The following is a 55601-nucleotide window of genomic DNA, read 5'->3' on the forward strand; positions in this document are numbered from 1 at the left end:
CGCGGGCGGTCTCGAACCGCCGACCCCTACCGTGTCAAGGTAGTGCTCTACCCCTGAGCTACGCGCCAGCGCGAAGCTCTATCTTAGCGGAACGGGGGCGGCTGTCGAGCCTCCAGGCGGGGCGGGGGTCAGCGGTTCCAGTACCAGAGCAGCAGGGCGGCCACGGTGCCGAGGATCACCAGGGTCCATTCGGCGGCGTAGGGATGATCCACGGTAAACCGGGCGAGGGGCACCTGGGGGTGGAAGTGGGGATGGCCATGAGGATGGGGGTGGGCGTGGGTGGTCATGGGAACCTCCGATCCTGAGGACCACGGTCCATACCCAACATGGGTCGGATGGCTTCCCGGTGCCATCACAACCCTCCGGAAAGGGTCAATGGTGAACGTGGGTGGCCGGCCAGAAGAGCCAGGCGAACAGGGCCCCGACCAGGATCAGCAGCCAATCGATCAAGGGGTCGTGCTCGAAGTCGTGGTGACGAAGGAAGTGGGCGGCCATGGCAGCCTCCATCCAGGGGACACCCGTCCACAGGTGAGGATGGGTCTGGGCCCTGGCGGGCGCTGTGACTTTCCTGGAACTTCGGGCCTGGCTATTCGACCGTCACGCTCTTGGCCAGGTTGCGCGGCTGGTCCATGTCGTAGCCGGGCCCCCGGCAAGGGGGGCCCTAGCCTTACTCCACGGTGACACTCTTGGCCAGGTTCCTGGGCTGGTCCACGTCGCAGCCCCTCAAGACCGCGATGTGGTAGGCCAGCAGCTGGAGGGGCACGGCGTAGACGATGGGGGCCAGCCAGGGGTGGACGGCGGGCAGCTCCAGCACGTCCTCGGCAATGCCCGTGAGCCCCGTGTCGCCCTCGGTGACCAGGGCCAGGATGCGGCCGTCGCGAGCCGCGGCTTCCTGGAGGTTGCTGAGGGTCTTCTCGCGGTGGGCGTCATGGGGCATGAGGGCCACCACGGGCAGGGTCTTGTCGATGAGGGCGATGGGGCCGTGCTTCATCTCGCCGGCCGGGTAGCCCTCGGCGTGGATGTAGGAGATCTCCTTCAGCTTCAGCGCCCCTTCCAGGGCGATCGGATAGCAGGGGCCACGGCCCAGGTAGAGGAAGTCCGTGGCGTCCTTCCAGCGCTGGGCCCACTGGATGATCTGGGGCTCCAGGCTGTTGAGGCGCTCCAGGTGGGCGGGCAGCTCCCGCAGGCCCTGGAGCAGCTCCGTCTTGAGCACGGCATCCACGGTGCCCTTGGCTTCGCCCAGCTTCAGGGCCAGCAGGGTGAGGACGGCCAGCTGGGTGGTGAAGGCCTTGGTGGAGGCCACGCCGATCTCCGGGCCCGCGTGGGTGAGGATGGTGGCTTCGGCCTGGCGGGTGGCGGTGGAGCCCATGACGTTGCAGACGGCCAGGGTGCGGGCGCCGCGGGCGGCGGCCTCCTTCATGGCGGCCAGGGTGTCGGCGGTCTCGCCGCTCTGGGTGATGCCGATGAGGAGCGTGCCCGGCTGGATCACGGGCTCGCGGTAGCGGTACTCGCTGGCGTAGTCGACCTCCACGGCCACGCGGCTGAGCTGCTCGATGAGGAACTTGCCCACCAGGCCGGAGTGCCAGCTGGTGCCGCAAGCCACGATGTGGATGCGGTTGAGGTCCGCCAGTTCCTGGGCGCTGAAGGGAAGGTCCAGGGGGATGGCTTCGGCATCCAGGGGGAGCCGGTTCAGCAGGGTGTTCGAGAGGGCCTGGGGCTGCTCGAAGATCTCCTTCTGCATGAAGTGCTTGTGGCCGCCCTTTTCCGCGGCGATGGGATCGTAGGGGATGGTGTGGACGGGGCGGTGCGCCTCGCTGCCGTCCAGGCGGAAGATGCGGGCGCCCTCGCGGGTCAGCTCCACCAGGTCGCCATCCTCCAGGAAGATCACGCGTCGGGTATGGGGCAGGAGGGGCACCACGTCCGAGGCCAGGAACGTCTCGCCCTCGCCCAGACCCAGCACCAGCGGGGGGCCGCTGCGGGCGGCGAGGATGCGATCCTGGTCCGAGGCCTGGAGGCAGGCCAGGGCATAGATGCCCCGCATGCGGCCCACGGCCTCGCGGAAGGCTTCGGGGAAGGTCATGCCGTGCTTCATCAGGTGGGACACCATGACGGGGAAGCACTCAGTGTCCGTCTCGGAGCGGAAGGTCTCGCCGGCGGCCTTCAGCTCGGCCCGCAGCTCCAGGAAGTTCTCGAAGATGCCGTTGTGGACGGCCACCACCTGCCCGTCGCTGCTGCGGTGGGGATGGGCGTTCTCCTCCGTGGGCCGGCCGTGGGTGGCCCAGCGGGTGTGGCCGATGCCCAGGGGCGTGGGATCCGACAGATCCACCTTCTGCGCGAGGTTGGCCAGCTTGCCCGAGGCCCGGATGACGCGGAAGCCATCCTTGGGGTCCGACAGGGCCACGCCCGCGCTGTCATAGCCCCGGTATTCCAGGCTTCTCAGGCCGTTCACCAGGATGCCCGCCGCGCCCTGCTGGCCGATGTATCCGACGATGCCGCACATGTCGACCTCCGTTCCAATCCGCGTTCACCTTAGCGCGCACGACCAGCCGGACCAATGTGGTGGGAGGGCCACGGGCTGCGGTGGGACCGGAACCACAGGCTGTGGCGCCAGCGCCACGCCGGGCCCCGTCACCCCCGGATCTGCTTCTCCAGCAGCTTGCTGCGGAGCTGCAGCATGGCCTTGGTGTGCAGCTGGGAAACCCGGGATTCCGTGATGTTCAGGAGGATCCCGATCTCCTTCATGGTCAGCTCGTCGAAGTAGTAGAGCTGGACCACGAACTTCTCCTTCTTGGGGCGCCCCTCGATGGCCGACTGGAGGATGTCCTTGATCTCCGCGGTCTGGAAGACCTGGTGGGGGTCCTCCGCGTCCGGATCCGGCACGAAGCTGATGAGGCTTTCGCCTTCACCGTCCTCGCCCGCCTCCACGAAGGTGCCGAGGGTGACGCCCTTGAGCTCATCCAGGTTCTTGTGCAGCTCGTCCAGGGGAATGCCCAGGTGGTGCGCCACCTCCTCGTCCGAGGCCGCCCGGCCCTTCTGCTGCTCGATGAGCCGGTAGGCGGTCTCGATGTCCTTCTTCTTCCGCCGGAGGCTGCGGGGAACCCAGTCCAGATCCCTCAGGCCGTCCAGGATGGCGCCCTTGATCCGAAGCTCGGCGTAGGTCTTGAACTTGATGTTGCGGGTGGGCTCGAACTTCTCGATGGCGTCCATCAGGCCCAGGATGCCGCTGTTGATGAGGTCGTCCAGCTCCACGTGGGAGGGCAGGCGCGAGGCGATGCGGTGGGCCACGAACTTCACCAGGGGCACGTAGTCCTTGATGATCTGCTCGCGGTTGTCCCGGTCGAAGACTTCCGGTTCGCCGTCGTCCTCGGCGGTGGAGGCTTCGGATTCCTTCGCCCGCTCGCTGGCCGCCAGCAGGGCCGCCCAGGGGCGGAGGGCGGCGGGGGCCGACGCCATGGCGCGGGCGATTTCGTCATCGGTCGATGGACCGAAATCGGGAGGCTCATGGTCAGGAATCACGACCATCCAAGTTCCTAGGGTGCGTCACCGGGCGCGGGCAGCTTCCAGAATGCCGCAAAGTCCCCGACCTGCAAGGACGTTTGACTCAGCAGTTGCCGGACGATGACGCCGAAGGCCCGGGCGGCGGGGCAGTCCGGGAAGAGCTCCACCACACCTCGCTGCTGGCGCACCGCCTGGAGGATGTGGGGATCGTGGGGGATCATGCCCAGCACCTGGAGTCGCTTGCCCAGGAACCGTTCGGTGGCCTCCTGGAGCTGGTCGATGGTCTCCTGGGCCTCGTCGGCGCTGTGGCCGTTGTTCACCAGCAGCCACAGCGGCTTCGAAGGTTCGCGCAGGTGCAGCACCTTCACCATGGCGTAGGCGTCCACCAGGCTGGTGGGCTCGGGTGTGGCCACGAGGATGACCTCCTGGGCCGCCAGGAGCAGCTTGAGGACCGATTCGTGGATGCCGGCGGCCGTGTCGATCAGCAGCCAATCCACCGTCTCCGCCACCCGTTGGAGGCCCTGGACCAGGCGCAGCTCGCTCAAGGTGTCGAGGCGGGTCAGCTCCTGGAGGCCGCTGCCTGTGGGCAGAATCTGCACGCCCATCGGCCCCTGGACGAGGATCTCCTCCAGCACCTTCTCGCCGCGCAACACGTGTTCCAGCGTGTACTTAGGCGAGAGGCCCAGGAGGATGTCGAGGTTGGAGAGGCCGAAATTGGCATCCATGACCACCACCCGCTGGCCCTGCCGGGCCAAGGTCATGGCCAGGCCGGCAGTGACATTGCTTTTTCCCACTCCGCCCTTGCCGGAGGTGATGGCCACGACCCGGGCGGCGAACATGGGCGCCTCGCTGCCCTGGCCCAGAGGAAGGCTGCGGAGCCGGGGAACCGGGTGGTCGCTCATGCGGACGCCCCGGCCTGCTCCGGCGGGAGGCCGAAGGCGGCTGAGCCCGACCGACGGGCCGAGCGGGCCCGTGATGGAAGCAGACAGTCCTGGAAGGTCAACATACCGACACCCGGAGGGTGTGGGGCGAGGGTTGTGCCACGGGGACCGGGTCCCGGAGGCCGGTCGCCCGGAGCGCTGGTTCCGGGTGGCCTCAGGGCCGGAGCTTGAGGGCGTCCCAGCGCTCCGGCGGATGGAAGCGGCACCGCAGGCCGGCCCAGCTCACCCGCTGGAAGGTGACCTGCCCGGGCCAGGGCACCCGGTCGAGCCAGGCGCGGAAGGCCCGTTGGAGACGCAGGCGCTGCTCGGGCTCCAGGGCCGTGTCGGCGCCCACCCAGGCGCCGGGTCGCCGGGCCTTCACCTCCAGCAGGCGCAGCTCCGGCCCGCGGCTCAGGAGCAGGTCCAGCTCGTAGCGGCCGAGCTTCTGCCGCCAGGCCACCAGGTCCCATCCCCGGGCCCAGAGCAGCCAGAGCGTCAGCCGTTCGGCCCGAAGGCCAAGGCGCCAGGCCGCCTCACCGCGACGCACGGAGGAGGTCCAATGTGTAGAACACGGTATCCACGGGCATGCGAGGGAAGTCCGAGGGCAGTTCCTCCGGCTCCGTACGCTGGAACCCGTTGCGCTCATAGAAACGGTGGGCGGCCCCCATGTGGGGGAGGGTGCCCAGCCAGAGGCCCGGGATGGCGTGGTTCCTGGCGTGGTCGAGCAGGGTGTCCAGCAGGGCCTGGGCCAGCCCGCTGCCGCGATGATCCCTGCGGAGGAACATCTTCCGCAGGGCGCCTCCGCTTCCGAAATCGATGAGGCCGAGCGTTCCCACTACCTTGCCTTCCGCGAGGCCCACCCAGAATCCACCCCGGCCCGCCTGGTAGACCTCGGGGATCCGCGCCAGGTCCGGCTGGTCCCGGGCGGTGATGGGCACGCCGAACTCGATCTGCTGGATGGGGAGGATCAGGTCGAGCACCTGGTCCTCGAGGCCCGCCTGGAAAGCCTGGATCAGGAAGGGCATGGCGCTACTCGTCCCGCCGGGGCAGCAGCAGGCTGCGCTGGACGCGCTCGAGGTTGCCGTGGAGGCGCACGATCTTCCAGGCGAGGATCATGGCGTAGCCCAGCCAGACCCAGAGGATGCGCGGGTCCACAGGCGTGCGCTTGAGCACCTCCGTGCCCAGGTCCAGGCGCAGGCCCTGAAGGAACCAGGTGACCGCGCCGAAGGCGATGATGAGGTGCCCCCAACGGATCCAGAAGGGCCGCAGCCCCTCCTTCACTTTCCAGCGCAGGAGCAGCCAGCGGTCGAAGCGATCGCTCTTCTCCTCGGCGAAGTGCAGGGCCAGGAGCTGGTCCACGAGGGGCGCGTAGCGGTGCACCTTCAGCTCCTGGATCTCCTCTTCGCCGTTCAGCTTGCGGAGGAAGGCGCTGCGGATCTTCCCGATGCATTCCTCCCAGGGCGCCTCCTCGCGGTGGAGGGAGAGGTGCAAGCGCACCAGCCCCACCCAGAGCAGGGCCTGGGCCAGCAGCACGGCCCACAGGGACCAGCCCTGCCAGCCCTGGGTGCGGACGAGATCGAGGAAGCGGGTGAGATCCATGCGGGGAGTGTACCGCTATCCTTCGGGAGCCGGCCCGGGGGCCGGAGGGAGGCTCCCATGGCGGAGGATCTGAAGACGGCGTCGGCCTGGGCCAAGGATCTGGGCGTGCCCGAGAAGAAGCTCAAGGAGGCCTTCAAGGCCGCTGGCATCGCGCCCGACGCCAAGAAGGGGGCCTGCGCCTACTACGCCAAGGCCTCCGCCGAGAAGGCGAAGAAGATCATCCAGTAGCCCGTCAGACCTTGCTCCAGGCCACCTCGCCGGCCGTGAGGAAGGCCTCGCCGTCCATGCCCCGGTCCTCCGCGCGCTGCAGCAGGTGCTGGAGGACCTCGGCGGTGGCCTCGGCATCCTGCAGGGCGCGGTGGGCGCGCGTGTTGGTGATGCCCAGGAAGGCGCAGAGCTCGGCAAGGCTCCGGCGGGGCAGCTCGGGGATGAGCTTCTTGGCCAGCAGGCGCGTGCACACGAGGCGGTGGCGCCGCCAGATGCCCTCGGGCAGCCAGGCCTTGAGGAAGCTGCCGTCGTAGGGGGCGTGGTGGGCCACCCAGACACGGCCTTCCAGCCTCGGCGCCAGCTTCAGGGCCACCTGCTCCCAGGGGGGCGCGCCCGCCAGCATGGGCAGGCTGATGCCCGTGAGGCGCTGGATCTCCTCCGGCAGGAAGCCCTGGATGGCGGCCAGGCTGGAGAAGCGGTCCTCCACCACCGGGCCCGAGAGGCGCACCATGCCCACCTCGGTGATCTCCGAGGGCTGGATGAACCGCCCGTCCTTGCCCCAGCGGGCCTTGGGGCTCCCGCCCGTGGTCTCCAGGTCCAGCACCGCGAAGCGCAGCTCCCGCAGCGCGGGCGAGCTGGTCTCGAGGAGGGCATCCTGGGTCATGCGCTGACCAGGGTCTTCAGGCCGTCCTTGAAGAGTACGTCCACCTTGCGGCCCATGCGCCGCTGGACGCGCCCCAGGCCGAAGGCGGGATGGTCCATCCAGGCGCCCTCCTCCCAGCGTTCGGCTACCGAGTAGGGTCGGGCCTGGGCACCGCCCTGTTCGCGGGCCAGGGCCTCCTGGAACTGGGCCACGAGCGAGCCGGGCCGGGGCCCGCCGGCCTTGGCGGCCGCGGGAATCCGGGGGGCGCGGGGCAGGGGCTCAGGCTTGGCCGCGCGGAACTTGTGCACGGACCTGCAGTTTCCGCAGATGAGCTTGTCGGGCACGCCATTGGTCACGGTCAGGACCTGGTGGCGGGTCTCGCCGCCGCAGCGCCCGCAGGGGGCATCCACATCCTGGCCGGCGTAGTAGATCTTCGTCATGACACAAGACTAGCACTGGGGAAGCGGGACAGAACGAATGGGGCCGGGCCGGTAGGCCCAAGGTGCTAGGTCGGGTTCGGTAGTTGTAACTATATAATAATATGTGATTTAAGTCATATTGCGCAACCGTGACACAGGTCGTACCGTCGGTCATCCCGGCGTCCGCGGCTTTTCGTTTCCTGGGCGTCCATCCCCCTCACGCTCCACCTCTTCCTGGGAGGACCCATGACTCGGACTGCCTTCAAGACCCTCGCCGGCGCCGCGTCGGCCCTGGCGCTCGCAGGCCTCATCGCCGCCTGCGGCGGCTCGAAGCCGGACGCCCCGGCGACCTCCGCCGCGCCGACTCAAGAACAAAGGGCCCTGCCCAACCGGACCGGTTCCTCCGCCTACGTGGTGCTGGCCTGGAACGACCTCGGCATGCACTGTCTGAACCCCAGCTATGACGCCGCGGTGATCCTGCCCCCCTACAACACGGTGGTGGCCCAGGTGGTGAAGCGGGGCAACCCGCCCCAGCCCGTCACCTCCGGCGTCACGGTGAGCTACCGGATCCTCAACAACACCAAGTCCTCGACCAAGGGGAGCTTCGGGCAGTTCTGGACGAACATGCAGAAGCTGTTCGGCGTGTCCCTTCCCGCGGACAAGGGCCTCAACCTCGATGATCCGACCGTGAACAATGGCCTTTCCGGGACCATGCTGCCCAAGGGCGACCACTTCCTGGCCTCGGGCATTCCGCTGACGCCCATCGACGACAGGGGCGTGTGGAACCCCTATCAGGTGGGCGAGATCACCGTGAAGGACACCAGCGGCAAGGTGGTGGCCCAGACCACGACCACGGTTCCCACCTCGGATGAGATCAGCTGCTCGAAGTGCCACGGCAGCGACGCCCTGAATGAGGTGCTCCGGAAGCATGATGCGGCCCACGGCACTCAGCTCTTCGCGACCAAGCCCGTGCTGTGCGCCAGCTGCCACGGCAGTCCAGCCCTCGGCACGTCAGGACCGGGCTCTTCGGGGATGTACCTCTCGCAGGCCGTGCACGGCTTCCACGCCACCCGCGGCGCCGCCTGCTACGACTGCCATCCCGGCGCCACCACCAAGTGCAACCGGAGCCTGGCCCACACCGCGGCCGACGGGAACTGCACCACCTGCCACGGGGACATGGCCAACGTCGCGAACACCATCAAGAGTGGCGCCCGGGTGCCCTGGGCCAGCGAGCCCAAGTGCGCGACCTGCCACAGCGGCGTCGCCGAGGTGGATACGGGTTCCGCGCTCTACCGGAACGCGCGGGGCCATGGCAACCTCTACTGCTCCGCCTGCCACGGCAGCCCCCACGCGATGGTGCCCACCTCCCAGCCTTCGGATAACGCCCAGGCCATCCAGTACCAAGGCAAGGCCAAGGCCATCGCCAGCTGCGCTGCCTGCCACAGCTCCAACCGGGGAGGCGGCTTCAGCGAGTTCGCCCACAAGCACACCGCCGCAGGCGACAACCAGCCCTCCGCCTGCAACATCTGCCACACGGGATTCCAGGACGTCACCCAGCAGGCCAAGTGGCCCCACCAGTTCCAGTGGAAGGCACGCGGGGGCTCGGGCGGCGGCGACTGAGCCGGTCCCCGAAGCATGGCACCGCCCTCCAGTCCGGGGGGCGGTGTCCGTTTCAGCCCAGCAACGCCTTTACCTGGGCTAGTCGCTGTTCCTTCTCCTCGGCCTGGCCGCGTAGCTTGGCCACGGCGGGCTCAGGGGCCTTGGTGACGAAGCTCTCGTCGGCGAGGCGCGCCCGCAGGGGCTCCAGCTCCTTCTCCAGCTTGGCCAGCTCCTTCTCCAGCTTGGCCTTTTCGGCCGCGGGATCCTTGAGGCCCGCCAGCTCCAGGGCCACGGCGCCGCCGGCCACCACGGCCACGGCCCGGGTGGGCGAGGCCAGGTCGCCCTGCGTGAAGGTGACGGACTCCAGCCGGGCGATGGACTTCAGGGCATCACTGAAGGGAGCCAACTCGGGCAAGGAGCAGAAAGCCGCCACGCGCTTCGCGGGATCCACGCCCTGCTCGGCCTTGAGGCGCAGGAAGGCGGAGAGCACCTCCTGGAGGCGGGGGATGAGGGTGACGTCCCCGCCCTCCGTCTGGAGGAGGGCCTCACCGATGGGCCAGGGACGCTGGGCCAGCAGCTTCGGCTCTCCGGCAGGCAGGCGGTCCGTCATGACGGCCTCGTGGATCTCCTCCGTGAGGAAGGGCACGAAGGGGTGCAGGGCCCGCAGCAGGATGTCCAGGAAGTGGAGGATGGCCGCCTTCTGGGCCGTCGTGCCGCTCTGGAGCTGGACCTTGGCCAGCTCGATGTAGGTGGCGCAGAAGTCGTCGTAGACCAGGTGGTAGAGCCGTTCGGCCGCATCGTGGAACCGGAAGGTCTCGATGGATTCGGTCACGGCGCCGAGCTCCGTCTTCAGGCGCCCTGCCATCCAGAATTCGGCTTCGCCGAATTCTGGATCCGTCGCCAGCGTGACCTCCGCCCCGAGGTTCATCTGCACGAAGCGTGACGCGTTCCAGAGCTTGTTGCAGAAGTTCCTGGAGGCCTCCAGCCGCGCAGGGCTCATGGCGATGTCGGTGCCGGGCGCGGCCATGATGGTCAGGGCGAAGCGCAGGGCGTCGGTGCCGTACTCCTCCATGACCTCCAGCGGGTCGATGACGTTGCCCTTGGTCTTCGACATCTTCTGGCCGCTGGCGTCGCGCACCAGGCTGTTGAAGTAGACCTTTCGGAAGGGCACGTCGCCCATCCAGGTGAGGCCCGCCATGGCCATGCGGGCCACCCAGAAGAACAGGATGTCGTAGCCGGTGATGAGCACGCTGGTGGGGTAGTAGCGCTTCAGTTCCTCGGGTTCCTCGGGCCAGCCGAACACGCTGAAGGGCCAGAGCGCCGAGCTGAACCAGGTGTCCAGCGTGTCGGGATCCTGGATCAGTTCTCCCGCTCCGCAGGCCCGGCATGCGGAGGGCTGCTCCAACTCGACGTGAAGCTCCCCGCACGTGGCGCAGGTCCAGGCCGGGATGCGGTGCCCCCAGACGAGCTGGCGGCTGATGCACCAGTCCTGGATGTTGGTGAGCCAGTGCTCCCACACAGCGGTGTGATGTGAGGGCGTGAACTGGATGCGCCCGTCGCGGACAGCCTCCAGGGCCTTGGCGGCGGCGTCCTTCACGTCCATGAACCACTGTTCGCTGACCAGCGGCTCCAGCACGGCGCCGCTGCGGTCGCTGAGGCTGATCTTGTGGATGTAGTCCTCCACCTTCACGAGGTAGCCCTGCTCCTCGAGGTCCGCCACCACGCGCTTGCGGGCCTCGAACCGGTCAAGCCCCGCGTAGGCGCCAGCGGCGGCGGTCATCTTCGCGTCGAAGCCGATGATGGTGATGGAGTCGAGCTTCAGGCGCTGGCCCGCGGCGAAGTCGTTGGGGTCGTGGGCCGGCGTGACCTTCACGCAGCCGGTGCCGAAGGCCGGATCCACAAAGCTGTCGGCCACCACGGGGATCTGGCGGCCGGTGAGGGGGTGGTTCATAAGCTTGCCGATCATGCCCTGGTAGCGCTCGTCGTCCGGATGCACGGCCACGGCGGTGTCACCCAGCATGGTCTCGGGCCGCGTGGTGGCGACCACCACCTCGCCGCTGCCGTCCGCCAGGGGATAGCGCAGGTACCAGAGCTTGCCCTTCCGTTCCTCGTATTTCACTTCGAGATCGCTGAGGGCCGTCTGGAGGGCCGGATCCCACTGGATCATGCGGGGGCCGCGGTAGATGCGGCCGGCCCTGTAGCTCTCCACGAAGACCTTGCGCACGGCCTTGTTGAGGGCGGGGTCCAGGGTGAAGCGGTTGCGGGTCCAGTCCACGGAGCAGCCCAGGCGCTTGAGCTGGTGCTCGATGGCCCCCTGGTTCTTCTCCTTCCACTCCCAGATGCGCTGCTCGAAGGCGTCGCGGCCCAGCTTGTGGCGGTCCGTGCCCTCGGCCTTGAGCTGCCGCTCCACCATCATCTGCGTGGCGATGCCCGCGTGGTCCGTGCCGGGAACCCACAGCGCGTCGTAGCCCTGGGCCCGCTTGAAGCGCGTGAGCACGTCGTGCAGCGTGTTCACCAGGGCGTGGCCCATGTGCAGGTTGCCCGTGATGTTGGGCGGCGGGATGACGATGGACCAGGGCTCCTTGCCACTCTCCGGCGCCGCCTCGAAGGCGCGGGACTCCTCCCATACTTCGTACCAGCGCGTCTGCGCCGTCCTGAAATCGAATGCCTTGTCCATCTCACGCATTGCCATCTTTGCCTTGCCTTTCCCGGATCCAAACCGGCTTTGCCGATTTGGATCGATGTGAACGACTGCATTCCGAGCGGCCAGCCCAATGGATCAGTTTACCCGTGGGGACACTGGCCTTCCAGGCTGGGGGCCCAGGGGGAAAGCCCTTGAATGTAATGCGATATCATGGTCATCATTTGCATCGCGGCATGGATGAGGGGGCTACATGCGTCTTCTTCGGATGGGGATCCTGGGGCTGTCGGGGCTTCTGGCGGCCGGGATCGGCCTGGCCCAGGACCGGCCTCTGCCGGCCTCCCACGTGAAGGCCAAGCTCATCTGCCACGACTGCCATCAGAAGGAGAAGCCCACCACCGCGGCGGTACCGGACGAGGCCTGCATGGTCTGCCACGGGGACTATCCGGCCATGAAGGCCCTGACGAAGGACGCCAAGCCCAACCCCCATGCCCCTCCCCTGGCCTCGCCCCACGAGCCCTACCCCTGCACGGACTGCCACCGCCAGCACAAGGCGCCCGCGGTGAAGTGCCTGGAGTGCCACGAGGGGAAGTTCACCTTCAAGATCAAGTGACCCCCCCGGGCCCGCGGTTGCCGGTACCCTAGGAACCATGGGCCCGAGTATCCGCTTCCTGTCACTGCTCCTGTCCGGCCAGGTGGCGCTTTTCGCCGGAGGGTTGGCCCTGGAGGGCCAGGTGCTCCCCTATCGCCAGGTCGAGGTCAGCGCCCCGGTCTCGAGCCGAATCGTGGACATGCGCGTGAAGGAGGGGGAGACGGTGAAGGCCAGCCAGCCCCTGGCCCTGCTCTACGGGAAGCTGGAGGAGCTCGAGATGCAGCGGGCCAAGGCGCTGCTGGAGCGGCGGGAGTTCGAGGCCAAGGGCGCCAAGCGCCTCTACGACAGCAAGATCATTCCCGAGGCGCGCGCGCTGGAATCACGCATCGACCTGGAACTGGCGCGCCTTCAGTACGAAACGGCGGCCGAACAGGTGCGGCTCCGTACCATCGTGGCCCCCATGGACGGCATCGTGGTCGAGCGGTACCGCGACGAAGGCGAGGCGGTCTCCGGAGCCCAGCCCATGTTCCGCCTCATGGACCTGAGCCGCGTGGTGGTCCAGTGCGCCGTGAGCCCAAGCCTCCTTTCCGCCTTTCCGCCAGGCCAGAAGGTGAAGGTGCTCTTCACCGAGCCCGCCGCCGGAAGCGCCGAGGGGGAGGTCACCCTGGTCGACCCCTGCGCGGACGCCTCGGGGAGGGTCCGTGTGCGGGTCGTGGTGCCCAATCCCGAGGGGCGCTTCCGGGCGGGGCTCAAGGCTAAGGTGCTGGCCCCGGAGTGATCCGGCTGCTTTCGGGGGCCCGGGATCAGAGCTTCTTGTGGGTGCCGTCGCACATGGGCTTGGTGCCGCTGTGCTTGCAGCCGCAGAACCACTTTGTGCCCGTGATGTCGGCGGTGTAGGCCAGGGGCACGAACGGCCCGCCCTTGTGGGAACCGTCGCAGAACGGCTGCTTCTTGCTGTTGCCGCAGGCGCACCAGTGGTAGGTCTTGCCCGCTTCGACCTCCACCTGGAAGGGGCCCTTCTGGGCGATGTGGGGCGTGGGATCCGTCATGGCGAGCCTCCTGTCGGGGTGCCTGTGGATGGAAGACCACTATAGTCCCGTCGTCCAGACAGGATTCAATCGTCCCGGCGCTCCTCGGCCTCCTCCCACTCCAGCTCGGTCCACCACTCGTACTCGAGGCCCTCGCAGGTGACGCCGAAAGAGGGGCAGGCGACGCAGCCGTCGCCGCGGTGGACTTCGGCATCGTGCAGGGGCGGGTAGGTCGCGAGCAGGGCCAGGGCTCCCTCCCGCGCGGCGGCCTCGGCCCCGGTCATGGGACGGGAGGGCAGGTCCCGCACATGGAAGCGGCGCAGGCGCTCCTCGCCCTGGGGGTAGAGCACGGAGTTCTCGGCGTCGATGTGGCGCCACAAAGAGCGGCTGTAGTCCACGGCCAGCGCCTCCACCTGGCAACGATCCTCCTCGGCGGCCAAGTCGGAGCCCAGCAGGCCTTCCAGGCCATCCAGCAGGCCGGCCATGCGCCGGTGCTCGCCGGTGAGGGCCGCGATGGGGCCCCGGTGGGCGGGCAGCTCGGCCCGCTCCGCCAGTGCCTTGAACAGGACCTCCTCCTCCTTGTGGTGGTGGAAGTCCCCGGCGTAGCGCCGGAAGAAGGCCATGAAGCGCGCGCCGTCGGCCGGATCGCCCCCGCCCTCGAGCCGGACTTTCACGAAGGTGCGCAGGGAGCCCAGCACCTGCTCGATGAGGTCGTGTTCGGCGCGGAGGTCGTCGAGGAGCTTCATGATGCCGACAGCTTAACGGCGGCGCCCTCCACCCGCATGCCCAGGGCGTTCAGCAGCCAGTGGTCGTGGTTGCCGCCGGGGTTGGGCGTGGTGAGGAGCTTCTCGCCCGTGAAGATGCTGTTGGCGCCCGCGAAGAAGCAGAGGGCCTGCAGCTCGTCGCTCATCTGCGTGCGGCCGGCGCTGAGGCGGATGCGGCTCTTCGGGAAGAGGATGCGGGCGGTGGCGATCATGCGCACGAGCTCGAGCGGGGGCAGGGGATCCACGTCGGCCAGGGGCGTGCCGTCCACGGCCACGAACTGGTTGATGGGGATGCTCTCGGGCGCGGGCTCCAGCTCCGTCAGCTCCTGGAGGAAGTGGATGCGCTGATCGATGGTCTCGCCCATGCCCACGATGCCGCCGGAGCACACTTCCAGCCCCGCGGCACGCACGGCTTGAATGGTCTCCAGGCGCTCGTCGAACTTGCGGGTGTGGATGATGGTCTCGTAGAAGTCCCTGGAACTGTCGATGTTGTGGTTGTATACCTGGCAGCCGGCGGCCTTGAGGCGCGCCGCCTGGTCCGTGTTGAGCATGCCGAGGGTGACGCAGACTTCCATCCCCATGCCCGAGACCCCGCGCACCATGTCGAGCACGGCGTCGAAGTTGGCGTCGTCCTTCACCTCGCGCCAGGCGGCGCCCATGCAATACCGCGTCGAGCCGTTCGCCTTCGCTTCGGCGGCACCGGCCAGGACCTTCTCCACGTCCTTGAGCGGTTCGACCTTGAGCGCGGTCTGGTAGCGGGCGCTTTGGGGGCAGTAGGCGCAGTCCTCGGGGCAGGCGCCGGTCTTAATGGAATCCAGGGTGCAGAACTGGATCTCCTCGGCGTTCCAGTGCGCCCGGTGGGCCGTGGCCGCCCGATAGAGCAGCTCCGGCACCGGAAGGTCGTGGATGGCGCGGATCTCGGAAGGCGGCAGGGGCATGGATACACTCGCAAAGAGGCTGATTGTACCTGAGATGGAGATCAATCCCCGGGTGCGTCCAGATTCAGGCGATAGCCCACGTTGGGTTCGGTGATGAACCACCTGGGACGGGCTGGATCCGCCTCCAGCTTCCTGCGGAGGGTGGCCATGTAGATGCGCAGGTAGTGGGTGTTCCCCTGGCCGGCCGGTCCCCAGACCTCCGCCAGGAGCTGGCCGTGGGTGGCCACCTTGCCCTGGCGGCGAAGGAGGGCCGTCAGCAGTCGATATTCCAGGACAGTCAATCGGACGGGGCGGCCCTTCAGGCTGACTTCCCGCCGATCCAGGTCCACCCGGAGGCTCCCGAAGCAGACCACGGGTTCCGCCGCGTCGAGTTGAAGCGTGTGGCGGAGCGCCACCCGGAGGCGGGCCAGCAGCTCCGCGGCGCCGAACGGCTTGGCGAGGTAGTCGTCGGCCCCCAGGTCCAGGGCGCGCACCTTGTCCTGCTCCTGGGTGCGGGCGCTGAGGATCACGACCGGTTTCCTGAACCAGGACCGCAACTCTGCCAGCAGGGTCATCCCGTCCCGGTCCGGGAGCCCCAGGTCCAGCAGGATGAGGTCCGGGTTGTGGCTCCGGGCCATGGCCTGGCCCTCGGCCGCCGTGGCGGCGCTCAACACCTGGTAGCGCTGCCCGGCGAGGGTGGGCACCAGGAAACGGCGCAGGGCCGCTTCATCCTCGATGACCAGGATCACGGGCTGGTTCATGGGCTCTCCGCGGGCGCCGCGGGTGGCGGCCCGTCCACAGGCAATGCGACCAGGAACCGGGCGCCCCCGCCGGGCCGGTCGGAGGCCTGGATGGTGCCGCCATGGGCCTGGACGATGGCTCGGCAGATGGCCAGGCCCAGGCCGGCGCCGCCCTCCCCCGCGCCCGGCAGGCGGAAGAACTTGTCGAAGATCCGCTCCCGAAGGTGCTGGGGCACCCCGGGCCCGCGGTCCGCCACTTCCACCTTCACGAAGCCGGGGTCGCACCAGGCTCGGAGCTCCACCACGCCCCCCGGCGCGTGCCTCCGGGCATTGGACACCAGGTTGATGAGCACCTGCTCGAAGAGCGCCGCATCCAGGGGCACCAGCGGCAGGGATTCGGGGAGGTCCACCTGGATGGGGGGGTGGTCCTGGTGCGGCTCGAGGTGGCTGAGGGCGGACCCCACCACCTCCTCGAGTGGCTGCCACTCCTTGCGCGCGGTCAGGCTGCCGCCCTCCAGGCGGGTCAGCTCCAGAAGGTTGCCCAGCAGGCGGGCGAGACGCTCGCTCTCCTCCTGGATCATGGTGAGCAGGTCGCGTCGGGTGGCCTCCGGAAAGGCTCCCGGCAGGAGCAGGCTGCCGGCGGCCCCGTGGATGGCCGCCAGCGGCGTCCGCAGGTCATGGCCGATGGCTCCCAGGAGCGTGCTGCGCATGCGCTCCGTCTCCGTCTCCACCTGGGCCTTCTGCGCCTTCTCGAGCCACCGCACATGCTCCAGGGCCAGGGCGATCTGGACGGCGAACGCCTTCAGAAGCTCCCACGAAGTGGCGGGCAGTCCGTCCTCACCCCGCGGGGTGACCTGGAGGATGGCGTCCCGCGGATGGGTTCCGGCCAGGGCCAGGCAGCAAGTCCGGCCGAAGCAGAGCGGCTCCAGCGGATCCCCCAGCCGCGCGGCCGCCTCCAGCCGCGGCAGGAGCAGGTCCGGGGGAGGAAGCTCCGGGCTGGCCGGGCCGCCCTCCGGGTCCTCCCACCCGTGCGGCCCAGGGAAGCGCAGGGCCGCCTCCGCCTTGAACACCCTTCCCACATGAAGGGAGGCCATTTCGGCCACGGCCGCGGGGGTCTGGCATCGGGCCAGCGCTTGGCTCAGGAGGTAGAGGGAGGCGGTATGGACCTCCCGCCGATGGACTTCCCGGGCCTGCTGGCGCAGGCGGACCACCAGGCCCATCACGCCCTGGGCCGCGAGCAGCATGCCCAGAAAGAACAGCCGGCTCGGCCAGTCAGAGGGGGAACCGCTGAACCGGGGTGTCTCCAGCAGGAAGTTGTAGATGAGGGCGCTCATCACCGTGGCCAGGAGGGCGAGCCGCTGTCCCCAGCGGTGCGCGATGAACGTCACGGCCACCAGGTAGATGGGCAAGGCCAGGGCGATCCCTCCTTCCCGGGGCACCAGCCAGGCGAAGCCCGAGCTGGCGGCGAGAACGCTCAGGGCACCCAGCATGGCCCCGAAGCCCACCGGAGCCTCCTGCGAGGCACCCAAGTCCCTCCGGTCGTCCATGACCTCGATCTGGACATCCAGGCCCCGGCGCTGGAGCTCGTCGGCCGTGGCGTGCCCCAGGCGCGCCCAGGGCCACCGCTGGCGGGAGCGGCCCAGCAGCAGCACCTGGGCCCGCGTGCGGCGGGTCGCCTCGGCCAGTCCCTGGGCCAGGGTCGGGGCCTGCACCTCGAGCCGCTCCGCTCCCAGGCGCTGGGCTTCCTGGAACCAGACCTGCACCTGCTCCTCGTCTTCGGCCAGCTGAGCGCTGCCCCGGTCGACATGGACGGCGATCCAGGGCACGGCCCGCGCCTGGGCCAGGCGGAAGCCCGCCTGGATCAGGCGGAGCGCGCGCACCTCGGAACCGAGGGCCACGAGGATGGGCCGGAGCGGAGCAGCCATGGGGGTTCAGGGTAGATGAGGGGGGCGCATAAAAAGCTCGTAAAAACTGCGCGGGCCGAACCCCGTTCACAGGCGATCCTCCCCATACTTGCGCCGGTCCAGTCTAACCGGACGAGGAGGTTGTCTTATATGTCGCCCATGCCGCTCAACACGGGAAATACCGCGTTCATGCTGATCTGTTGCAGCCTGGTCATGCTCATGACGCCGGGCCTGGCCTTCTTCTATGGCGGCCTGGTGGGTCGGAAGAACACCCTCGCGATCATGATCCAGAGCTTCGTGAGCCTGGGCTGGACCACCGTCCTCTGGTTCGCCTTCGGGTACTCCATGTGCTTCGGCCCGAGCTGGCACGGCATCATCGGCCACCCCGGCTACTACGCCTTCCTGAAGCACGTGGACCTGGGCGCCATGTTCACCCTGGGCGGCAACGACGCGGGCATCCCCCTCATCGTGCACATCGCCTACCAGATGATGTTCGCCATCATCACCCCGGCCCTCATCACCGGCGCCTTCGCCAACCGGGTGACCTTCAAGGCCTACATGCTGTTCCTCACGGGCTGGCTGGTCTTCGTGTATTTCCCCTTCTGCCACATGATCTGGCATCCAGAGGGCCTGCTGGCCAAGTGGGGGGTGCTTGATTTCGCCGGGGGCATCGTGGTGCACAACACCGCGGGCATGGCCGCCCTCGCCTCCATCCTCTACATCGGCCGCCGCAAGGTGGTGGAGAACCTTCCCCACAGCGTGCCCCTGATCGCGCTGGGCACCGGCCTCCTGTGGTTCGGCTGGTACGGCTTCAATGCCGGCTCCGAGTTCCGGGTGGACAGCGTCACGGCTTCGGCCTTCCTGAACACGGACATCGCCGCCTCCTTCGCGGCGGCGACCTGGCTGTTCGTCGAGTGGATGAATGCCCGCCAGCCCAAGTTCGTGGGGCTGCTCACCGGCGCCGTGGCGGGCCTGGCCACGATCACCCCCGCGGCCGGCTTCGTCTCGCCCGCCACCAGCGCCCTCATCGGCGTCCTGGCCGGCGTCATCTGCTACTACGCCGTGGCCCTCAAGAACCGCCTGGGCTGGGATGACGCCCTCGATGTCTGGGGTGTCCACGGGGTGGGCGGGTTCATCGGCGTCATCTTCCTGGGGATCTTCGCCTCCAAGGCCTGGAACCCCGGAGGGACGGACGGCCTGCTCATGGGGAACCCCACCTTCTTCTTCAAGCAGTGCGGGGCGGTGGCGATCTCGTCGGTGTGGGCCTTCACCTTCACCTACGGGATGCTCTGGATCATCGACCGCATCACCCCCGTCCGCGTGACGCTGGTGGCCGAGGAGAAGGGCCTGGATGCCGAGCTGCAGGGCGAGGAAGCCTATCCCCAGGGGCTCTGATGGCCGTCTAGCCGCAGCAGGCATGGAGGGGGGGCCGGAATCGGCGCCCCCTCCCGGATTCATGGAGGTGTCCTTGCATCGCGTGTCGCGATCCCTACTCGCCCTCGGTCTGTGTGCAGGCCTGGGCGCCCAGACGGCCCCCACCGCCGGCCCGGCCGGCATCACCTGGCGCGGCTCGCTCTGGGCCTCGGCCGTGACCCAGGACCGGGACACGGCAGACGGCTCTCTGGCCTTCCGGCCCCTGGAGCAGGGCCAGAGCCAGCTGGCCCTGGACGGCCTCCTGCTTGGCGTGGATGCCAGTCTTGGCCACGGCTGGTCCGCCCGGGCGTCCCTGCTCACGGGGCACCTGGGGAAGGTGCTCCAGGCCTCGACCGGGGACACCGGAAGCGTGACACCGGTGGAGGCCATGCTGGTGTGGACCGGGTCACGGGACACCCTGAAGGTGGGCCGGATGATGACCTTCATCGGCATGGAGTTCCTGGATGGCACCCAGGACCTGACCGCCAGCCGGGGGCTGCTGTTCACCTATGCCGACCCCTTCGGCCAGGTGGGGATCAACTGGCACCACGCCTTCAGTCCCAGCTGGAGCTCGGACGCCTGGGTGTTCAACGGCGAGGACCGGACCCGGGACAACAACTCCGGCAAGACGGTGGGCCTGGGCCTCACCTACAACCACCTCGGATCGGCGGACGACTATCTGTCGCTGCAGGTCTACCGCGGTCCTGAGCAGGACGGACTCGGGGCCGCCCGGAACTCGGGCGCGGAAGGCCGGCTGCGGGAGCGGCTCTGCCTCATGGGGCAGTGGGTCTGGGGCCGCTCCACGGTTCAAGGCGAACTGTCCCTGGGCCGGGAATCCTTCCTCCAGGCGGACATCCTGGGTTCTCCCGGGCCCGTGAGGGCCACCTGGCGAGGGATGGGGCTCATCGCCAAGGTCGACCTGGGGCGGGGCAGGGACCTCGTCTTTCGGGGAGAACGCCTGGCGGATGACACCGGGGTGCGCCTGGCCCTGGACCCCTCCATCCGGGAGGCGCTCGGCCTGAACGGACCGACCCCGGCCCTGGGACGCGCCGGAGCGAACCTCGTCGCCCGGTCCTGGAGCATCGGCGTGGCCCAGAGGTTCGACCGGGCCTTCGTGCGGTTCGAGGTGCGGCGGGACAGCCTGAACCTCGGGCTGCAGGACGCCCAGGGCAAGAGTTTCCGGGACGGCCTGTCGGGCACCCTCAGCCTGGGGGGCTCGTTCTAGACCTTTCCGTCAAGAATTGATCTGCGGCGGTCTGTGTCATTGGTTCGATAACCTTTCATTTCAAGCCATGGTCTGTGAAACCTTGCGGGTTGGGAGAGGTCTGCCCGGTCTGCGTGATAGATTGGCCCAGGTACCGCCCCCTGGCGAGAGGAGTTCCTGTGGCCGACAGCTCCGTCCAGTCCGCGTTTGCCACCACCTTGTCCCGCGAACAGCGCGTCCGACTCTTCCGCACGATCTATGCGGCGCGCCGCATCGACGACAAGGAAATCACCGGCAAGCGCCAGAACAAGGTCTATTTCCAGATCAACGGTGTGGGCCACGAAGCCATCCAGGCCGCCGCCTCCATGGTGTTCAAGCCCGGCCACGACTGGTTCTTCTTCTATTACCGGGACCGCGCGCTGGCCTATGGGCTGGGCTATTCCGCCAAGGAGATGTTCCTGGGCTCGGTGGGTTCCGTGGAGGATCCCGCCAGCGGCGGCCGGCAGATGCCCAGCCATTGGGGGAACCAGCGGCTCAACATCTTCACGACTTCCAGCCCCACGGGCAGCCAGTTCCTCCAGGCGGTGGGCGCCGCGGAGGCGGTGCTCCGGGCCGAGCAGGGAGGTCTGCAAGAGGTTCTGGGCATCACCTCGGATCAGGTGGTCCTGGTGACCACCGGGGACGGCACCTGCAGCGAAGGCGAGTTCTGGGAGGCCGTCAGCAACGCCGTGAACCTGAAGGCGCCGGTGGTCTTCCTGGTGGAGGACAACGGCTACGCCATCAGCGTGCCCACCGAGGTGCAGTACCCCGGCGGCAACGTGGCGGCCCTCCTCAAGGGCTACGAGCCCCATGGCCTGCTGATCGTGGACGAGGTGGACGGCTGCGATCCCCTGGCCAGCTATCAGGCCATGAAGGCCGCGGCGGACCATGTCCGCGCCCGGAAGGGCCCCGCCCTGGTGCGCGCGAGGGTGATTCGCCCGTACAGCCACTCGCTGTCCGATGACGAGCAGCTCTACAAATCGAAGAGCCAGCGGGAGGCGGAGGCCCTGCGGGACCCCGTGGCCCTCTACGCCCATCAGCTGGTGGCCTGGGGGGACATCAGCCCCGAGCAGCTCCAGATGCTGAAGGAGGAGGTCCAGGCGGAGATCGACGCGGCCTGGGAGGAGGCGGACGCGGCCCCGAAACCCGAATCCGGCAGCTTCTATCGGCACCTCTATAGCGAGGAGGTGGATCCCACCTCGGCGGCCTTCGACACGGAGCAGGCGGCGGGCGACCAGACCACGGGCGCCAAGACCATGATCGATCTCGTCAACGCCACGCTGAAGCACGAGATGGCCCGCGATCCGCGCATCCTCGTCTTCGGCGAGGACGTGGCGGACGCCAGCCGGACTGAGATCCTCGGCGAAGTGAAGGGCAAGGGCGGCGTCTTCAAGGCCACTCATGGCCTCCAGAAGCAGTTCGGCAGCCACCGCGTGTACAACTCGCCCCTGGCGGAGGCCACCATCATCGGCCGCGCCATCGGCCTGGCGGTCCGGGGCTTCAAGCCGGTGGTGGAGATCCAGTTCTTCGACTACATCTGGCCCGCCATGCAGCAATTGCGCGACGAGCTGGCCACCATCCGGTGGCGCTCCAACGGGGCCTTCAAGGCACCCGTGGTGGTGCGCGTGCCCATCGCCGGCTACCTCATGGGCGGCGCCACGTACCACAGCCAGTGCGGCGAGAGCACCTTCACGCACATCCCTGGTCTGCGCGTGGTGTGCCCCAGCCGGGCCCTGGACGCGGCGGGCCTGCTGCGCACGGCCATCCGCTGCGAAGACCCCGTGCTCTTCCTGGAGCCCAAGCACCTCTACCGGCAGACCCACAACAAGGGCAACGATCCGGGCCCCGACTTCATGATTCCCTTCGGCAAGGCCCGGATCGTGCGCGAAGGCACCAGTCTCTCCGTCATCACCTTCGGCAACACCGTGCACCGCGCGGTCCAGGCCGCCCGGGAGGCCGAGAAGGAAGGCATCTCCGTCGAGATCATCGACCTCCGCACTCTCAATCCCTACGACTGGGAAGCCATCGAGCAGACTGTGAAGAAGACGCACCGGGTCCTCGTGGCCCACGAAGACACCCTCAGCTGGGGCTACGGCGCCGAGATCGCCGCCCGCATCGCCGACGAGCTCTTCTTCCACCTGGACGCCCCCGTCCGCCGCCTGGCCGCCAAGGACACCTGGGTGGCCTACCATCCGTCCCTGGAGGACGAGATCCTCCCCCAGCCCAAGGATTTTCTCGAAGCCTTCCGGAAGCTAGCGGCCGTCTGAATTTCTCGAGGGCCTGGACCGCCAGGGCGTTAGGATGGGCCCCCCGCTGGAGGTGTCATGCGCGTTCTGCCCCTTCCCTTTTTCCTATGCGCCACTGCCGCCTTCGCCCAGCTGGGCGCGCCGAACGCCGCCTCCTCGGGCTTCATACCGACCTGGAGCGTAGGCATGCAGACCTACGGCCCCACCCTTTCCGGCCACTTCCAGGGCGTCCAGGATGGCCAGCCCATCGCGGTGGACCTGGATTCGGACCTGGGGCTGGGCAAGGACAAGAGCACACCGGGCTTCTTCGTGGACTACGAGGGGCCCCGGTTCGGCCTCCAGGTGTCCAGCGGCAGCGCCGAATACCGAGGCGACCGGATCGTCTACCGCCCGGTCACGGTGGGGGGCGCCACCTACATCACGGGTACTCGGGTCCTGTCGCACCTGAAGCTGGGCACCGTGGATGGAGTCTGGACCATCAAGTTCGTCCGCGACACCGACACCTGGCTGGGCTTCGATCTGGGTGTGCAGGCATGGACTGTGGATCTGGACACCACCAGCGATCCGACGATCGGGACACCAACCGCCGCCAGCACCCGGATCAAGGCCTCCATCCCCCAGGTCGGACTTTCCGGCGGATCCCGCGGGTTCAACGGGGCCCTGGAGGCCAAGGCCTACATCCACTACCTGGGTTACAGGAGCGCCAAGTACACCCTCTATGGACTGGATTTGCGGGCCTTCCCCACGAGCTGGTTCGGGCTCCGCGCCTTCTATGAACGCGGCAAGTTCGAGGTGCCCAGGGGATCTATCCAGGACGACCTGGACCTTCAGGTCGACCGGAAAGGGGTCGGCCTGGGAGCCGTGATCCGATTCTGAATGAGACACCCCCCGCAGAAAAAAGCGGTGGACGGCGGCAATCCTGTCATGCTGTTTTGCGTGACCCGCCAGGGGCGGAATTCACATCAACGCAATGACGGCCTTGTCTGGGGAAAGTCATCGCTACATCATCACCAGACGTTCTGCAGGAAACAGTTATGGCTCAAGGCACCGTCAAGTGGTTCAACGCCGAGAAGGGCTTCGGCTTCATCACCCCCGATGAGGGCGGCGCTGATCTCTTCGTCCACCACACCGCCATCCAGGGCGGCGGCTTCCGCACGCTGGACGAAAATCAGCGCGTCAGCTTCGAAGTCGCCCAGGGCCAGAAGGGCCCCCAGGCGACCAACGTCCAGAAGCTCTAGTCCTTCTACCGTTCAACTGAAAAGGCGGCCCATCGGGCCGCCTTTTCTCATTCAGGTTCCCGTCCGGCGCCGCCGGCCAGGGCTGTCGGTCAGTGGTGCCCGTGCTCGTCCATGACCGTGGGCTTGCCGATGAACTCGGCCTTGCGGCCCAGGAAGACCACCCAGAAGGCGAATAGGATCAGCACGCCGAGGCCCAGGTAGAACAGAGGCTGGCGGAGGGCCACCAGGCCGGTCCAGTTGAAGCTCGCGAGGCCGACCAGCGTGCCCAGGAGGCCTGTGCCGAGGAGCAGGATGCCCCACCGGGCGGAGGCCACGGGGGCCTGGCCCACCTCCTCGGGAACGGTCCCGAGGGGGTTCTTCACCTCGCCGGCCACGTGGGTGCCCTGGAAGAGGAGGATGGCGAACAGGATGAAATAGAAGACCAGGAAGAGCATGTGCGTACCTCGTCTTTCTTCCTATCATGATTTCCCGGCCCCCGGGCGGAATTCGGTGCATGGGTCACAACCTGCGCGGGCTGCTCCCATGGCCTTCAGCCTTCGTCCAGGATGGTCCGGCCGGCCCGGATGGCCGCCTCCTTCTGGCTCAGCCACTGGTGTTCGCGCTGGTTGAGCCGCAGGTAGACCGTCAGGCCCATCCCGGCCAGTAGCAGGAAGAGGAATGCCAGGCCCAGCAGGATGGCCGCGGCCTCCCTCGGCGCGCCGGGCCAGAGGGTGGGAACACCGGTGGTCCCGGCCAGGCAGGCCAGGCCGAGGATCGTGGCCTGGATCGCCCGCAGGCGCCAGGGGCGGATCCGCTTCTCGACGGCGACCCGGGAGAGATCCTGGACGAAGTCGATCTGCTCGTCAGGGTTGGGGGACCCGTGGGCCGCCTCGAGCTCGAGTTTGGCCAGCGAGAGGGCGAGTTCTCCCGAGGCATCGTCCAGCCGCGCGGTCCGGCTCCGGATGGTCATGGTGGGGCTCCTTTCGATGAGAAGTGGAGGACCGGCCTCAGTGCAGGGAGAGGCCGCCTCCTTGGGGATTGCGAAGGGTCAGGACGAAGGGGAGGGCCAGGAGGAAGACCACGACGAGGAAGCCGAAGACGTCCACGAAGCTCATGAGGAAGGACTGGCGCGTCACCTCGGCGCCGATGAGGCCCTGGCTGAGGCTCCGCACGGACACGGGATCCAGGCCCGCCCGGGGGAAGAGCCCCTGGTTGAGGCTCACGTAGCTGGCCTGGAGCGTCCCGTTGAACGGGGTGATGTGCTCGGCGAGCCGCGCGTGGTGGAACTGGGCGCGCTGGGCCAGGAGCGTGCTGGCCACGGCGATCCCGACGCTGCCGCCCTCGTTCCGCATGAGGTTGAACATGCCCGAGGCCGTGCCCACGAGCGCCGGCGGGATGCGCTGCACCGCCGCCGTGGCGACGGGAACGAATACGAAGCCCAGCCCCAGCCCGTGGAAGATCCAGGCGGTCACGAGGTAGGCCATCCCGGTCTGCAGGTTCACGTGCGTCAGCAGCCAGGCGGAGTAGGCCAGGGAGGCCACCCCCGCGGCCACGATGAGGCGCACGTCCACCTTCCCCATGGCCAGGCCGACGGCCACCATGGCCACCACGGAGGCCACGCCGCCGGGACTCAGCAGGAGGCCCGCCCAGGTGGGCGTGAAGCCCAGCAGGTTCTGCACGAACAGCGGCAGCAGGATGAATGCCGCGTAGAGGCCGAGGCTGACGAGGAAGATGATGGCCATGCCGCCGGCGAACTCCGGCAGCCGGAACATGCGCAGGTCCACCAGCGGATGCTCGGCGGTGAGGGAGCGCCAGATGAAGAGCGTGATCCCCAGGGCGGCGAGGCCCGCGCAGACCTTCATGGCGTTCGACGCGAACCAGTCCAGGCGCTCGCCGCGGCTGAGGAAGAGCTCCAGGCAGCCCAGCCCCACGGCCACGAAGATCAGGCTCCAGTAGTCCACCGCGCCCTCGGGCCGCCGGAGGTAGTCCGGGTCCTCCACGAAGGTGAAGGCCAGGTAGTACGCCACGACGCCCACGGGAATGTTGATCCAGAAGATCCAGGGCCAGGTCCAGTTGTCCGTGATCCAGCCGCCCACCAGGGGCCCGAGGATGGGGCCGAAGATCACGCCGATCCCGAAGAGCGCCGAGGCCATGCCGTGCTCCTCCTGGGGGAAGGCCTCCAGCGTGATGGCCTGGGACATGGGCACCATGGCGCCCCCCGCGAGCCCCTGGACCACCCGCATGAGGATCAGCCACGTCAGGCTGGGCGCCGCGCCGGCCCCGAGGCTCGCCAGCGTGAAGATGGCCAGGCAAAGCAGGTAGAGGCGCTTGCGGCCGAAGGCGGCGCCCAGCCAGCCCGTGATGGGCAGGATGATGGCGTTGGCCACGAGGTAGCTGGTGATGACCCAGGTGATCTCGTCCGTGCCCGCGGCGAAGGTGCCCTTCATGTGCGGCAGCGCCACATTGGCCACGGAGGTGTCCAGCACCTCCATGAAGGTGCCCAGCATGGTCGTCAGGGCGACGATCCACTTGTGGGCGGTTCCCCGCGGCGTGTCCATGGCGGCCTCAGCGGCTCCGGGTGTCGATCTCGGCCTCCACGCTCAACCCCAGGCGCAGCCTGCGCTCGGGGTCGGCGCCGGGGTCGAGGGCGATCTTCACGGGGAGGCGCTGGACGACCTTCACCCAGTTGCCCGTGGCGTTCTCCGCCGGCAGCAGGCTGAAGGCCGCGCCGGTGCCGGCGGAGAGGCTCTCCACGGTGCCCGTGAACGTCCGGCCGTCGAGGTCCGTCGTCATCCGCACGCGCTGGCCCGGGCGCACGCGACGGAGCTGCGTTTCCTTGAAGTTGGCCTCCACCCAGAGGTCCTCCTGGCCCAGGGGCACCACCGCCAGCAGGGGCTGGCCCGCGGCCACCACCATGCCCGGCTCCGCCAGCTTGCGGCTCACGGTGCCGTCGCAAGGGGCGGCGATCGCGCAGTAGGAGCGCTGGAGCCGCGCCTGGTCCAGGGCCGCCTGGGCCACCTGGACCTTGCTCCGGCTCACGCCCAGCAGGCCCTGGGCGGCGGCCACCTGCTTCCGGGCCGCCGCCACCTGGGCCGTGGCGACCTCCTCGGACGTGGCGGCCTGGTCGTGCTTCTGGCGGGGGATGGACTGCCGCGCGAGCAGGGCGTCCATGCGCCGCTTCTCGAGGCCCGCCAGGGTCCGCTGGCTCTCGGCGGCCTGGACCTGGGCCCGGGCCTGGGCGATCTGGGCTTCGTTCAGGGCCAGGGCGCTCCGGGCCTCCGCCAGGGAAGCCTCGGCCCGGGCCACGGCCGCGTCGTAGTCGCGGGGATCCAGGGTGGCCAGGGTCTGCCCCATCCGGACGGACTGGTTCTCCTGGACCGACACCTGGAGGAGGGGCCCGGGGATGTGGCTCGACACGGCCACCACGTGGCCCTTCACGTAGGCGTTGTCCGTGGCCACGAACACCTGGCCGTGGCGCCAGCGCACCAGGGCCCAGACGGTGCCGATCAGGGCCAGCGCGAGGATGACCCCCAGGGAGACCCACTTCTTCGTCTTCGCATCCATCTCACTGCTCCCGGGGCGTGTGCGCCTCGAAGAAGGCCGGCAGGTCCTCGCCCAGCGCTGCGAGCAGGCCGGCCTGCTGGGCGTAGGCCCGGTAGCGCCGGTCCTCCAGGGCGCTGCGGCTCTCGGCCAGCACCGATTCCGCGTCCAGCACGTCCGTGTTGCGCACCAGGCCCTCCTGGTACTGGTCGCCCGTCATGCGGAGGTTCTCCTCGGCGGCGGCCACGTTCAGGCGCGCGGTGCCCACTTCGCGCAGGGATTGTTGGTAGGCCCGCAGCGACGCCGCGGCGGCGGTCTCGGCCTGGCTCTCCGCCTCCTGCAGGTCCCGGCGGGCGTGTGCGGTCGCCGCCTCCGCCTGGCGTACCCGTGCGGCGCGGACGCCGCCGTCGAAGAGCTTCCAGGAGAGCCCCACGAACAGGCTCGTCTCGTGCTCGTGGGTCAGGAAGGAATTCTGGCCATAGCTGTGGCTCGCCTCGGCCGCAAGCGTGGGCAGGAAGTCCTTCCGCCGGTACGCCGCCTGGTCCGACAGGGCCCGGGTCCGGGCGCGGGCGGCGCGCACGATCGGGTTCGCTTCCCGTGCCATGGCCCGGCAATGCGCCTCGTCCCAGGGCAGGGCGGGCGGGCCGGCCAGGGCCTCCGGCAGTTCCTGGACCGTGCCGGGAGGCAGGCCCATGGCCACGTTCAGGCCCTCCAGGGCTGAGGCGTAGGCTTGGTCCAGGGCGTGCTCCGCGTCCCCCACTGCCCGCAGGGCCACCTCCGTGCGCAGGAGATCATTGCGTGCCACGACGCCTTGCTCGAAGAGGGCCCGGGCGTGGCCCAGGTGGGTCTCCAGGGCCTCCCGGCGCTGGATCAGGACGCGCTTCTGGGCCTTCAGGTTCAGGAGCGTGAAGTAGCGGGCGGCTACCTCGCTCTGCGCCTTCAGGAGGTCGGCATCCCCCGAGCCCGCGACGGCTTCCTCCCGGGCGCGGGAGGCCGAGAGGGCCCCACTCCGCCGGCCGAAATCCCACAGAAGGTACTGGACCGAAGCCTTGTAACGCCAGGATTGGCTGTCCGAGGTGGGGAAGACCTGGGAGGGCACCGTGAGCGGGCCGATCCGCATGGGCTGACTCAGCAGCTCCGGGCGGTGGTCCGTGGTCCAGTAGCCGCCCTGGATCTGGACCTCGGGCCAGTAGAGGCCCTGCACCTGGGCCGTCTCCTCCCGGGCCCCAGCCAGGCTCGAACGGGCCGCCTCAGCCGATTGGGACTGCTCGCCGGCCAGGCGCAGGGCCCGGGCGAGGCTGAGCGGTTCGCCGCTCCGCAGGAGGCTGGCCAGGGCCGCGCAGGCCAGGAGCACCGCTCCAGGCTTCATGGCTGATCTCATGGCCGGACTCCCGCACCGTGGAGGAAGCAGGCCATGGCGCGCTCCACGCAGGCGCCGGGGTCCTCCTCCTTTCCTGTCCGGTGGCTCCGGTGCAGGGAGGCCTCCAGCACACCGAAGCAGAGCTGGATGAGGAAGTCGGGGTCGTGGTCCTGGAGGTCGCCGGCCTCCACCGCCCGGCGGAGGATGTCCTTCAGCCGCGCCCGCTCGGCCTCGTAGATCTCCCGGAGGCGGGGCAGGAACCGGGACTCGAAGCCCCAGTCGTAGTGCACCCGCTCGAGGATGAACATCGGCAGCCAGATGAGCCGGTCCCGGAAGTGGTCCGCATAGGCCTGGAACATGGACCGCAGCTGCTCCAGGGGCGGCCGGGGGTCACGGAGGACCTCCTCGGCCCGGGCGGAGAAGGCCTCGGCCCGGTGGATCATCACCTGCTCGTAGAGGTCCTGCTTGGACGCGAAGTGCTCGTAGAGCCCCTGCATGCCGATCTGGGCCTCTGCGGCGATCTCCTGCATCGTGGCCTCGTCGAAGGGCCTCCGGCCGAACACCCGGCCCGCGGCCCCGAGAAGGAGATCCCGTCTCTGCTGCCGTTCAAGGCCCTTCCGATCCAGCACCGGAGCCTCCGAATCCGCATTCCAAATTCCGAATCTAGAATTTTAATTACGACCGTCAAGTCATCAATTAAGGCACCCCGAGGGCGATTTTCCCCTTGACTGGTTCAAACGATTGATTAACTCTTGAAGTCTGTTGTTCAACCGTTTGATTGGTTGCTTGGAAACGAGGGGTCATGAACGCACAGCCGACCGACGCATCTCTTGATACGCGGCAACGCCTGATCGAGGCCGCGATCCTGACCTTCGCCGAAAAGGGCTTCGACGGGGCCGGCATCCGGGAGATCGCCCTGAGGGCCAAGGCCAATTCCGCCCTCGTGACCTACCACTTCAGTGGCAAGGAGGGGCTGTACCTGGAGGCCCTCCGATACATCTTCGCCCGGAAGGCCTGCCGCGTGGCCGAGCTGGCCACGGCCCCCGCCCTCGAAGGGCCGGAGGCCCGGAAGGACGCCATCCAGCGGCTCAAGGACCACATCCGCGCCTTCATGCAGGACCTGATGGCCTGCGATCCCCTCGACCCCCAGGACCCGCTGGGCGAGGCGGCCATGGCGCTCATGGCCCGCGAGATGCAGGCGCCGCGGGCGACCTCCTCGGCCCTGCTCATGGAGCAGATCCGCCCCCACGTGGACCACCTGATGCAGTGCCTCCAGGTGCTGCGGCCGGACCTCTCCTGGGGCGACCTTCTGAACATGGGCATGAGCATTCAGGGCCAGCTGCTCTATTTCCGCAACTCCCTGGGGATCGCCCGGCTCATCCGCAACAACCCGAACTACCCGGAGGATCTCGAGGAGGTCATCCGGCACTTCACCGATTTCAGCCTGCGTGGGCTCGGCATCCCCGAAGCCTTCCCCCAGCCGAGGAACTGACCATGCTTTTGTTCGCTCCCCCCGCCCTCCAGGCCCCGGCCCCGGCGCCGGCCTTGGAACCCGCGCCCCGCGCCCCGCTGAGCCTGGATCTGGCCGGCGCCCTGGCCCGGGCCCGGAACGAGAACCCGATGCTCCGGGCCGCCAAGGCCCGCGTGGAAGAGCGCCGCGGGCTCATCACCAGCACCCGCGCCGACGCCCTGCCGCAGGTGACGCTCATCGGCGACTTCACCCGGGCGCGGGACGTCTCCATCCTCAACAGCGGCTTCGCGGACAGTGCCGCCCAGTTCGGCCTGTCCCCCAGTTCCCTCGTGGGGGCCCGCAGCATCTACACCAGCCAGGCCAACCTGACCCAGCCGCTCTTCTACTGGGGCAAGCTGGGCACGGCCATCGAGATCGCCAAGATGGGCGAGAAGGAGGCGGGCTACGGCTTCACCACCGCCGAGCTGGATACCCTCCACGGCGTGGCCAAGGCCTACCTGGCGGTGCTGTCCGCCCAGGCCGAACAGGAAGTCGTGGAAACCCGTCGGAAGACCGCCGAGCAGTTCGTTTCGGACGTGAAGGCCAAGCTCGAGGCCCAGACCGCCACGGAGTTGGATCGCCTGCGGGCTGAGAGCGAGCTGCTGGCCGTCATCCCCGAGGCCCTCCAGGCCGAGGCCGATGTGAAGCGGGCGCTGGAGGTGCTGAACGGCCAGCTGGGCCTGGATCCGAAGACGCCACTGACGCTGGCGGACCTGGGCCATCCGGAGCCCTCGACTCGGCCCGCCGGCACCGAGCGCAGCGAGCTGGCCCAGCTGAAGCAGCAGGAGTCCATGTACCGCGCCAACGAGAAGATCATCACCTCGGACCTGCGCCCCAAGTTCGACCTCAGCGCCAGCTACGGCTACCAGGCGGGCAAGACGGACAACCTCTTCAAGGAGCCGTACGACACCTGGAAGGTGAGCGTGACGATGAAGTTCCCCATCTTCGACGGGCTGCGCAGCTCGGGCAAGCGGGCCCAGAACACCGCCCAGCTCGAGCAGGTGAGGCAGGCGCGCATCGACCGCGAGCGGTCCATCGCCATCGAGCAGAGCACCGCGGACCGCGAGCTGGAGAAGGCCATCGCCCTGGACGAGGCGGCCCGCAAGGCCCACGACGCCACCGTGGAAGCCCTGCGCATGAGCCGCGAGTCCTTCGACCAGGGGCTCATCACGTCGCTTGACCTCCTCCAGGCAGAGCGGGCCGAGCGGCAGGCCGAGAGCCAGCGCCGCCGCGCGGAGCTGGGCCTCTGGTCCGCCCGCTTCGACCAGCGCCGGGCCCTGGGCCTGCCTCCGCTTTGACATGGTCCGGGGGGGACCGCCTGCTCGCTTCGCTCGCGATGTCCCCCCCGGAGCCCCCCACCTCGCCGCCAGGCGAAGCCTGACGGCGAGCTCGAACCCGACCGATCCTCCGGAGTCTCCCATGAACCGCAAAACCCTGATCATCACCACCGGACTCGCGGCCGCCATCATCGCCGGGGCCGCCACCTTCCACCGCGGCAAGCGCAACGCCGAGCTGGACCACCAGGCCGCCGTGAAGGCCGAAGGCTCCGTGGCCGTCACCCTGGTGCCGGTCCAGGAGCGCAGCTTCCGTCCCGCCGTGGCCTTCACGGGCACGCTGCTGGCCGTGAACCGCGCCGAGCTGAAGGCCGAGGTCGCGGGCCGCGTGACCCGCGTTCTGGTGCAGGAGGGCGACAGCGTTGGCGCCGGGGCCCTCCTGGGTGCCCAGGACGAGGACGACTACCAGCTGGGCGTCCAGGCCGCCGAGGCCCAGGCCGCGCAGGCCAGGGCCCAGGCCCTCCAGACCCAGCGCGACAACGATCGTTCCGTGGCCCTGCTCGAGAAGCGCAGCATCACCCGCCAGGCGGCGCAGCAGGCGGAGACTGCCTACCACGCCGCCCAGGCCGCTGCCCAGGCCGCGGACAGCAACCTTGGCCTGGCCCGCCTGCGCCTCAAGAAGGCCCGCCTCGTGGCGCCCTTCGCGGGGCAGGTGGCGCGCCGGGCCGTGCAGCCGGGCGAGATGCTCAGCCCCGGCCAGACGGCCTTCGAGATCGTGGACAACCGCAAGCTGGAGATCCGGGCGGACCTGCCCGCCGAGGCCATGGCCCAGGTGAAGGTGGGCCAGCGGACCACCTTCCGCAGCATCGGCGTGGACCGCCTCGTGGAGGGTCGCGTGACCCAGGTGAGTCCGAGCCTCTCCCAGGACGGCCGCACCCTGCGCGTCCGGATCGAAGTGCCCAATGTGGACGGCACGCTGAAGGGCGGCCTCTTCGTGGAGGGGGTCATCCTCGGCGAGGGCGCGACCAAAGCCCCGGCCCTTCCGGCCACGCTGGTGAAGGCGCAGGACCGCGATGCGGAAGTCTTCGTGGCGGAGCAGGACGTGGCGCGGCGCCACAAGGTGGTGCTGGGGCCCGAGCAGGACGGCTACCGTCCCATCGTCAGTGGCGTGGTTCTCGGCGCCCAGGTGGTCGACAGCGGCAAGGACCTGGTGTCCGAAGGCAGCCGCCTGCGCGTGATCAGCAGCGCCGCCCCGAACAGCGCGAATGGCGACTCCACGCCGAGCAACGCCCATGGCGGCTCCGCCGCAGGAGGGAAGTGAACCATGTTCCTGTCCGACCTCTCCATCCGCCGGCCCGTCTTCACGGTCTGCATCATGCTGGCACTGGTGGTGCTGGGCCTCTTCTCCGTGAAGACCCTGGGCATCGACCAGTACCCCAACACCGACATCCCCACCGTCACCGTCTCCGTCGTCTACCCCGGCGCCAGCCCCGAATCCGTCAAGCAGGACGTGGTCCGGAAGATCGAGGAGGCCGTCAACCCCATCGAGAAGATCAAGGAGATCAGCTCCACCAGCCAGGAGGGCCTGGGCACGCTCGTGATCCAGTTCCACCTGGGCCGCAACGTGGACAACGCCCTCAATGACGTGCGCACCAAGATCGGCCAGATCCGCCGCGACCTGCCGAGCAACATCGAGGAGCCGGTCATCTCCAAGTTCGACCCGGCCCAGCTGCCCGTGCTCTCCCTGGTGGTGAAGCCGGACGCCAAGCACCCGGACCTGAATGACCGGGAGCTGACCCGCATCGCCGAGGACTTCCTCAAGCGCCGCATCGAGAACATCCCCGGCGTCGGCAAGGTGGACGCGGTGGGCGGCAGCACCCGCGAGATTCTCGTCCAGGTGGATCCCCAGAAGCTGGAGTCCCGGGGACTCTCCCTCCAGGCCGTGCAGAACGCCCTGGGCGGGGACACCATGGCCATCCCCAGCGGCAACCTGCTCCAGGGCGACCGCGAGATGTCCGTGAAGGTGGACGCCAAGGCGCGGTCCGTGGCCGACTTCGACCATGTGATCGTGGGCAACAAGGAAGGCCGGCCCATCGAGTTGAAGGAAGTCGCCACGGTGGTGGACGGCATCAAGGAGAAGCGCAGCCTGGCCCGCCTGGACGGCAAGGACGTGGTGGCGCTGGAGATCCAGCGGCAGACCGGCGGCAACACCGTGGCCATGGTCACGGCGGTGGAGAAGGCCCTGCACGAGCTGAAGCCCGAGCTGGCCCAGCAGGGCGTCGAGGTGGCGGTCGCCAAGGACAACGCCCGCTTCATCATCGACAACGTGGAGGACGTGAACACCTCCATCTACGTGGGCGGCGCGCTCACCGTGCTCATCGTGTTCTTCTTCCTGAAGAGCTGGCGGTCCACGCTCATCACCAGCCTCACGCTGCCGGTGTCCGTGGTCTCCACCTTCATCATCATGCGGGCCATGGACTTCACGCTGAACACCATGACCCTCATGGGCCTCAGCCTGGCCATCGGCATCCTCATCGATGACGCCATCGTGGTCCGCGAGAACATCACGCGGCACGCGGAGATGGGCAAGGACCACGTGACCGCCGCCCGCGAGGGCACGGCGGAGATCGGCCCCGCCGTCATCGCCACCACCATGTCCATCCTGGCGGTGTTCGTGCCCGTGGCCTTCATGGGCGGCATCGTGGGCAAGTTCTTCTTCCCGTTCGGCATCGTCGTGGCCTTCGCCGTGGCCGTGTCGCTGTTCGTGAGCTTCACCCTGGATCCCATGCTCAGCGCCGTCTGGCCGGATCCCGAGCACGAGAAGAGCGCCGACGGGCACGTCCACTACCAGGGCCGGAACCCCGTCATGCGGGCGGTGGAAGCCTTCAGCCGCATGCTGGACCGGTGGGAAGTGGTCTACAAGGGGGCCATCGAGTGGGCCCTGGAGCACCGCAAGACCGTGATGGCCCTGGGCGGCGGCAGCTTCGTGCTGGCCATGATGCTCGCGGGGCTCCTGGGCAACAACTTCATGCCCGACTACGACCGGGGCGACCTCCAGGCCACCTTCAAGGCGGAGCCAGGCTCCAGCCTGGCGGCCACCCGCGAGAAGGCCCTGGCCCTGGAGAAGTCCATCCAGTCCGTGCCTGGCGTGGCCTTCGCCTACACCACCATCGGCACGGGCCTCAACGGCACCGTGGACGCCGGCAGCATCTACATCAAGCTCAAGGAGGGCAGGCGCCCGAACCAGGTGGTCATCCGCCGGCAGATCCGGGAAGCCTTCCGCACCGTCCCCGGCGTGGATGCCGCGGTGGGCGCGGCCAACGACTGGGGCACCACCTTCCCCATCATGGTCGCCGTGCAGGCGCCGGACCGGGATGCGGTCGTCCAGGCCGTGCCCCTCGTGAAGGAGGCCCTGCGCAGCGTGCCCGGCGCCGTGGATGTCACCACCAGCCTCGACAGCGGCAAGCCCGAGCTGCGCCTCGTGGTGGACCGCAAGGCCGCCTCGGACCTGGGCGTGAGCCCGGCCCTGGTGTCCCAGCTCGTGCGTCCCCTGGTGGATGGCGAGAAGGTGGCCAAGTACGAGGACGAGAGGGGCGAGCAGCGCGATGTGCGCGTGCGCCTCGCCGACCAGGAGCGCCGCTTCTCGGCGCAGCTGGCCAACATGACCGTGCAGAGCACCAAGGACCTCGGCGGCGGCAAGCACCCGCTGGTGCGCCTCAACCAGGTGGTGCGCTTCGAGGAGGGCATCGCCCCCGCCAAGCTCCAGCGGCACGACCTCATGGAGGAGGTGGAGGTGGACGCCAACTTCGAGGGCGCCACCCTGGGCGAGGTCAGCGCCGGCGCCGCCCAGAAAGTGGCCGAGCTGAAGGCCAGCGGCAAGCTGCCCGAGGGCGTCCGGGTGGAGTTCCTGGGCCAGACCCGCGACCAGAAGGAGACGGCGGGCTACATGGGTTCCGCCCTGCTGCTGGCTGTGTTCTTCATCTACTTCGTGCTCGCCAGCCAGTTCGAGAGCTTCAAGCTGCCCATCGCCATCATGGCCAGCCTGCCGCTCTCCATGGTGGGCATGGTGATGATGCTGCTGGTGACGGGCGACTCCATGTCCATGATGACGAGCATCGGCATGATCCTCCTCATGGGCCTGGTGACGAAGAACGCCATCCTGTTGGTGGACCACGCCCTGCACCTGGAGCGCGAGGAGGGGATCCCCCGCCGCCAGGCCATCGTCCGCGCGGGCATGGTGCGGCTGCGGCCCATCCTCATGACCAGCTTCGCGATGGTCGGCGGCATGGCCCCCCTCTTCTTCGCGCTGGGCGCCGGGGCCGAGATGCGCGCCCCCATGGCCCGCGCCGTGGTGGGCGGCCTCATCACCTCGACCATGCTCACCCTCATCGTGGTGCCCGTGTTCTTCGAGATCCTCGAGGACTTCAGCCTGGCCAAGCTCTGGGCCCGGATCCGCCGCGGTCTCGGCCGCGAGGTGGCGGAACCCCAGCCCGTCCGTCCCCTGGCGGAGGCGCCGGATGCCTGAGCCCCTCTTTTTCTCCGCGGTGGAGTCCCGGCGCACGGTCCGTGACTTCCTTCCGGATCCCGTGCCCCAGGAGGTGCTGGACCGCTGCCTCGATGCCGCCCGGCTCGCGCCCAGCTCCAGCAACCTCCAGCCGTGGGAGTTCGTGGTCATCCGGGATCCCAAGATCCGGCAGGCGGCGAACGCCGCCTGTCTGGACCAGATGCCTGCCAAGACCGCGCCGCTGCTCATTGCCCTGGTCACCCGCCGGGATACCTGGCGCCGGAACCGGGACGAGATCCTGCGGGTGTTCGAATCGCGCGGCCCCCTGCGCCCGAGCCAGGCGGCCTACTACCGGAAGATCATCCCGACCATCTACACCACCGGTCCCCTGGGCATCCTGGGGCCGGTGAAGCGCTTGGCGAGCCGGGCCATCTCGTTGTTCAAGCCCACCCCGAACCTCATGGCGCGGGAGGACCTCCGGATCATGGCCCACAAGAGCACGGCCCTGGCCGCGGCCACCTTCATGCTGGCCCTGCGGGCCGAGGGTTACGACAGCTGTCCCATGGAGGGCTTCGATCCCTGGCGGGTCAAGGCGCTGCTGGGCCTGCCCCGCGGCGCGGAAGTGAACATGTTCCTGGCCGTGGGCAAGCGCAGCGAGAAGGGCGTGTGGTGGGACCGGGTGCTCATGCCGCGGGAATGGGCGGTCCGCGAAATCTGAACTCGTCTCCGGGGCCGGGTTGAGGCACTCTGGAGGGTGCCATGACTGCTGCCGGCGCTGATCTGAGGGACCTGCTCCGCCTGGCCGAGGCTCCCGCGGAGGCCCTTGCGGTCTCGGGGGCCCGGCTGCGCTGGGCGTCGCCGCCGGCCCTGGCCCTGGTGCTGGCGGCCTGGATCTCCAAGGGTGGGCGGGTCCAGTCCCTGTGGGTGGACGCCCCCAGCGAGGCCGAGGCCCGCACCCTGGCCCAGGACCTCCAGGCCCTGCTGCCGGAGGCTGGCGTGGCCCATTTCCCCGGCTTCGCGGCCTACGCCGGCGGCGAGAGCAGTCCGCCGGGCATGGTGTTGCGCGATCGGCTCTCCACGCTGGTGGGCCTGCTGGAGCGCCGGGTGCAGGTACTGGTCACGGGGCCCCTCACGGCCAGCGAGCGCCTGCCCCATCCCACCTGGTTCCAGAAGCAGAAGCTGGAACTGAGGATCGGCGCCGAGGTGCCCCGGGACCTGCTGCTCGAGACCCTGGTGGCCCTGGGCTACCGCCGCACGGAGATGGCCGGCGCGCCGGGCGAGTTCAGCTCCCGCGGCATGGTGGTGGACCTCTGGCCGGACCACCTGGACCAGCCCCTGCGCCTGGAGACCTTCGGCGACGAGCTGGAGCGCCTCTCGCCCTTCGATCCCGACACCCAGCGCCGCACGGGCGAGTCGCTGGAATCGCTCACCCTCTATCCGCGCTTCGAGGGCGAGCGCGGTGACGGACAGGTCCTGCTGGCCGCCGTGGCCTCCCGGGCGGACCGCACCGCCGAACCCGAGGACGACCTGGCCTTCCGCAGGGCGCGGCTGGCCACCCACGGCCACTTCCCCGGCGAGGAGCTGTTCCACCCCCTGCTGGCCCAGCCCAAGGGGCAGCTGGTGCACTGGGTGCCACCCTGCCTGCGGGTGCGCCTCGATCCTGCCTGGGAGGAGGCCCTGCGCGAAGCCGAGCGCGCCCGCATCGAGGAGGGCCTGGCCACCCTGCGCCGCGGCGGCGTGGTGTGTCCCGATTTCGAGGACCGCTTCCTCCCTTCGGACCCAAGCCGGATCTCACTCCTCCTCACCGAGTGGCAAAGCGAGGCCACGGTGCCCGTCACGGTCCAGCCCCTGCGGGAATTCCAGGGGCGCCTGCCGGACCTGGCGGAGCAGGCACAGGAGCTGGCGCTCACGGGCTTCCGGGTGGTGCTGGCGGGCAGCACGCCCGGCATGCGGGACCGCTTCGCGGAGTTCCTGCGGGACTACGACCTGCCCCAGGCCTACGGCACCGAGACGGGCTGCCGGGCCCTTCGCCTGAACCTCAGCGCTGGCGTGCTCATCAAGGAGTGCCGCCTCGCCCTCTTCACGGAGCGGGAAGTCTTCGGTCGCAAGGCCATCCAGGCGGCGCCGAAGAAATCCCGCAGCGCGGCCTTCCTCTCGGACCTTCGGGACCTCAAGCCCGGCGACCGCGTGGTGCACCTGGACCACGGCATCGGCGAGTTCCTGGGCTTCGCCACGCTCACCGTGGGCGGCGAGGAGCAGGAGGTGCTCCAGCTCCGCTACGCCGATGGCGGCCAGCTCAACGTCAGCCTGGAGCGGGCGGACCTCGTGCAGCGCTACACCGGCGCCGAGGGCCACCTGCCACCCCTGGACAAGCTGGGCGGCGCCTCCTGGGCCAAGGTCAAGCGCAGGGCCAAGAAGGCCATCCGCGACATGGCCGACGAGCTGCTCAAGCTCTACGCCCAGAGAAAACTTGAGAAGGGCCACGCCTACCCGCCGGACGGGCCGGATATGGCGGCCTTCGACGCCAGCTTCCCCTTCACGCCCACGCCGGACCAGATCGAGGCCATCGAGGCCGTGAAGGCGGACCTGGAGTCGCCGCGACCGATGGATCGCCTGCTGGTGGGCGACGTGGGCTTCGGCAAGACGGAAGTCGCCATGCGCGCCGCCGCCAAGGTGGCCCTGGAAGGCCGCCAGGTGGCCGTGCTCTGCCCCACCACCGTGCTCTGCTTCCAGCACTTCAGGACGTTCCGGGAAAGGTTCTCGGGCTTCCCCATCCGCATCGAGATGCTCAACCGCTTCGTCGATCCGGCGGAGCAGAAGCGCATCCTCCAGGAGGTGGCCGACGGCAAGGTGGAGATCGTCATCGGCACGCACCAGCTGCTGGGCGCCCGGGTGACGTTCGCGGACCTGGGCCTGGTGGTGGTGGACGAGGAGCAGCGCTTCGGCGTGGGCCACAAGGAGAAGCTGAAGAAGCTGCGCCTCAACGTGGACCAGCTGGCGCTCTCCGCCACGCCCATCCCGCGCACGCTCCACATGAGCCTCACGGGCCTGCGCGAAATCAGCCTCATCGAGACGCCGCCGAAGGACCGCCTGGCCATCGAGACCGTGGTGGCGCCCTGGAGCGACGAGCTGGTGCAGACGGCCGTCCAGTTCGAGCTGCGCCGCGGCGGGCAGGTCTACCTGGTGCACAATCGCGTGGAGTCCATCATCAGCATCGCCGAGCGTGTGCGGGAGCTGGTGCCCGACGCCCGCGTGGCGGTGGGCCACGGCCAGATGAGCGACGAGGGCCTGGAGCAGGTGATGCTCGGCTTCATGGAAGGCCGCATCGACGTTCTGGTGGCCACCACCATCGTGGAGAACGGCCTGGACGTGCCCAACGCCAACACGCTCATCGTCCACCGGGCGGACGCTTTCGGGCTGAGCCAGCTCTACCAGCTGCGGGGCCGCGTGGGCCGCAGCGACGTGCCAGCCTACGCCTACCTGATGATCCCGCCCAAGCACGAGATCAGCGAGGACGCCCGCAAGCGCCTCCAGGCGCTCGAGGACTTCTCGGAGCTGGGCTCCGGCTTCCGCGTCGCCGCCATGGACCTGGAGCTGCGCGGCGCGGGCAACCTGCTGGGCGGCGAGCAGAGCGGCCACATCCACGACATCGGCTTCGAGCTCTACGTGAAGCTTCTGGAGGAGACGCTCCAGGAGCTGCAGGGCCAGCCCAGCACCGCCTTCGAAGTGAAGGTGGACGGCCTGGCGCCGGGCGCCCAGCTCAGCCGCCGCTGGATCGACCAGGCCGCCGAACGGCTGGTGGCGTACAAGCGCATCTCCCGGCTGCGCGAGGAGAAGGACCTGGACCTCTACCGGCTCGATCTGGAGGACCGCTTCGGCCGCGTGCCCGAGGACGACCCCGACACCCAGCGCTTCTTCGAGGTGCTCAAGGTGAAGCTGCGGGCCCAGCACCTCGCCGTCAGCGAAGTCACGGTCCAGTCCGGCCGGCTCAAGCTGCGCCTCAGCCCCCAGACGCCGGTGGATGCCGCCCAGCTCATGGCCTGGGTGCGCGCCCGGAAGGACGCCCAGCTCAACCCCGACGGCGCCGTGCTGCTGCCCATGCCGCCCGGCGAAGGCGGCCCCGTGATCCAGGCCCAGCGCGTGCTGGCGGAGTGGGCGAAGATGGCGGAGTGAGGCCCGACGACGCCAGAAGCATCAACCGTTGACGCTTCTGGCTGTCGCCGTGATCGCCATTCGCTTCGGTCGGGTTATCCTTCGCGGCCTCGCAAGGATCGCCTGATGCGAGCCTCTTGCTCGGCGCGGTATTGGGCGGTCCGGCTCTGGTCGGCCTCGGCGAGTGCACGCCGGAGGGAGGCGGCGTCGAGATCGTGGCAGTAGGCCGGCGTTCCGGGCTGCTGTCGCCAGGACTCGCGCAGAGTGCCACCATCGACCGGGTCGAACCCGAGATCGTCGACGAGGCCGAGCACAGTCGCCTTGGCTTCAGCAGAATCGCCACAGACCGACAGGGCCCTCCGCCCCCTTGTCCCCTTCGGTGCCCCTAGTTCGGCAAGGCTTCCGGCGAAGATGTTGTTGAATGCCTTGATCACGGGATGGCCGATCTGCTGCGCGACCCACTGGCTGTCGGTCAGCCCCTGGTCTATTGCGTGGATGCGGCCATCGCGGAGTTCGGGATGGTAGTTGCCGATATCGATGACGACAACGCTGCTCGAGAGACTTGAAAACAACCCAGGTGGAAGATTGGGGACCGCCTTCGTTGGAATCGCAAGGATGATGATGTCTCCGGCATGTGCGACATCAGCTACGGGAGCGGGGGTCGCGCCGATGGTGGCCGCGAACGCCATCAGGCTCTCGGGACCTCTCGAGTTCGCGATCAAGACGTGATGACCGAGTTCGGCAAGGTGGCGGGCAAGGACCCCTCCCATGCTCCCAGCACCGATGATTCCGATTGTGGAATGCGTCATGTCTTCTTTCCTCGTGTCGATGAAAGGGCGGGGTGGCCCGCACCGGCGGGGACGACTCCACGCCGATATCGGGGACCTCCGGCTAGACCTTGGCGGTCTCGGGAGCCTTCATCGCGCCAGGCATCCCCATGAGCTTCCGGGCGGTGCCAATCTGGCCCAGGTGGTAGGCCTCCTCCATGAGGAAAGTGCCCACGATCTGCTCCAGGGGGAGGGCAACCTGGATGACGGGATGAGTCCGCGGCTCGCGCCAGTCGACGACGCCGTCGAAGGCCTCCGCAAGGGCCGCCTGCGTCTCGTCCATCGCGGCATCGAGCTGCGCCAGGGACCGGGGCCCGGTCGCCGCCGGCCGGTCGCCGGACTCGAGCAGGGTTTCCAGGAGCCAGCGCCGGTTCTCCACGAGGTGGGTGAGGATCCACGTGATGCTGTTCACGTGGGGCGCCGGCGGCTGGTCCGCCTGATCCTGGGTGACGTCGGCCAGGTTCCTGGCCATCAGGACCTGACGGTTGAGGGAGAAGAGCGTGGTCCAGGGCTGGGACATGGGTCCTCCTTGAGAAGGGCGCCGGTGGCGCGGGTTGGTCGTGCGGGGCAGACGGGGATCCGCCCGCCTGGAAGCAGGAGATGGAGGCATCGGGGACGGGTGTCTGTTCCCGGAGGCCGGACGGGTATCAGGTTTCGACGAAGGCCTTGAGCCGCCCCAGGGCGACGTCCCACTCCCTGGACAGGCGCTCCAGGTACTGGTGGGCATCCTCGAGGCGCTTGGGCTCGAAGGTCCAGATGCGCTCCCGTCCCTGGCGGCTGCTCTTGACGAGCCCCGCTTCGGCCAGCACGTCGAGGTGCTTGGTGATGGCCTGCCGGGAGACGTCGAACTGGCCGCTCAGGCGCGTGACCGTGAGCGGTCCGCCGGAGCAGAGGCTCACGAGCAGGCCCAGCCGCGTGGCATCCCCCAGGGCGGCGAAGAGCGGGGCCGCATCCTTCAGCCGCGTGGGGGAGAGAGCCTCAGCTCGTGACATGGCGTTCGATCCGGGTGATCTGGCCGGTCCAGCCCGCGTCGTTCATGCGGAAGGCCTCGTCGCGCCGGTCCGGAGGCAGGCTGTCGAAGCCGGATTCCACCACCTTGAGCAGGGTGCCGCCCTCGGCCGCTTCGAGGTGGAACTCCACGAGGGTCATGGGCTCGACCGAGTAGTCCCGCTTCATGTCCATGGGATAGGGGTGCCAGCGGTAGGAGAAGAGGCGCTCCGCTTCCATGCGCTCGATCCTCATCTCCAGGTGGATGTGCGAGTAGTCGGGGTGGGTGATCCGTCCGAAGACCGGCTGGCCGGGCACGAAGCGCCCCTCCAGCTTCATCCCGAACCAGGTGCCGAACTCCTCGGCGTCCGACAGCGCCTTCCAGACCCGTGTCCGGGGCGCGCGGAGATGGATCTCCTTCCTGATGCAGTCGGTGCTCGATGCCGTCATGCGTAACCTCCTGGTTGCATGTTAAGCGGACCGGGGGATGACGCAACCCATTGGTTGCTTTTTTTGAAAGAATGCGGCTGAGCCCCCACCGATCCTTGCGTGAATCCATGCCATGGGTGCCTGCTAAACGGTGCATGATATTGGATTAAACCAGCATTGATGGCGGCATGATTTTTTTTGCACTTGTCTGGTTGACGAGGCGTGGCGACGGCTTATCGTGTCTCTGGACTGACCGGTCTAGTGCATGAAAAAAACAAGGAGGAGACATGAAGATCGCCAAGAATGCGGTCCCGACTGCGCTGCAGGTTCCGGGGGTCACCATGCGCCAGCAGCGGGATTTCGGGGACACGAACGGCTATGGGAAGTTCAGCGGAGAGTACTTCAGCCTGGCGGCGGGTGTGGATACCACGCCGCTGTTCAAGGGCCTGGACGGCGATCTGTGCCAGTGCCCGCACTGGGGGTTCGTGCTGAAAGGCCGGATCACCACCACGGACGCGGCGGGGCGCCAGGAGACTGTGGCCGCCGACGACCTGTTCTACTGGCCACCCGGGCACAATGTGCGGGTGGACGCCGATGCGGACCTCATCATGTTCAGCCCTCAGCATGAACACACCTGCGTCATCGACCACCTGATCGAGAAGACGAGGGGATGACGCGTTCGACGAAGCAGCACCTGATCGAGGCCGGGCTCCGCATGCTGCTGGAGCGAGGCTACAACGGCCTGGGCATCGAAGCCCTGCTCTCGGCCACGGAGATCCCCAAGGGCTCCTTCTACCACCACTTCAAGGACAAGGAGGACTTCGCCCTCCAGGTGGTGGACGCCTACATGGCCCAGGTCCACGCGGGTCTGGACGCCTGTCTTCAGGACCGGACGCGGCCGCCTCTCGACCGGGTGCGAGCCTTCTTCGAGCTCACTCAGCAAGCCTACCGGGAGCAGGGCTACATGGGCTGCCTGCTGGGCGGCCTCGGCCAGGAGCTGTCGGGCGTGAGCGAGGCCTTCCGGGCCAAGATCGAGGCCTGCTTCGCCGCCATCGCGGCACGCATGGCCGCCTGCCTCGACGAGGCCCTGCAGAGGCATGAGCTTCCCGAGGGATGCGATGTGCGGCAGCTGGCGGACCGCCTGGTGGACTGCTGGGAGGGCGCGGCCCTGCGCAGCCGCCTGCGGCGGGACCCGGCCTCCCTCGCCGCGATGCTGGATTTCTACCTGAACGCCGTGGCCGGCGGTGGGGCGGGGGCGCCCGCGGGCTTGTGAACCCCGGAGCCGGATCGATGGCCGGTCCGGTGCCACCGTTCGCCGATCCGGGCCCGTGGCCAGGACGATCAGGCCTACCTTGGAGGCGTCCCGTCGGGGGTTCCATGTCGTCCTTTCTCATGTCCGAAGCCGCCGCCCTGGTCCGAACGGTGCAGGCCATCACGGCGTTCATCCTGGCCCTGTTGCTCGGGGTGGTCACCCTGCGCGCCGCCGAGCCGGAACCCCGCATTGTCTCCTTGAAGGGCTTCGAGGCCGTCGAGGTGAAAAGCCAGGGCTTCACCCTTCCGCGCCCCATGAAGATCCACGTCTACGCCAAGGGCGGAGGTCTCCGGCGCCTGGTCCATGCCCGGCCTGAAGAGCCCCTCTTCGCCTACGGCTGGATCCTCAACGCCACCACCCGCGAAGTGGTGTGGCAGATGGACGGTGCGAACACGAAGCGGGACTGGGATTACCGCGTGGCGGACCAGTATCTGGACCTGCCCGCGGGCAGCTACGAGGCCTACTTCGCCAACCACGGCTTCGGCCAGAGCTTCCTCATGGCCCAGTGGACCCGAAACATCGACCGGCGCAGCCTGGCCTCAGAGCAGGCCGAGCGCCCCCGGGGCTTCCTGGCGGCCTTCGGGGCGGACCGCACCAGCCTCCTCCGCCACTGGAAGGAGCAGGTGGTGAACTACGGACTAGAGATCTACCTTCCCGGTGGCAACCCCGCTGAGGTGGCCGCCTTCGAGGCCCCGCTGCGTTGGAAGAACATTCTCGTGTCCCTGGCCGCCACTTCGAATGGAGGCCAGTGGTCCCAGGCTTTTCATATCCGGAAGCCCGTGACGCTCCACATCTACGCCGAAGGCGAGGGAAGCGGCCGGCGCATGCACGATGACGGCTGGATCCTCGACGCCCGCACCCGCGCCAGGGTATGGGAGATGAGCATGGACAAGGCCCAGTTCGCCGGCGGGGCACGGAAGAACCGCCGCCAGGTGGAGATGGTCACCCTTCCGCCCGGTGACTACGAAGCAGCCTTCGTTACGGACGACTCCCATTCCCCGGCGGATTGGAACGCCGCGCCGCCTTGCGATCCCGGGATGTACGGCCTGACGCTGTCGGCGCCATCAGATGTAGACCTGGCCGCCATCTCCTTGACGAAGCCCCTGGACTGGGCCGCGCTGGCGGAGCTGGTGAGGGTGGGGAATGACCAGGATCGCAGCGCGGCCTTCACCCTCAGAGCCGCCCGCGACGTGCGGATCTACGCCATCGCCGAGGGCAGCGGGGACGGCATGGACGACGAGGCCTGGATCGAGGACGCCGCGGGGAAGCGGGTGTGGACCATGGAACTTGACCGCACCCAGCCCGCGGGCGGCGCCTCGAAGAACCGTCAGGCCGACGAGGTGGTCAGCCTGCCCAAGGGAACCTACACCCTGCGCTTCCGCACGGACGACAGCCATGCCTATGGCCACTGGAACAGCAGCCCGCCCTGGGATCCGGAGCACTACGGCATCACAGTCTACTCAGGTCGTTGATCCAGGGGATCATGGGGCAGGCTCCCCCGGGGCGAGCGGAAGTAGGCGAAGGGCGTGGCGTGGAGGAAGTTCGACACGCGGCTGGTGTAGATGTCGGCGTAGCGCTCGATCTGGCGGGTGAGGTGGCTCTTGTCGTTGCCGGCCCGGGTGAGCAGGCCCCAGCGCGGATTGACCAGCTCGGTGCCGGCCTTGGCCAGGGGCCCGATCTCCGCGTCCAGGGCCACCAGCTGGCCCCGCAGGTCCTGGAGCCGGGCCTCCAGCGCGGCGGCGTCGGCGGCGAGCGGAGGGCCGTAGCCCGCGTGGAGGCGCTGGAGGGCGAGGCGCGTCTGGGAGAGCCGGGCCTCCATGGCCTCCTTCTCATGCATCATCGCCATGAGCTTCAGCTCCATCTCCCGGAAGGCCTCCAGGGCCTCCACCTCGCGCTCCAGCTCCCGCAGCACCAGGGCCGTGCGCCAGCTGAGGGTGCGCTTGCTCACATGCACGTCGCCGAACATGTGGTCGCCCACGTAGAGGATCTCGTCGCCGGCGATGCCCAGGTCCCGCTCCACCTGGGAGGCGCTGCCGCCCAGGTAGAGGCCGCCGGGCCGCAGGGGGCCCAGGAGGGGGCGCAGCAGGCCCGACTCGTCCACCACCTCGAAGAAGGGACCGTGCTCCGTGAAGAAGGCGGGCTTGCGGGCGGCCACGATCACCAGGTCGAAGAGCTCCCGCCAGGTCATGCCCTCCGGCAGGTGGCGGTCGTAGGCGTGGGCCATCATCTTCGCGCTGAAGCTCCACTCGGAGTTGGTGATGAGCATCAGCTTCTTGCCCGCGGCCTTCTGGTCCAGCAGGGCGAGGGCGGCCTCGGGGTCTTGCACCACGTAGCGCTCGGGCGCGGCGGCGATCTCGGCCTTCAGGTGGCCCTCCAGGTGCTGGGCGTCCACCCGGGAGCGCACGTGCCGGTAGAGGCTGGCGTATTCGAAAGGGCGGGGCAGGGCGCCCTGGTCCATCAGGTCCACGGCCTGGGCGTAGAGGCATCCCTCCGAGAGCGAGAACAGCGTGTTGAGGAAGACCCAGCGGGGATCCGAGAGGTCCACCAGCGTGCCCGTGTAGGCGTCCCGCTGCTCGCCGAACTCCAGCATGCGCGTGCCGTGCATGGCCCGCTTCACGAAGCCGAAGCGGTTGGCCTTCACCAGGTTGCCCAGCTCGGTGTCCACGATGAGGCCGCGCGTGACCATGCGCGGGTCGAAGGCGAAGGCCTCCGCGGGCCAGCCCTCGGAGGCCAGCCGGTCCACTGCCTGGTCGTAGACCATCTGCTCGAAGGCCGCCACCCGGTAGTCCACCAGGGTGTAGTCCATGTCGTAGCCGATGGCCCGCACGGAGCGCAGGTTCAGCGTCCGGTTGCAGAAGATGCCGCGGCCGCGGGGAAGATCGGAGGGCGCGGAGGAAGCGGATTCGGCCATGGGGCAGGATACCAAGGGCGGGTGGTGGACGCAGGCCTCTCCAGGCTCCAGTCTGGATGCGGAGCCCGCGCATGACCCACCGCCCCCTGTTCTTCCTCACCAACGACGACGGCATCGGGTCTCCGGGTCTCCGGGCGGCGGTCCGGGCTGTGCGCGACCTGGGCGAGGTGCTGGTGGTGGCTCCAGCCACGCAGCAGACGGCCATGGGCCGCAGCTTTACGGGCCGTCCCGACGCGGCGCTGGAGGCGGTGCCTTTCGAGGTGGACGGCGCGGCGGTCCGGGCCTACGCCTGCGAGGGCTCGCCGGCCTCGGTGGTGCGTCATGGCCTCCACCTCCTGTGCGGGGACCGCCGCCCTGATCTGCTGGTCTCTGGCATCAACTACGGCGAGAACGTGGGCATCAGCATCGGCGCCTCGGGCACGGTGGGAGCGGCCATGGAGGCCGCCGCCCGCGGCATTCCGGCCCTGGCGGCCTCGCAGCAGATGCACCCCGACCACTTCATGCGCCACGAGTCCCGCGACTGGGGTGCGGCGGAGCACTTCCTGCGCCTGTTCGCCCGGAAGCTCCTGGGCGCTCGGCTACCAAAGGACGTGGACCTGCTGAAGCTGGACGTGCCGGAGGGCGCCACGTCGGAAACCCCCTGGCGGCTGAGCCGGCTGTCGCGGCAGCGCTACTTCGAGCTCGCCTTCGAGGATCCGGGCCTCCACAGCCGCCTGAAGGACGGACGCGTCACGGTGCAGGTGGACCATGACGCCCTGGAGCCGGATTCCGATGTCCACGCCCTCGTCCGCGACCGTGTGGTAGCCCTGACGCCCCTGAGCCTGGATGCCACCTCCCGCGCTGATTTCGCAGATATCCACCGGGCCCTGGAGGGCTGAACCACCGGGCCCTGAAGGGCTGGGCCGGCTCAGCGCCTCGCGGTGGCGAAGGCCTGCTTTGCGTTGGCGAGGATGGCCGAGACGATGGCCTTCCGCTGCTCGAGGAGGTCCAGGAGGTCGGGGGAGGCGCCCGTGGCCATCCGGCCATCCTCCTCGCCGAGGTCGCGGCGCTCGGCGGGCAGGAGGAAGAACCGGCGGCCACCGTCCTGCCGTACGGCCTGGAGCCCCTCCGAGGCCTGGCGGTTCGCGGCTTCCCGCTCCTGGGAATCCCCGGCCTGCCGCAGCTTCCGGTTTTCCAGGTCCATCCGGAGGAGGGTCTTCTCCAGCCGGGCGATGAAGTCCTCGGCGGCGCCGACGGTCTGGTTCTGGAGGTAGGCTCCGAGCCCCTTCACCTTCCAGTCCACCAGGGCGTCGTTGAGGGCCTGGGCGAGGGTTGGCTGGGCCGCGCCCCCAGAGGTGGCCCCGAGCAGGAACCCGAGGGCGTCCGGCGCCCAGGGCTCGAGCTCCAGCCGGGCAAGGCGCCCGGTGGCAGGATCCCAACCGGCCTCGCGGATGCGCGCGGCCTGGCCGCCAAGCGGGAAGACAGTCCCCGCGGCCTGGGAGATCCTGGGGAGGTCGTGGGTGCTCTCGGGCCCGTCAGCCAGGGCCCCCGGTGTCTGCGCAGCCGGCCAGAACTCAAGCTGGGTGGAGGCCCCGGGGCGGGAGGGGCCCACCGCATCCCAGGACCGGCCGGCCCACGCGATCCGCAAGGGCTGATAGGCGGGCTGGGCCCGGCGGAGGGCGAGGAGGCGGGCGGAGGCCTGCTTCAACCAGGGGCCGGCCTCCACGGGGAGGGGACCCTCGGGGTTGAAGGTGGCGGGCAGGTCGGCCGGCGTGCCGGCGCGGGCCCTGGCTCGGGTCTGGGTCGGGAACCGGTTCACGAAGAAGGTGCGGCTGGGCACGAAGGCGGGGAACCCGAAGACGTCCTGGTTGGACAGCCGGTACTGGAACAGGAAGACGCCGAGGCTCAGGTCAGGCTGATCCGGATTGAACCTGGCGGGCAGCTCCATGAAATCGCCCGCGTTCCAGCCGTGGAACCTGTCCATGCCCGGCTCTTCGCGGATGGCGGTGATCCGCGCCACGTCCGTGCGGTCTCCCGGAGCGGAGACAATCTCCACCTCCAGCCCGTGGTCGTAGGGGCCGAGGCCCGCGGGGCCTTCCACGCGCAGGGCCCGCCAGCGAAGGCGGCCCTGCGCGTCGAAGCGGGTCGGGTGGATGGCGAAGCGGCCCAGGTAGGTGGTGAGAACGGCCCCGGTGAACGGCGCGCCCGGAAGCTGCGGCCCCCAGGCTTCGGGCAGGGGCGCCTCGCGGAGCTCCTCCGGCTTCGTCAGGGGCGGGTAGAGCGGCACGGGCTTCTTCCAGCCCGCGCCGAGGGGCAGGGCGGCGCAGGCCACGGCCATTGCAAGGAGGGTGGATCGCAGGTTCATGTCGGACCTCAAAGGGGAGGAACCACGGAGCCCAGACCCTTGGGCCGGGCCTGGACGGGGATCAGGTCCTCGGGCTTCACGCCGAGGCGGGCGGCGATCTGGGTGCGGCTGGCCTGGAGTTCCTTCACCACGGCTTCGAGGCGCCCCTGCAGGGCCCTCTGCTTCTGGAGCAGGAGGGCGGTGTCGCCCTGGCGCTCGAGGATGGCGCCCCAGCCGTCAATCTCGGCCGCCAGGTCCACGCTGGTGCCCACCAGGGTCTTGCCCACCTGCCAGTGGAGGCTGACGGGTTCCAGCTTCGAGGTGACGTTTTGGGCGTTGGAGGCGATGAAGTCCACGTCCTTCATCAGGTTCCGCTTGGCCTGGGCCCAGTCGAGGGCCTGGCCCGCGGCATCGTAGCGGTCGGCGAGGCCACCGGCGAACTCGGAGAAGTCGTTGACGTTCGACAGCGACTCCACCATGCGGGGCCAGAGCTTGGGGTTGGCCTGGAGGCGCTTGAGCCCGGCGGAAGTCCCCTTCGGCAGCAGCACGTCAGTGAACAGGCTGGTGCCGCGCTCCATGCAGGCCTGGGTGGCCTGCTCGATGCGCCAGCCCCAGTAGTCCATCTCCCGCTGGATGGCACGGCCCTCGGTGCCGAGGCTCTGGCCCTCCCGCTTCAGCCGCGCCAGCTGCGCCTCCAGCTCGTAGAAGCGCTGGCCCAGCAGGCGGAGGTCCTGATTCTCCGCCATCATGGCCTTCAGCCGGGCCTGCGCGGCCTCCCGGCGCTTGAGCAATTCGTCGGGCGCCATGGGCTCGGTGCGCTTCGTGCCGTCGGCGTTCCGCAGGATGCTGGGTGTGAAGGTCCGGCTTCCGCGGAGGTCCACCACCGGCACGGGATCGCTCAGGGCCGCGGCCAATCCGCCGCCGGCCTGGGCCCCGCCCGAGTCCCATCCGCTCGAGAGGGAGGCGCGAAGGTCCTCCATGCTGGCCTGGTTCCGGGCCGCCCGCTCCTGGCGCTGGCGCGCCACCAGGCTGCTCATCCGCGAGGAGTAGGCGCTGGCCCAGGCCTGGAGCTCCGCCTGCTCCCGCCGCAGGGCCTCCTGCTTTTCGGCCTCGATGCGAGCCAGTTCCGCGGGGCTCGGCCCGGAAGGTCCTGTGGGCGCCAGGGCCTGGGCCAGCAGGCTGCCGAAGATCCCGCCCAGGAGCGAGGCTGCCTGCTGGTTGGCCGTGGGCTGGCGGTGCATGGTCTTGGGCCGTGGGGCGGGCGGCCGGACCTTGAAGCTGGTGCCTACCTTGCTGCGGTCCACCTTCCCGCCGCTGAGGGCTTCCAGCTGGCTAAGCGCGTCCGAGCCCTGGCCGGTGGACGGCTTGGGATCCGGCTTCTCCCAGTGCAGGCCTGCCTGGGCCGAGAGGACCAGGGGGAAGGCGGATGCGGCGAGGAGGACGGTGAGGGTCCGCACGGTTCACCTCCGGAGGCTGGCGAGCGCCTGCTTGGCGTTGCCGAGGACGGCCATGAGGATGGCCTTGCGCTGATCCAGCAGGTCGGCGACGAGTTCAAGGTCTTCAGTCGAGGCACCCTGGGCAATTGGCGCTGCCTGTCCGCGCTTGGCGGCGAGTTCAGCTTGGGCCTTGCGCGCGACCTCGGCTCGGGCCTCCTCGTCCAGCCGGGCCCGGAGGCGTTTTGCCGTCAGGTCGAGGTCCAGGATCCCCTTCTCGAGGCGGATCACCAGATCCTCGGCGGGGTTCACGGTCAGGGTTGCCAGCAGGCCGGGCAGGGCGCGGGTCTTCCACTCGATCAAAGCCTCATTGCCAAGCTGCTCCAAGGCGGCAAGGTCTGCGACCGGCGCGCTGGGGTCCAGGTTGCGGGCTGGAAGCTCGCCCCTCAGGAGCGACAGGGCGTCGGCCTTCCAGGGCTCGACTCTGAACTTGGCGAGGCGGCCGCTGCCCGGATCGAGGGCGGCTTCCGCAACCTCGAACCAGTGGCCCCGGAGGCGCAGAAGGCGGCCCTTCAAGACCTGGTCTGGAGGCTCTGCGCAGAGGAAGGCGGGCGCCGCCACCGCCGCATCCCCACACGGATCTGCTTCCCAGAACTCGAGGAAGGCGAGGTCCTGGCGCTCGGTGGCACCGGGGATCTGCGCGTTCTCGCCTCGGATCAGCCAGCGGGGCTGGCGATTTGGATCCAGGCCGATGGCATGGCTGCGCTGCGCGGCAGGGGCGCCGCGGACCACCCACCATGTGCGGCCCTCCAGGACGACCGGAATGGGCGCGAACCGAGGTGTGCTCGATCGAAGCCGTGCCAGGGTCCGCCAGAGAGCCGGCTCAGCGAGCTGAGGTCCGAGCGGCTGGAGTACCTGCTCGAGGGTGGTAGTGTCTTCAACCTCCGCGGCGGAAGGATCGACGGGAGCCTCCAGCTTCTGGAGCTCGATCTGGAAACGCTTCTCTTTGCCTTTTCCCCATCCTGACCGCTTCTGGGCGAGCACTTCGACGGTCGGACGGCGTGTCGCGTAGTAGAGCAGGGTCGGGAGCTGCCACTGGAAGTTCTGACCATCCACTTGGAGGATCCACCACGTTTCATCCAGGCCGGCGCGCTGCGCGGGACCGCCCGGCTCCACCCTGAGGACCTCGAAACGTGAGTAGCTCCAGGTCCAAATGCCCTCTGACTTTCCGACAACGCCTGACCGGTGGGACCCCAAGTCCATCCCCAGCCGGTAGGGTCCCCAAGTTGCGGGTCCGGACAGCCGGTAGGCGGAGATTCGTCCGGCTGGTGAGATGGGGTCGTATCGGAGGTGCGTGAGAAGGAATGGCCCATCCTCGGTGTTGACCTTGAGGCCGTAGGAGGGATGACCCGGGGCTTTCGCGGTCAGGGCCGCTGGAGCCGGGCGAGCCGGCTGGCCTTCCAGGGACATGGCCATGCATCCGAGGACCAGGAGTCGCCCCATCAGGTGCCACTCGGGCCGGGGCCGGGCGTGAGCCATGGGTCACCTCCTCAAGCTGGCGAGCGCCTGCTTGGCGTTGCCGAGGACGGCCATGAGGATGGCCTTGCGCTGGTCGAGGAGGTCGGCGAGACGCTCGCTCTCGGCGGACGGAGCCGGCGTCGCAGGGGCGGGCCGTCCTTCTTTGGCGGCCAGTTCGACCTGGGCTTTCCACTCGGCGGTGGCCCGCGCTGCGGCATCCACCCGTGTGCGGATCCCTTTGACCTCGAGGTCCAGGGCGAGCATGCCCTTCTCGATCCGCACGACCAGGGCCCCGGCCGACTTCAGATCCAGGGCCTCGAGCTCTCCGGGAAAGGTGAGGGTCTTCCACTCCAGGAGCGTGTCATTCGCGGTCTGCTCCAGGGATTCCCACAAGGGAAGCTGGGGCTGGGAGCCCAGCTCGGAGGCGAGGGTGCGACCGGCGAGGAGCGCGACGACATTGGCCTTCCAGGGCTCGAGGGCCAGCCGGGTCAGGCGGCCGGTGGCGGGTTCCAGGGAGAGGGCCTGAAGGCGGTACCACACGCCGCTGACGCGGAGGGACTGCCCGGCGCCGAATCCTCCCGGCGGTTCGGGGTACACCTCAGCGAGGCCGTCCTCGAAGGCTCCGGTGCCCGGATCGGTCTTCCAGAATTCCAGAGCGCCGGGCTGGCCAGCCTGCTTGTCTTTGGCCGGTTGCGTGGGGAGGCGGACGATCCAGACCTTCCGGCCATCCAGGACCCCGGGGAGCGGGGCGTGGATCGCCGTCTGCGACCGGAGCTTGAGGAGTTCCCGCCAGGGCTCGGGGGAGGCCAGCGCCTTCTGGGCCTCCAGGTTGGGCGGCGCGTTCACGAGCTCGGCGTCATCGGGAGCGGGAAGTGTGGTGACGCGGCGGTTCTGGATGGTGTACGTGCGCTCGCTGGGACCGAAGAGCAGCGGAAGCTTGATGGTCTGCACCACGATCGTCGGACTCTGGGTGATGTGGTAGACGAGGGCCGCCACGTCCCACTGGAAGGTTGATTGATCCACGTGCTTGATGCGGGTCAGGGCGTACTTGGACTGGTCCAGGCCGGCCTCATCCGCGGCCGATCCCTTCTCGGCGGGCGTGAACGAGAAGTAATCCCGGTACCAGCTCCAGTGGAGGGCGTTGTTGTCCGCCGGCCGTTTCATGGCCGGGCTGAACATGAGGCTCCGCTCCAGGCCGGAGCGGTAGGGTCCCCATCCGGCGGGGCCATCGATGCGGTAGACCCGCACCTGGGGCTTGTGGGTTCCGGGGTCGAAGGCCAGGGAGGTCGCCAGCAGCTTCCCCAGGGAGGTGGTCAGGACCAGACCGTAGGCGGGGCTGCCGGGCGCCTTCTTGGCGAGGGCGGGCGAGGCGGGTTCCCAGATGGCGGCGGGTGAAGGCGCGGTTTGCGCGCTCAGCAGGGAGGCCAGGGCCGCGCATGCGAAGGAGGTGCGGACCGGTCTCATGTCATCTCCGGAGGCTGGCGAGGGACTGCTTGGCGTTGCCGAGGATGGCCATGAGGATGGCCTTGCGCTGGTCGAGAAGGTCCGCGAGGCGCTCGCTCTCGACAGGCGGAGCCGGGGTGGCGCGTGCGGGCTTGCCCTCCTTGGTGGCCAGTTCGGCCTGGGCCTTGCGCTCGGCCTCGGCGCGGGCTGCGGCGTCCAGCCGGGAGCGGATGCCCTTCACTTCGAGGTCGAGGGCGAGAAGCCCCTTTTCGATGCGAAGGACCAGGGCTGCGGCGGCCTGGGCATCCTGGGAGGCGAGCGCATCAGGCAGGGCGAGGGTCTTCCACTCCAGGAGGGCGTCGTTCGCGGCCTGCTCCAGCGTTTCCCAGAGGCCGGGGGAGGGGAGGGAGCCCAGCTCCCGGGCCTCGCTGGCCCCTGCAAGGAGCGCCGGTATGTCGGCCTTCCAGGGGCCCAGGCTGCAGGCGGTGGGGCGCCCCGTGGCGGGATCGGTGGTCAGGGTTTGGATCCGGTACCACTGGCCCTCGATGCGGAGGACGCGCCCGGGGCCGAGGCCCTCCCGGGGCTCCAGCCAGAGGTCCGCCAGGGCCTTGGCATAGGGGTAGGGGCCCGCCAGGGGATCCTCCCGCCAGACCTCCAGGGTGCGCTGCCCCTTCCCGGGTCCCTCCGCGCTGGGGTCGGTGGGCGCGGACACGAGCCATCGACGGCCGGTGGGCAGGTCCACGGCCAGGGGGGCGAGGCGGGGGGTGCGGGAGCGGAGGATGAGGAGATCCCTCCACAAGGGAGCGTGGCCCAACCAAGGCTGGATGAGGGCGGAATCAATCCCGCCCGCGGTGAAGAACCCATCGGCAGGGTCGATCGCGGTCTCCACCTTCCGGAGGGTGACCCGGGGATTCCGGCGGCTGGGCCCGCCGAACATGACCGGTCGCCGGATCAGGTTCAGCTCGACCTCGGGCCGGTTGGTGAGGTACCAGACCAGGGCCCCGAGGTCCCAGCCGAAGTTCTTCCCGTCCACCCCTTCGAGGGCCGTGACCGCGAACCGGCCCCCGTACTTCCCCGGATCCAGGCCCGCCGACCTGGCCGGAGAACCTTCCAGAGTCCTGACGGCGTAGAAGAAGTTGTCGAACCAGCAGGGATGGTTGCTGCCTTGAGTCGGCTCCTTGGCGTGGAAGCCCAGTTCCGCGCCGAGGCGGTAGGGGCCCATGCCGGCGGGCCCCTGGATCCGGTAGAGCTCCATCTTGGCGTCCCGGGTGGCGGGATCGAAGTGGAGGTTCGTGAACACCAACCTCCCGCTGGGGGTGGTGAACTGGACGCCATAGCCCGGGGTCCCGGGGGCCTTGGCCATCAGGCCCGCGTGGGCCGGCTCCCAGGCCGGGACCGCGGGGGAATCCGGACCTGCTCCGACTTGGAGCAGACCGGCGAGGAGCGCTGCGATCAGCATGGGGCCTCCGCGGGACAAGGCGTTCATCGGTCGTTCGGGGCGGTGCCTAAGATTCAGCGCCCCCGGTTATGAACACGGTCACAAGACGGCCCGCAGGTCATGCGATGCTGAGGGGTTCTTTCGGAGGGTCCATGCGCCGGTTCTGCCTCGTCCCCATCGCCTCCCTGATCCTGTCCCTTCCCGCGTCCGCGGCGGAGAAGCGCGCCTTCACCATCGAGGACCTCTACCGCCTCAAGGGCGTGCAGCATTTGGCCCTGAGCCCGGACGGATCGAGACTCGCTTTCGAAGTGTCCACGCAGGACCTGAAGGCTTCCACGCGGAACACGCAGGTATGGGTGCTCGACACGGCCACGGGCGCCTCGCGCCAGATCACTTTTTCGGGCAAGTCCGACACGGCGCCCCAGTGGTCGAAGGACGGGAAGACCCTCTACTTCCTCTCCAGCCGCGCCGGCGGCAGCCAGCTCTGGGCCCTGGACCTCGCCGGCGGCGAGGCGCGCAAGGTGACCAGCTTCGAGGCCGGCGTGGGCGCGCCCAGGCTGATGCCCGGCGGGAACCAGGTGGTGTTCGAGGCCTCCGTCTTCCCCGAGGCCATGGCGGACGGCGCCAAGCAGAAGGAGCTGGCGGATAAGCTGGAGAAAGGGCCCGTGCAGGCCCACCTGGCGGACTCGCTGCTCTACCGCCACTGGACCGAGTGGCGGGACTTCCAGGTGAGCCACCTCTTCAAGGCCACCTTCGAGGGCAAGGTTGAGGCCCTCACCGGCGGCGCCCAGGACTTCCCCGCCTTCTGGCAGACCTGGGACCTGAGCCCCGACGGCAAGGAGGTCTGCGTCACCACCAACACCGATCCCGTGCCGGCCCGCAGCACGAACCAGGACCTGTTCCTGATCCCCCTGGAGGGCGACCGGACGCCGAAGCGCATCACCGGCGACAATCCGGCGGCCGACCAGGATCCCAAGTACTCGCCGGACGGCCGCTTCATCGCCTACCGCTTCCAGACCCGGCCCGGCCACGAGTCCGACCGCTTCCGCC

General features: G+C 69.0%; 52 protein-coding genes and 1 tRNA gene (2 of these 53 running past the window's edge). 20 read left to right on the plus strand and 33 right to left on the minus strand.

Annotated features, from left to right (window positions below; translation table 11 throughout):
• The 9 genes from MLJ35_RS10015 to MLJ35_RS10050 all read right to left on the minus strand — a co-directional run.
• Positions 1-68 (minus strand) — tRNA-Val (locus MLJ35_RS10015) (it extends 7 nt beyond the left edge of the window).
• 60 nt (positions 69-128) lie between these two features.
• Positions 129-287, minus strand: coding sequence for a hypothetical protein (locus MLJ35_RS10020; RefSeq protein WP_243384234.1), 159 nt, complete (start codon positions 285-287; stop codon positions 129-131).
• 85 nt (positions 288-372) lie between these two features.
• Positions 373-495, minus strand: a complete 123-nt coding sequence (locus tag MLJ35_RS15975; RefSeq protein ID WP_275976485.1) for a hypothetical protein — start codon at positions 493-495, stop codon at positions 373-375.
• A gap of 172 nt (positions 496-667) precedes the next feature.
• Positions 668-2500: a glutamine--fructose-6-phosphate transaminase (isomerizing) gene (glmS, locus tag MLJ35_RS10025; protein ID WP_243384235.1), complete on the minus strand. Its 1833-nt coding sequence runs from the start codon at positions 2498-2500 to the stop codon at positions 668-670.
• 128 nt (positions 2501-2628) lie between these two features.
• Positions 2629-3522, minus strand: a complete 894-nt coding sequence (locus MLJ35_RS10030; protein WP_243384236.1) for a FliA/WhiG family RNA polymerase sigma factor — start codon at positions 3520-3522, stop codon at positions 2629-2631.
• An 8-nt stretch (positions 3523-3530) separates the two neighbouring features.
• Positions 3531-4400: a MinD/ParA family protein gene (locus MLJ35_RS10035; RefSeq protein WP_243324797.1), complete on the minus strand. Its 870-nt coding sequence runs from the start codon at positions 4398-4400 to the stop codon at positions 3531-3533.
• 193 nt (positions 4401-4593) lie between these two features.
• Positions 4594-4965 (minus strand): YraN family protein, encoded by a 372-nt coding sequence (locus MLJ35_RS10040; protein ID WP_243384237.1) that lies wholly within the window; start codon positions 4963-4965, stop codon positions 4594-4596.
• Positions 4952-5443: a GNAT family N-acetyltransferase gene (locus MLJ35_RS10045; RefSeq protein WP_243384238.1), complete on the minus strand. Its 492-nt coding sequence runs from the start codon at positions 5441-5443 to the stop codon at positions 4952-4954. The genes MLJ35_RS10040 and MLJ35_RS10045 overlap by 14 nt, the downstream gene beginning before the upstream one ends.
• A 4-nt stretch (positions 5444-5447) precedes the next feature.
• Positions 5448-6017, minus strand: coding sequence for a hypothetical protein (locus tag MLJ35_RS10050; RefSeq protein ID WP_243324791.1), 570 nt, complete (start codon positions 6015-6017; stop codon positions 5448-5450).
• A 57-nt stretch (positions 6018-6074) separates the two neighbouring features.
• On the opposite strand from MLJ35_RS10050, the gene MLJ35_RS10055 reads away from it, so the two are divergent.
• Positions 6075-6245 (plus strand): hypothetical protein, encoded by a 171-nt coding sequence (locus tag MLJ35_RS10055; RefSeq protein WP_243384239.1) that lies wholly within the window; start codon positions 6075-6077, stop codon positions 6243-6245.
• Positions 6246-6249: 4 nt separating this feature from the next.
• Here the strand turns inward: MLJ35_RS10055 and MLJ35_RS10060 are convergent, their stop codons facing one another.
• Both MLJ35_RS10060 and MLJ35_RS10065 read right to left on the minus strand, forming a co-directional pair.
• On the minus strand, positions 6250-6888 hold the full coding sequence (locus MLJ35_RS10060) for a 3'-5' exonuclease (protein WP_243384240.1): 639 nt from the start codon (positions 6886-6888) through the stop codon (positions 6250-6252).
• On the minus strand, positions 6885-7307 hold the full coding sequence (locus MLJ35_RS10065; protein ID WP_243384241.1) for a hypothetical protein: 423 nt from the start codon (positions 7305-7307) through the stop codon (positions 6885-6887). The genes MLJ35_RS10060 and MLJ35_RS10065 overlap by 4 nt, the downstream gene beginning before the upstream one ends.
• A gap of 225 nt (positions 7308-7532) precedes the next feature.
• On the opposite strand from MLJ35_RS10065, the gene MLJ35_RS10070 reads away from it, so the two are divergent.
• Positions 7533-8906 carry a cytochrome c3 family protein gene (locus MLJ35_RS10070; RefSeq protein ID WP_243384242.1) on the plus strand — a complete coding sequence of 458 codons (1374 nt, stop codon included), beginning with the start codon at positions 7533-7535 and terminating at the stop codon, positions 8904-8906.
• Between the two features lie 52 nt (positions 8907-8958).
• Here the strand turns inward: MLJ35_RS10070 and MLJ35_RS10075 are convergent, their stop codons facing one another.
• Positions 8959-11562: a valine--tRNA ligase gene (locus MLJ35_RS10075; RefSeq protein ID WP_243384243.1), complete on the minus strand. Its 2604-nt coding sequence runs from the start codon at positions 11560-11562 to the stop codon at positions 8959-8961.
• Positions 11563-11779: 217 nt separating this feature from the next.
• Here MLJ35_RS10075 and MLJ35_RS10080 point away from each other — a divergent pair, with 217 nt between their 5' ends.
• Both MLJ35_RS10080 and MLJ35_RS10085 read left to right on the plus strand, forming a co-directional pair.
• A complete protein-coding gene (locus MLJ35_RS10080) occupies positions 11780-12139 on the plus strand; it encodes a cytochrome c3 family protein (protein ID WP_243384244.1) in 360 nt (119 codons plus the stop codon).
• A 37-nt stretch (positions 12140-12176) separates the two neighbouring features.
• A complete protein-coding gene (locus MLJ35_RS10085) occupies positions 12177-12896 on the plus strand; it encodes an efflux RND transporter periplasmic adaptor subunit (RefSeq protein WP_243384245.1) in 720 nt (239 codons plus the stop codon).
• A 25-nt stretch (positions 12897-12921) separates the two neighbouring features.
• Here MLJ35_RS10085 and MLJ35_RS10090 read toward each other — a convergent pair whose 3' ends face one another.
• From MLJ35_RS10090 to MLJ35_RS15980, 5 genes are all read right to left on the minus strand, one after another.
• The gene (locus tag MLJ35_RS10090; protein WP_243324770.1) at positions 12922-13167 is read right to left on the minus strand and encodes a CDGSH iron-sulfur domain-containing protein; all 246 of its coding nucleotides are present in this window, start codon (positions 13165-13167) and stop codon (positions 12922-12924) included.
• Between the two features lie 65 nt (positions 13168-13232).
• Positions 13233-13892 (minus strand): hemerythrin domain-containing protein, encoded by a 660-nt coding sequence (locus tag MLJ35_RS10095; RefSeq protein WP_243384246.1) that lies wholly within the window; start codon positions 13890-13892, stop codon positions 13233-13235.
• Positions 13889-14848 carry a biotin synthase BioB gene (gene bioB, locus MLJ35_RS10100; RefSeq protein WP_243384247.1) on the minus strand — a complete coding sequence of 320 codons (960 nt, stop codon included), beginning with the start codon at positions 14846-14848 and terminating at the stop codon, positions 13889-13891. Before bioB ends, MLJ35_RS10095 begins: the two co-directional genes overlap by 4 nt.
• A gap of 41 nt (positions 14849-14889) precedes the next feature.
• A complete protein-coding gene (locus MLJ35_RS10105; protein ID WP_243384248.1) occupies positions 14890-15588 on the minus strand; it encodes a response regulator in 699 nt (232 codons plus the stop codon).
• Positions 15585-17492 (minus strand): ATP-binding protein, encoded by a 1908-nt coding sequence (locus MLJ35_RS15980; protein WP_275976487.1) that lies wholly within the window; start codon positions 17490-17492, stop codon positions 15585-15587. Before MLJ35_RS15980 ends, MLJ35_RS10105 begins: the two co-directional genes overlap by 4 nt.
• A gap of 138 nt (positions 17493-17630) precedes the next feature.
• Between MLJ35_RS15980 and MLJ35_RS10120 the strand changes: the two genes are divergently transcribed.
• From MLJ35_RS10120 to MLJ35_RS10140, 5 genes are all read left to right on the plus strand, one after another.
• The gene (locus MLJ35_RS10120; RefSeq protein WP_420843037.1) at positions 17631-18866 is read left to right on the plus strand and encodes an ammonium transporter; all 1236 of its coding nucleotides are present in this window, start codon (positions 17631-17633) and stop codon (positions 18864-18866) included.
• 82 nt (positions 18867-18948) lie between these two features.
• A complete protein-coding gene (locus MLJ35_RS10125; protein ID WP_243384250.1) occupies positions 18949-20109 on the plus strand; it encodes an outer membrane beta-barrel protein in 1161 nt (386 codons plus the stop codon).
• Between the two features lie 158 nt (positions 20110-20267).
• Complete coding sequence (locus MLJ35_RS10130) at positions 20268-22394, plus strand: alpha-ketoacid dehydrogenase subunit alpha/beta (protein ID WP_243384251.1); 2127 nt, start codon at positions 20268-20270, stop codon at positions 22392-22394.
• Between the two features lie 57 nt (positions 22395-22451).
• On the plus strand, positions 22452-23249 hold the full coding sequence (locus MLJ35_RS10135) for a hypothetical protein (RefSeq protein ID WP_243384252.1): 798 nt from the start codon (positions 22452-22454) through the stop codon (positions 23247-23249).
• A 158-nt stretch (positions 23250-23407) separates the two neighbouring features.
• Positions 23408-23611: a cold-shock protein gene (locus tag MLJ35_RS10140; protein ID WP_243287678.1), complete on the plus strand. Its 204-nt coding sequence runs from the start codon at positions 23408-23410 to the stop codon at positions 23609-23611.
• Between the two features lie 89 nt (positions 23612-23700).
• Here the strand turns inward: MLJ35_RS10140 and MLJ35_RS10145 are convergent, their stop codons facing one another.
• The 6 genes from MLJ35_RS10145 to MLJ35_RS10175 form a co-directional block, all read right to left on the minus strand.
• Positions 23701-24045 (minus strand): hypothetical protein, encoded by a 345-nt coding sequence (locus MLJ35_RS10145; protein WP_243384253.1) that lies wholly within the window; start codon positions 24043-24045, stop codon positions 23701-23703.
• A 95-nt stretch (positions 24046-24140) separates the two neighbouring features.
• Positions 24141-24560: a hypothetical protein gene (locus MLJ35_RS10150; RefSeq protein WP_243384254.1), complete on the minus strand. Its 420-nt coding sequence runs from the start codon at positions 24558-24560 to the stop codon at positions 24141-24143.
• Positions 24561-24597: 37 nt separating this feature from the next.
• Positions 24598-26148: a DHA2 family efflux MFS transporter permease subunit gene (locus MLJ35_RS10155; protein WP_243384255.1), complete on the minus strand. Its 1551-nt coding sequence runs from the start codon at positions 26146-26148 to the stop codon at positions 24598-24600.
• Positions 26149-26155: 7 nt separating this feature from the next.
• Positions 26156-27154 carry an HlyD family secretion protein gene (locus MLJ35_RS10160; RefSeq protein WP_243384256.1) on the minus strand — a complete coding sequence of 333 codons (999 nt, stop codon included), beginning with the start codon at positions 27152-27154 and terminating at the stop codon, positions 26156-26158.
• A 1-nt stretch (position 27155) separates the two neighbouring features.
• Positions 27156-28511 carry a TolC family protein gene (locus MLJ35_RS15985; protein ID WP_275976489.1) on the minus strand — a complete coding sequence of 452 codons (1356 nt, stop codon included), beginning with the start codon at positions 28509-28511 and terminating at the stop codon, positions 27156-27158.
• Positions 28508-29119 carry a TetR/AcrR family transcriptional regulator gene (locus MLJ35_RS10175; protein ID WP_243384257.1) on the minus strand — a complete coding sequence of 204 codons (612 nt, stop codon included), beginning with the start codon at positions 29117-29119 and terminating at the stop codon, positions 28508-28510. The genes MLJ35_RS15985 and MLJ35_RS10175 overlap by 4 nt, the downstream gene beginning before the upstream one ends.
• 173 nt (positions 29120-29292) lie before the next feature.
• On the opposite strand from MLJ35_RS10175, the gene MLJ35_RS10180 reads away from it, so the two are divergent.
• The 6 genes from MLJ35_RS10180 (at position 29293) to mfd (ending at position 39951) form a co-directional block, all read left to right on the plus strand.
• On the plus strand, positions 29293-29982 hold the full coding sequence (locus MLJ35_RS10180; protein WP_243384258.1) for a CerR family C-terminal domain-containing protein: 690 nt from the start codon (positions 29293-29295) through the stop codon (positions 29980-29982).
• 2 nt (positions 29983-29984) lie between these two features.
• Entirely contained in the window at positions 29985-31298 is a 1314-nt protein-coding gene (locus MLJ35_RS10185; RefSeq protein ID WP_243384259.1) for a TolC family protein, read from the plus strand.
• Between the two features lie 121 nt (positions 31299-31419).
• Complete coding sequence (locus tag MLJ35_RS10190; protein ID WP_243384260.1) at positions 31420-32595, plus strand: efflux RND transporter periplasmic adaptor subunit; 1176 nt, start codon at positions 31420-31422, stop codon at positions 32593-32595.
• A gap of 3 nt (positions 32596-32598) precedes the next feature.
• Positions 32599-35799, plus strand: a complete 3201-nt coding sequence (locus tag MLJ35_RS10195) for an efflux RND transporter permease subunit (protein ID WP_243384261.1) — start codon at positions 32599-32601, stop codon at positions 35797-35799.
• On the plus strand, positions 35792-36496 hold the full coding sequence (locus tag MLJ35_RS10200) for a nitroreductase family protein (RefSeq protein ID WP_243384262.1): 705 nt from the start codon (positions 35792-35794) through the stop codon (positions 36494-36496). Before MLJ35_RS10195 ends, MLJ35_RS10200 begins: the two co-directional genes overlap by 8 nt.
• A 41-nt stretch (positions 36497-36537) precedes the next feature.
• Positions 36538-39951 (plus strand): transcription-repair coupling factor, encoded by a 3414-nt coding sequence (gene mfd / locus MLJ35_RS10205; RefSeq protein WP_243384263.1) that lies wholly within the window; start codon positions 36538-36540, stop codon positions 39949-39951.
• Between the two features lie 74 nt (positions 39952-40025).
• On the opposite strand, the gene MLJ35_RS10210 is transcribed toward mfd, so the two are convergent.
• The 4 genes from MLJ35_RS10210 to MLJ35_RS10225 all read right to left on the minus strand — a co-directional run bounded on the left by MLJ35_RS10210 (position 40026) and on the right by MLJ35_RS10225 (position 42194).
• A complete protein-coding gene (locus MLJ35_RS10210; protein ID WP_243384264.1) occupies positions 40026-40739 on the minus strand; it encodes an NADPH-dependent F420 reductase in 714 nt (237 codons plus the stop codon).
• Between the two features lie 82 nt (positions 40740-40821).
• Complete coding sequence (locus MLJ35_RS10215) at positions 40822-41277, minus strand: DinB family protein (RefSeq protein WP_243384265.1); 456 nt, start codon at positions 41275-41277, stop codon at positions 40822-40824.
• Between the two features lie 127 nt (positions 41278-41404).
• Positions 41405-41749 (minus strand): ArsR/SmtB family transcription factor, encoded by a 345-nt coding sequence (locus MLJ35_RS10220; RefSeq protein ID WP_243317071.1) that lies wholly within the window; start codon positions 41747-41749, stop codon positions 41405-41407.
• Positions 41736-42194, minus strand: a complete 459-nt coding sequence (locus MLJ35_RS10225) for an SRPBCC family protein (RefSeq protein WP_243384266.1) — start codon at positions 42192-42194, stop codon at positions 41736-41738. Before MLJ35_RS10225 ends, MLJ35_RS10220 begins: the two co-directional genes overlap by 14 nt.
• A 266-nt stretch (positions 42195-42460) precedes the next feature.
• On the opposite strand from MLJ35_RS10225, the gene MLJ35_RS10230 reads away from it, so the two are divergent.
• The 3 genes from MLJ35_RS10230 to MLJ35_RS10240 all read left to right on the plus strand — a co-directional run bounded on the left by MLJ35_RS10230 (position 42461) and on the right by MLJ35_RS10240 (position 44957).
• The gene (locus tag MLJ35_RS10230; protein WP_243324719.1) at positions 42461-42847 is read left to right on the plus strand and encodes a cupin domain-containing protein; all 387 of its coding nucleotides are present in this window, start codon (positions 42461-42463) and stop codon (positions 42845-42847) included.
• Positions 42844-43446: a TetR/AcrR family transcriptional regulator gene (locus tag MLJ35_RS10235; RefSeq protein ID WP_243324718.1), complete on the plus strand. Its 603-nt coding sequence runs from the start codon at positions 42844-42846 to the stop codon at positions 43444-43446. The genes MLJ35_RS10230 and MLJ35_RS10235 overlap by 4 nt, the downstream gene beginning before the upstream one ends.
• A 104-nt stretch (positions 43447-43550) precedes the next feature.
• The gene (locus MLJ35_RS10240) at positions 43551-44957 is read left to right on the plus strand and encodes a hypothetical protein (RefSeq protein WP_243384267.1); all 1407 of its coding nucleotides are present in this window, start codon (positions 43551-43553) and stop codon (positions 44955-44957) included.
• Here MLJ35_RS10240 and MLJ35_RS10245 read toward each other — a convergent pair.
• Positions 44942-46396, minus strand: coding sequence for an HAD-IG family 5'-nucleotidase (locus MLJ35_RS10245; protein WP_243384268.1), 1455 nt, complete (start codon positions 46394-46396; stop codon positions 44942-44944). The two genes, MLJ35_RS10240 and MLJ35_RS10245, sit on opposite strands and share 16 nt — an antisense overlap.
• 71 nt (positions 46397-46467) lie before the next feature.
• Between MLJ35_RS10245 and surE the strand changes: the two genes are divergently transcribed.
• Entirely contained in the window at positions 46468-47274 is an 807-nt protein-coding gene (surE, locus tag MLJ35_RS10250; protein WP_243384269.1) for a 5'/3'-nucleotidase SurE, read from the plus strand.
• 29 nt (positions 47275-47303) lie between these two features.
• Here surE and MLJ35_RS10255 read toward each other — a convergent pair whose 3' ends face one another.
• The 5 genes from MLJ35_RS10255 to MLJ35_RS10275 form a co-directional block, all read right to left on the minus strand.
• Complete coding sequence (locus MLJ35_RS10255; RefSeq protein WP_243384324.1) at positions 47304-48740, minus strand: hypothetical protein; 1437 nt, start codon at positions 48738-48740, stop codon at positions 47304-47306.
• Between the two features lie 8 nt (positions 48741-48748).
• Positions 48749-50176, minus strand: a complete 1428-nt coding sequence (locus MLJ35_RS10260; RefSeq protein WP_243384270.1) for a hypothetical protein — start codon at positions 50174-50176, stop codon at positions 48749-48751.
• Between the two features lie 3 nt (positions 50177-50179).
• Positions 50180-51268 (minus strand): hypothetical protein, encoded by a 1089-nt coding sequence (locus MLJ35_RS10265; RefSeq protein ID WP_243384271.1) that lies wholly within the window; start codon positions 51266-51268, stop codon positions 50180-50182.
• A 426-nt stretch (positions 51269-51694) separates the two neighbouring features.
• Entirely contained in the window at positions 51695-53134 is a 1440-nt protein-coding gene (locus MLJ35_RS10270; protein WP_243384272.1) for a hypothetical protein, read from the minus strand.
• 1 nt (position 53135) lies between these two features.
• On the minus strand, positions 53136-54572 hold the full coding sequence (locus tag MLJ35_RS10275; RefSeq protein ID WP_243384273.1) for a hypothetical protein: 1437 nt from the start codon (positions 54570-54572) through the stop codon (positions 53136-53138).
• A 131-nt stretch (positions 54573-54703) separates the two neighbouring features.
• On the opposite strand from MLJ35_RS10275, the gene MLJ35_RS10280 reads away from it, so the two are divergent.
• Positions 54704-55601, plus strand: the beginning of a protein-coding gene (locus MLJ35_RS10280) for a S9 family peptidase (protein WP_243384274.1). The gene runs 1181 nt beyond the window's last position; 898 of the gene's 2079 nt are visible here — the first part of the coding sequence; its start codon is at positions 54704-54706; its stop codon lies beyond the right edge, outside the window.

The organism is Geothrix alkalitolerans, assembly GCF_022808885.1.
GTDB classification, from domain to species: domain Bacteria; phylum Acidobacteriota; class Holophagae; order Holophagales; family Holophagaceae; genus Geothrix; species Geothrix alkalitolerans.

Bases quoted from the DNA above. Each gene is read 5' to 3' on its own strand.
- MLJ35_RS10020 (WP_243384234.1), bottom strand. From the start codon at position 287: ATGACCACCCACGCCCACCCCCATCCTCATGGCCATCCCCACTTCCAC.
- MLJ35_RS15975 (WP_275976485.1), bottom strand. From the start codon at position 495: ATGGCCGCCCACTTCCTTCGTCACCACGACTTCGAGCACGACCCCTTG.
- glmS (WP_243384235.1), bottom strand. From the start codon at position 2,500: ATGTGCGGCATCGTCGGATACATCGGCCAGCAGGGCGCGGCGGGCATC.
- MLJ35_RS10030 (WP_243384236.1), bottom strand. From the start codon at position 3,522: ATGGTCGTGATTCCTGACCATGAGCCTCCCGATTTCGGTCCATCGACC.
- MLJ35_RS10035 (WP_243324797.1), bottom strand. From the start codon at position 4,400: ATGAGCGACCACCCGGTTCCCCGGCTCCGCAGCCTTCCTCTGGGCCAG.
- MLJ35_RS10045 (WP_243384238.1), bottom strand. From the start codon at position 5,443: ATGCCCTTCCTGATCCAGGCTTTCCAGGCGGGCCTCGAGGACCAGGTG.
- MLJ35_RS10050 (WP_243324791.1), bottom strand. From the start codon at position 6,017: ATGGATCTCACCCGCTTCCTCGATCTCGTCCGCACCCAGGGCTGGCAG.
- MLJ35_RS10055 (WP_243384239.1), top strand. From the start codon at position 6,075: ATGGCGGAGGATCTGAAGACGGCGTCGGCCTGGGCCAAGGATCTGGGC.
- MLJ35_RS10060 (WP_243384240.1), bottom strand. From the start codon at position 6,888: ATGACCCAGGATGCCCTCCTCGAGACCAGCTCGCCCGCGCTGCGGGAG.
- MLJ35_RS10065 (WP_243384241.1), bottom strand. From the start codon at position 7,307: ATGACGAAGATCTACTACGCCGGCCAGGATGTGGATGCCCCCTGCGGG.
- MLJ35_RS10070 (WP_243384242.1), top strand. From the start codon at position 7,533: ATGACTCGGACTGCCTTCAAGACCCTCGCCGGCGCCGCGTCGGCCCTG.
- MLJ35_RS10075 (WP_243384243.1), bottom strand. From the start codon at position 11,562: ATGGACAAGGCATTCGATTTCAGGACGGCGCAGACGCGCTGGTACGAA.
- MLJ35_RS10080 (WP_243384244.1), top strand. From the start codon at position 11,780: ATGCGTCTTCTTCGGATGGGGATCCTGGGGCTGTCGGGGCTTCTGGCG.
- MLJ35_RS10085 (WP_243384245.1), top strand. From the start codon at position 12,177: ATGGGCCCGAGTATCCGCTTCCTGTCACTGCTCCTGTCCGGCCAGGTG.
- MLJ35_RS10090 (WP_243324770.1), bottom strand. From the start codon at position 13,167: ATGACGGATCCCACGCCCCACATCGCCCAGAAGGGCCCCTTCCAGGTG.
- MLJ35_RS10095 (WP_243384246.1), bottom strand. From the start codon at position 13,892: ATGAAGCTCCTCGACGACCTCCGCGCCGAACACGACCTCATCGAGCAG.
- bioB (WP_243384247.1), bottom strand. From the start codon at position 14,848: ATGCCCCTGCCGCCTTCCGAGATCCGCGCCATCCACGACCTTCCGGTG.
- MLJ35_RS10105 (WP_243384248.1), bottom strand. From the start codon at position 15,588: ATGAACCAGCCCGTGATCCTGGTCATCGAGGATGAAGCGGCCCTGCGC.
- MLJ35_RS15980 (WP_275976487.1), bottom strand. From the start codon at position 17,492: ATGGCTGCTCCGCTCCGGCCCATCCTCGTGGCCCTCGGTTCCGAGGTG.
- MLJ35_RS10120 (WP_420843037.1), top strand. From the start codon at position 17,631: ATGCCGCTCAACACGGGAAATACCGCGTTCATGCTGATCTGTTGCAGC.
- MLJ35_RS10135 (WP_243384252.1), top strand. From the start codon at position 22,452: ATGCGCGTTCTGCCCCTTCCCTTTTTCCTATGCGCCACTGCCGCCTTC.
- MLJ35_RS10140 (WP_243287678.1), top strand. From the start codon at position 23,408: ATGGCTCAAGGCACCGTCAAGTGGTTCAACGCCGAGAAGGGCTTCGGC.
- MLJ35_RS10145 (WP_243384253.1), bottom strand. From the start codon at position 24,045: ATGCTCTTCCTGGTCTTCTATTTCATCCTGTTCGCCATCCTCCTCTTC.
- MLJ35_RS10150 (WP_243384254.1), bottom strand. From the start codon at position 24,560: ATGACCATCCGGAGCCGGACCGCGCGGCTGGACGATGCCTCGGGAGAA.
- MLJ35_RS10155 (WP_243384255.1), bottom strand. From the start codon at position 26,148: ATGGACACGCCGCGGGGAACCGCCCACAAGTGGATCGTCGCCCTGACG.
- MLJ35_RS10160 (WP_243384256.1), bottom strand. From the start codon at position 27,154: ATGGATGCGAAGACGAAGAAGTGGGTCTCCCTGGGGGTCATCCTCGCG.
- MLJ35_RS15985 (WP_275976489.1), bottom strand. From the start codon at position 28,511: ATGAGATCAGCCATGAAGCCTGGAGCGGTGCTCCTGGCCTGCGCGGCC.
- MLJ35_RS10180 (WP_243384258.1), top strand. From the start codon at position 29,293: ATGAACGCACAGCCGACCGACGCATCTCTTGATACGCGGCAACGCCTG.
- MLJ35_RS10185 (WP_243384259.1), top strand. From the start codon at position 29,985: ATGCTTTTGTTCGCTCCCCCCGCCCTCCAGGCCCCGGCCCCGGCGCCG.
- MLJ35_RS10190 (WP_243384260.1), top strand. From the start codon at position 31,420: ATGAACCGCAAAACCCTGATCATCACCACCGGACTCGCGGCCGCCATC.
- MLJ35_RS10195 (WP_243384261.1), top strand. From the start codon at position 32,599: ATGTTCCTGTCCGACCTCTCCATCCGCCGGCCCGTCTTCACGGTCTGC.
- MLJ35_RS10200 (WP_243384262.1), top strand. From the start codon at position 35,792: ATGCCTGAGCCCCTCTTTTTCTCCGCGGTGGAGTCCCGGCGCACGGTC.
- mfd (WP_243384263.1), top strand. From the start codon at position 36,538: ATGACTGCTGCCGGCGCTGATCTGAGGGACCTGCTCCGCCTGGCCGAG.
- MLJ35_RS10210 (WP_243384264.1), bottom strand. From the start codon at position 40,739: ATGACGCATTCCACAATCGGAATCATCGGTGCTGGGAGCATGGGAGGG.
- MLJ35_RS10215 (WP_243384265.1), bottom strand. From the start codon at position 41,277: ATGTCCCAGCCCTGGACCACGCTCTTCTCCCTCAACCGTCAGGTCCTG.
- MLJ35_RS10220 (WP_243317071.1), bottom strand. From the start codon at position 41,749: ATGTCACGAGCTGAGGCTCTCTCCCCCACGCGGCTGAAGGATGCGGCC.
- MLJ35_RS10225 (WP_243384266.1), bottom strand. From the start codon at position 42,194: ATGACGGCATCGAGCACCGACTGCATCAGGAAGGAGATCCATCTCCGC.
- MLJ35_RS10230 (WP_243324719.1), top strand. From the start codon at position 42,461: ATGAAGATCGCCAAGAATGCGGTCCCGACTGCGCTGCAGGTTCCGGGG.
- MLJ35_RS10235 (WP_243324718.1), top strand. From the start codon at position 42,844: ATGACGCGTTCGACGAAGCAGCACCTGATCGAGGCCGGGCTCCGCATG.
- MLJ35_RS10240 (WP_243384267.1), top strand. From the start codon at position 43,551: ATGTCGTCCTTTCTCATGTCCGAAGCCGCCGCCCTGGTCCGAACGGTG.
- MLJ35_RS10245 (WP_243384268.1), bottom strand. From the start codon at position 46,396: ATGGCCGAATCCGCTTCCTCCGCGCCCTCCGATCTTCCCCGCGGCCGC.
- surE (WP_243384269.1), top strand. From the start codon at position 46,468: ATGACCCACCGCCCCCTGTTCTTCCTCACCAACGACGACGGCATCGGG.
- MLJ35_RS10255 (WP_243384324.1), bottom strand. From the start codon at position 48,740: ATGAACCTGCGATCCACCCTCCTTGCAATGGCCGTGGCCTGCGCCGCC.
- MLJ35_RS10270 (WP_243384272.1), bottom strand. From the start codon at position 53,134: ATGAGACCGGTCCGCACCTCCTTCGCATGCGCGGCCCTGGCCTCCCTG.
- MLJ35_RS10275 (WP_243384273.1), bottom strand. From the start codon at position 54,572: ATGCTGATCGCAGCGCTCCTCGCCGGTCTGCTCCAAGTCGGAGCAGGT.